Annotated in this window: 55 protein-coding genes and 1 tRNA gene (2 of these 56 only partly in view); 27 read left to right on the top strand and 29 right to left on the bottom strand. The window is 68.7% G+C overall.

Annotated elements, in window-relative coordinates; genetic code table 11:
- From ABD292_RS16575 to ABD292_RS16590, 4 genes are all read left to right on the top strand, one after another.
- On the top strand, positions 1 to 1484 hold the 3' portion of the coding sequence (locus tag ABD292_RS16575) for a replication initiator (protein ID WP_344208142.1). The gene continues 130 nt to the left of window position 1, outside the view; only the last 1484 of its 1614 coding nucleotides appear in the window; the start codon falls outside the window, past its left edge; its stop codon occupies positions 1482 to 1484.
- The gene (locus tag ABD292_RS16580) at positions 1481 to 1672 is read left to right on the top strand and encodes a helix-turn-helix transcriptional regulator (protein ID WP_344208143.1); all 192 of its coding nucleotides are present in this window, start codon (positions 1481 to 1483) and stop codon (positions 1670 to 1672) included. The genes ABD292_RS16575 and ABD292_RS16580 overlap by 4 nt, the downstream gene beginning before the upstream one ends.
- Positions 1669 to 3048, top strand: a complete 1380-nt coding sequence (locus ABD292_RS16585) for a tyrosine-type recombinase/integrase (RefSeq protein WP_344208144.1) — start codon at positions 1669 to 1671, stop codon at positions 3046 to 3048. Before ABD292_RS16580 ends, ABD292_RS16585 begins: the two co-directional genes overlap by 4 nt.
- A 463-nt stretch (positions 3049 to 3511) precedes the next feature.
- Positions 3512 to 4078 (top strand): hypothetical protein, encoded by a 567-nt coding sequence (locus ABD292_RS16590; RefSeq protein ID WP_344208145.1) that lies wholly within the window; start codon positions 3512 to 3514, stop codon positions 4076 to 4078.
- Between the two features lie 65 nt (positions 4079 to 4143).
- Here ABD292_RS16590 and ABD292_RS16595 read toward each other — a convergent pair whose 3' ends face one another.
- Positions 4144 to 4452, bottom strand: coding sequence for a CPCC family cysteine-rich protein (locus tag ABD292_RS16595; protein ID WP_344208146.1), 309 nt, complete (start codon positions 4450 to 4452; stop codon positions 4144 to 4146).
- Between the two features lie 1096 nt (positions 4453 to 5548).
- Here ABD292_RS16595 and ABD292_RS16600 point away from each other — a divergent pair.
- Together ABD292_RS16600 and ABD292_RS16605 are read left to right on the top strand one after the other, a co-directional pair.
- The gene (locus tag ABD292_RS16600; RefSeq protein WP_344208147.1) at positions 5549 to 6061 is read left to right on the top strand and encodes a toll/interleukin-1 receptor domain-containing protein; all 513 of its coding nucleotides are present in this window, start codon (positions 5549 to 5551) and stop codon (positions 6059 to 6061) included.
- A 596-nt stretch (positions 6062 to 6657) separates the two neighbouring features.
- The gene (locus tag ABD292_RS16605) at positions 6658 to 9012 is read left to right on the top strand and encodes a P-loop ATPase, Sll1717 family (RefSeq protein ID WP_344208148.1); all 2355 of its coding nucleotides are present in this window, start codon (positions 6658 to 6660) and stop codon (positions 9010 to 9012) included.
- 15 nt (positions 9013 to 9027) lie between these two features.
- Here ABD292_RS16605 and ABD292_RS16610 read toward each other — a convergent pair whose 3' ends face one another.
- The gene (locus ABD292_RS16610) at positions 9028 to 9930 is read right to left on the bottom strand and encodes a DUF4231 domain-containing protein (protein ID WP_344208149.1); all 903 of its coding nucleotides are present in this window, start codon (positions 9928 to 9930) and stop codon (positions 9028 to 9030) included.
- Positions 9931 to 10217: 287 nt separating this feature from the next.
- Between ABD292_RS16610 and ABD292_RS16615 the strand changes: the two genes are divergently transcribed.
- Positions 10218 to 10781 carry an NUDIX hydrolase gene (locus ABD292_RS16615; protein WP_425565099.1) on the top strand — a complete coding sequence of 188 codons (564 nt, stop codon included), beginning with the start codon at positions 10218 to 10220 and terminating at the stop codon, positions 10779 to 10781.
- Here the strand turns inward: ABD292_RS16615 and ABD292_RS16620 are convergent.
- Entirely contained in the window at positions 10759 to 11976 is a 1218-nt protein-coding gene (locus ABD292_RS16620) for an NsdA family TPR-like regulatory protein (protein ID WP_344208150.1), read from the bottom strand. The genes ABD292_RS16615 and ABD292_RS16620 overlap by 23 nt on opposite strands.
- A gap of 109 nt (positions 11977 to 12085) precedes the next feature.
- Between ABD292_RS16620 and ABD292_RS16625 the strand changes: the two genes are divergently transcribed.
- The 11 genes from ABD292_RS16625 (at position 12086) to ABD292_RS16675 (ending at position 20085) form a co-directional block, all read left to right on the top strand.
- The gene (locus ABD292_RS16625; RefSeq protein WP_344208151.1) at positions 12086 to 12511 is read left to right on the top strand and encodes a hypothetical protein; all 426 of its coding nucleotides are present in this window, start codon (positions 12086 to 12088) and stop codon (positions 12509 to 12511) included.
- A gap of 298 nt (positions 12512 to 12809) precedes the next feature.
- Positions 12810 to 13289, top strand: a complete 480-nt coding sequence (locus ABD292_RS16630) for a hypothetical protein (protein WP_344208152.1) — start codon at positions 12810 to 12812, stop codon at positions 13287 to 13289.
- A gap of 65 nt (positions 13290 to 13354) precedes the next feature.
- Positions 13355 to 14071, top strand: a complete 717-nt coding sequence (locus ABD292_RS16635; RefSeq protein ID WP_344208153.1) for a GntR family transcriptional regulator — start codon at positions 13355 to 13357, stop codon at positions 14069 to 14071.
- A gap of 122 nt (positions 14072 to 14193) precedes the next feature.
- Positions 14194 to 14619, top strand: coding sequence for a plasmid replication, integration and excision activator (locus tag ABD292_RS16640; protein ID WP_344208154.1), 426 nt, complete (start codon positions 14194 to 14196; stop codon positions 14617 to 14619).
- Complete coding sequence (locus ABD292_RS16645) at positions 14620 to 14886, top strand: hypothetical protein (RefSeq protein WP_329591030.1); 267 nt, start codon at positions 14620 to 14622, stop codon at positions 14884 to 14886.
- Entirely contained in the window at positions 14883 to 15212 is a 330-nt protein-coding gene (locus ABD292_RS16650; RefSeq protein ID WP_344208155.1) for a hypothetical protein, read from the top strand. The genes ABD292_RS16645 and ABD292_RS16650 overlap by 4 nt, the downstream gene beginning before the upstream one ends.
- Before the next feature lie 86 nt (positions 15213 to 15298).
- Complete coding sequence (locus ABD292_RS16655) at positions 15299 to 16726, top strand: FtsK/SpoIIIE domain-containing protein (RefSeq protein ID WP_344208157.1); 1428 nt, start codon at positions 15299 to 15301, stop codon at positions 16724 to 16726.
- Positions 16723 to 16926, top strand: a complete 204-nt coding sequence (locus ABD292_RS16660; protein ID WP_344208158.1) for a hypothetical protein — start codon at positions 16723 to 16725, stop codon at positions 16924 to 16926. The genes ABD292_RS16655 and ABD292_RS16660 overlap by 4 nt, the downstream gene beginning before the upstream one ends.
- Positions 16923 to 18536: a replication initiator gene (locus ABD292_RS16665; RefSeq protein WP_344208159.1), complete on the top strand. Its 1614-nt coding sequence runs from the start codon at positions 16923 to 16925 to the stop codon at positions 18534 to 18536. Before ABD292_RS16660 ends, ABD292_RS16665 begins: the two co-directional genes overlap by 4 nt.
- On the top strand, positions 18533 to 18724 hold the full coding sequence (locus tag ABD292_RS16670) for a helix-turn-helix transcriptional regulator (protein WP_344208160.1): 192 nt from the start codon (positions 18533 to 18535) through the stop codon (positions 18722 to 18724). The genes ABD292_RS16665 and ABD292_RS16670 overlap by 4 nt, the downstream gene beginning before the upstream one ends.
- On the top strand, positions 18721 to 20085 hold the full coding sequence (locus ABD292_RS16675; RefSeq protein ID WP_344208161.1) for a tyrosine-type recombinase/integrase: 1365 nt from the start codon (positions 18721 to 18723) through the stop codon (positions 20083 to 20085). The genes ABD292_RS16670 and ABD292_RS16675 overlap by 4 nt, the downstream gene beginning before the upstream one ends.
- A gap of 219 nt (positions 20086 to 20304) precedes the next feature.
- On the opposite strand, the gene ABD292_RS16680 is transcribed toward ABD292_RS16675, so the two are convergent.
- Positions 20305 to 20389: transfer RNA gene (locus ABD292_RS16680), tRNA-Tyr, on the bottom strand.
- 278 nt (positions 20390 to 20667) lie between these two features.
- On the opposite strand from ABD292_RS16680, the gene ABD292_RS16685 reads away from it, so the two are divergent.
- Both ABD292_RS16685 and ABD292_RS16690 read left to right on the top strand, forming a co-directional pair.
- On the top strand, positions 20668 to 21168 hold the full coding sequence (locus tag ABD292_RS16685; protein WP_344209072.1) for a YajQ family cyclic di-GMP-binding protein: 501 nt from the start codon (positions 20668 to 20670) through the stop codon (positions 21166 to 21168).
- Positions 21169 to 21502: 334 nt separating this feature from the next.
- Positions 21503 to 21979 (top strand): NUDIX hydrolase, encoded by a 477-nt coding sequence (locus ABD292_RS16690; protein ID WP_344208162.1) that lies wholly within the window; start codon positions 21503 to 21505, stop codon positions 21977 to 21979.
- Here ABD292_RS16690 and ABD292_RS16695 read toward each other — a convergent pair.
- The 8 genes from ABD292_RS16695 to ABD292_RS16730 form a co-directional block, all read right to left on the bottom strand.
- Positions 21954 to 23450 carry a hypothetical protein gene (locus ABD292_RS16695; protein ID WP_344208164.1) on the bottom strand — a complete coding sequence of 499 codons (1497 nt, stop codon included), beginning with the start codon at positions 23448 to 23450 and terminating at the stop codon, positions 21954 to 21956. The genes ABD292_RS16690 and ABD292_RS16695 overlap by 26 nt on opposite strands.
- Complete coding sequence (gene htpX / locus ABD292_RS16700; protein ID WP_344208165.1) at positions 23447 to 24298, bottom strand: zinc metalloprotease HtpX; 852 nt, start codon at positions 24296 to 24298, stop codon at positions 23447 to 23449. The genes ABD292_RS16695 and htpX overlap by 4 nt, the downstream gene beginning before the upstream one ends.
- 102 nt (positions 24299 to 24400) lie before the next feature.
- A complete protein-coding gene (locus ABD292_RS16705) occupies positions 24401 to 25879 on the bottom strand; it encodes an NADH-quinone oxidoreductase subunit N (RefSeq protein WP_344208166.1) in 1479 nt (492 codons plus the stop codon).
- Positions 25876 to 27390, bottom strand: a complete 1515-nt coding sequence (locus tag ABD292_RS16710) for a complex I subunit 4 family protein (RefSeq protein WP_344209074.1) — start codon at positions 27388 to 27390, stop codon at positions 25876 to 25878. Before ABD292_RS16710 ends, ABD292_RS16705 begins: the two co-directional genes overlap by 4 nt.
- 5 nt (positions 27391 to 27395) lie before the next feature.
- A complete protein-coding gene (locus ABD292_RS16715) occupies positions 27396 to 29498 on the bottom strand; it encodes an NADH-quinone oxidoreductase subunit 5 family protein (protein ID WP_344208167.1) in 2103 nt (700 codons plus the stop codon).
- Positions 29495 to 29980: an NADH-quinone oxidoreductase subunit NuoK gene (nuoK, locus tag ABD292_RS48980; protein WP_425565100.1), complete on the bottom strand. Its 486-nt coding sequence runs from the start codon at positions 29978 to 29980 to the stop codon at positions 29495 to 29497. The genes ABD292_RS16715 and nuoK overlap by 4 nt, the downstream gene beginning before the upstream one ends.
- On the bottom strand, positions 29980 to 30633 hold the full coding sequence (locus ABD292_RS16725) for an NADH-quinone oxidoreductase subunit J family protein (RefSeq protein WP_344208168.1): 654 nt from the start codon (positions 30631 to 30633) through the stop codon (positions 29980 to 29982). The genes nuoK and ABD292_RS16725 overlap by 1 nt, the downstream gene beginning before the upstream one ends.
- Entirely contained in the window at positions 30630 to 31892 is a 1263-nt protein-coding gene (locus tag ABD292_RS16730) for a NuoI/complex I 23 kDa subunit family protein (protein WP_344208169.1), read from the bottom strand. The genes ABD292_RS16725 and ABD292_RS16730 overlap by 4 nt, the downstream gene beginning before the upstream one ends.
- Positions 31893 to 32100: 208 nt before the next feature.
- Here ABD292_RS16730 and ABD292_RS16735 point away from each other — a divergent pair, with 208 nt between their 5' ends.
- The gene (locus tag ABD292_RS16735; RefSeq protein WP_344208170.1) at positions 32101 to 33384 is read left to right on the top strand and encodes a serine/threonine-protein kinase; all 1284 of its coding nucleotides are present in this window, start codon (positions 32101 to 32103) and stop codon (positions 33382 to 33384) included.
- Between the two features lie 165 nt (positions 33385 to 33549).
- Here the strand turns inward: ABD292_RS16735 and ABD292_RS16740 are convergent, their stop codons facing one another.
- From ABD292_RS16740 to ABD292_RS16755, 4 genes are all read right to left on the bottom strand, one after another.
- Positions 33550 to 34497: a hypothetical protein gene (locus tag ABD292_RS16740; protein WP_344208171.1), complete on the bottom strand. Its 948-nt coding sequence runs from the start codon at positions 34495 to 34497 to the stop codon at positions 33550 to 33552.
- A gap of 215 nt (positions 34498 to 34712) precedes the next feature.
- Complete coding sequence (gene nuoH, locus ABD292_RS16745) at positions 34713 to 35654, bottom strand: NADH-quinone oxidoreductase subunit NuoH (RefSeq protein ID WP_329586622.1); 942 nt, start codon at positions 35652 to 35654, stop codon at positions 34713 to 34715.
- A 20-nt stretch (positions 35655 to 35674) separates the two neighbouring features.
- A complete protein-coding gene (locus tag ABD292_RS16750; RefSeq protein WP_344208172.1) occupies positions 35675 to 36217 on the bottom strand; it encodes an NADH-quinone oxidoreductase subunit C in 543 nt (180 codons plus the stop codon).
- Positions 36214 to 36744 (bottom strand): NADH-quinone oxidoreductase subunit B, encoded by a 531-nt coding sequence (locus tag ABD292_RS16755; RefSeq protein WP_091079859.1) that lies wholly within the window; start codon positions 36742 to 36744, stop codon positions 36214 to 36216. Before ABD292_RS16755 ends, ABD292_RS16750 begins: the two co-directional genes overlap by 4 nt.
- A gap of 305 nt (positions 36745 to 37049) precedes the next feature.
- Here ABD292_RS16755 and ABD292_RS16760 point away from each other — a divergent pair, with 305 nt between their 5' ends.
- Complete coding sequence (locus tag ABD292_RS16760) at positions 37050 to 37664, top strand: HAD family hydrolase (RefSeq protein ID WP_344208173.1); 615 nt, start codon at positions 37050 to 37052, stop codon at positions 37662 to 37664.
- A 26-nt stretch (positions 37665 to 37690) separates the two neighbouring features.
- Here ABD292_RS16760 and ABD292_RS16765 read toward each other — a convergent pair whose 3' ends face one another.
- Positions 37691 to 38062, bottom strand: a complete 372-nt coding sequence (locus ABD292_RS16765) for an NADH-quinone oxidoreductase subunit A (RefSeq protein WP_344208174.1) — start codon at positions 38060 to 38062, stop codon at positions 37691 to 37693.
- 141 nt (positions 38063 to 38203) lie between these two features.
- Between ABD292_RS16765 and ABD292_RS16770 the strand changes: the two genes are divergently transcribed.
- The 4 genes from ABD292_RS16770 to ABD292_RS16780 all read left to right on the top strand — a co-directional run bounded on the left by ABD292_RS16770 (position 38204) and on the right by ABD292_RS16780 (position 43028).
- A complete protein-coding gene (locus ABD292_RS16770; RefSeq protein WP_344208175.1) occupies positions 38204 to 39892 on the top strand; it encodes a polysaccharide deacetylase family protein in 1689 nt (562 codons plus the stop codon).
- 33 nt (positions 39893 to 39925) lie between these two features.
- Entirely contained in the window at positions 39926 to 40018 is a 93-nt protein-coding gene (locus tag ABD292_RS48985) for a putative leader peptide (protein ID WP_350778063.1), read from the top strand.
- A 126-nt stretch (positions 40019 to 40144) separates the two neighbouring features.
- Positions 40145 to 41989 carry a 2-oxoacid:acceptor oxidoreductase subunit alpha gene (locus ABD292_RS16775; protein ID WP_344208176.1) on the top strand — a complete coding sequence of 615 codons (1845 nt, stop codon included), beginning with the start codon at positions 40145 to 40147 and terminating at the stop codon, positions 41987 to 41989.
- A complete protein-coding gene (locus ABD292_RS16780; RefSeq protein WP_344208177.1) occupies positions 41982 to 43028 on the top strand; it encodes a 2-oxoacid:ferredoxin oxidoreductase subunit beta in 1047 nt (348 codons plus the stop codon). Before ABD292_RS16775 ends, ABD292_RS16780 begins: the two co-directional genes overlap by 8 nt.
- A gap of 29 nt (positions 43029 to 43057) precedes the next feature.
- Here ABD292_RS16780 and ABD292_RS16785 read toward each other — a convergent pair whose 3' ends face one another.
- From ABD292_RS16785 to ABD292_RS16830, 10 genes are all read right to left on the bottom strand, one after another.
- Positions 43058 to 43972, bottom strand: a complete 915-nt coding sequence (locus ABD292_RS16785; RefSeq protein WP_344208178.1) for an IS982 family transposase — start codon at positions 43970 to 43972, stop codon at positions 43058 to 43060.
- Between the two features lie 73 nt (positions 43973 to 44045).
- Positions 44046 to 44738, bottom strand: a complete 693-nt coding sequence (locus tag ABD292_RS16790; RefSeq protein ID WP_344208179.1) for a hypothetical protein — start codon at positions 44736 to 44738, stop codon at positions 44046 to 44048.
- Positions 44735 to 45688 carry an NAD-dependent epimerase/dehydratase family protein gene (locus ABD292_RS16795; protein ID WP_344208180.1) on the bottom strand — a complete coding sequence of 318 codons (954 nt, stop codon included), beginning with the start codon at positions 45686 to 45688 and terminating at the stop codon, positions 44735 to 44737. The genes ABD292_RS16790 and ABD292_RS16795 overlap by 4 nt, the downstream gene beginning before the upstream one ends.
- Positions 45685 to 46986: a nucleotide sugar dehydrogenase gene (locus tag ABD292_RS16800; protein WP_344208181.1), complete on the bottom strand. Its 1302-nt coding sequence runs from the start codon at positions 46984 to 46986 to the stop codon at positions 45685 to 45687. The genes ABD292_RS16795 and ABD292_RS16800 overlap by 4 nt, the downstream gene beginning before the upstream one ends.
- 1 nt (position 46987) lies before the next feature.
- Positions 46988 to 47890, bottom strand: coding sequence for a glycoside hydrolase family 191 protein (locus tag ABD292_RS16805; protein ID WP_344208182.1), 903 nt, complete (start codon positions 47888 to 47890; stop codon positions 46988 to 46990).
- The gene (locus tag ABD292_RS16810; protein ID WP_344208183.1) at positions 47887 to 48756 is read right to left on the bottom strand and encodes an NAD-dependent epimerase/dehydratase family protein; all 870 of its coding nucleotides are present in this window, start codon (positions 48754 to 48756) and stop codon (positions 47887 to 47889) included. Before ABD292_RS16810 ends, ABD292_RS16805 begins: the two co-directional genes overlap by 4 nt.
- Complete coding sequence (locus tag ABD292_RS16815; protein WP_344208184.1) at positions 48753 to 49481, bottom strand: sugar phosphate nucleotidyltransferase; 729 nt, start codon at positions 49479 to 49481, stop codon at positions 48753 to 48755. The genes ABD292_RS16810 and ABD292_RS16815 overlap by 4 nt, the downstream gene beginning before the upstream one ends.
- 22 nt (positions 49482 to 49503) lie before the next feature.
- Positions 49504 to 50910 carry a hypothetical protein gene (locus ABD292_RS16820; protein WP_344208185.1) on the bottom strand — a complete coding sequence of 469 codons (1407 nt, stop codon included), beginning with the start codon at positions 50908 to 50910 and terminating at the stop codon, positions 49504 to 49506.
- On the bottom strand, positions 50907 to 52316 hold the full coding sequence (gene pelF / locus ABD292_RS16825) for a GT4 family glycosyltransferase PelF (RefSeq protein ID WP_344208187.1): 1410 nt from the start codon (positions 52314 to 52316) through the stop codon (positions 50907 to 50909). Before pelF ends, ABD292_RS16820 begins: the two co-directional genes overlap by 4 nt.
- Complete coding sequence (locus tag ABD292_RS16830; RefSeq protein ID WP_344208188.1) at positions 52313 to 54280, bottom strand: Agd3-related carbohydrate-binding protein; 1968 nt, start codon at positions 54278 to 54280, stop codon at positions 52313 to 52315. Before ABD292_RS16830 ends, pelF begins: the two co-directional genes overlap by 4 nt.
- Before the next feature lie 385 nt (positions 54281 to 54665).
- Between ABD292_RS16830 and ABD292_RS16835 the strand changes: the two genes are divergently transcribed.
- A complete protein-coding gene (locus ABD292_RS16835; protein ID WP_344208189.1) occupies positions 54666 to 55502 on the top strand; it encodes an AfsR/SARP family transcriptional regulator in 837 nt (278 codons plus the stop codon).
- On the opposite strand, the gene ABD292_RS16840 is transcribed toward ABD292_RS16835, so the two are convergent.
- Both ABD292_RS16840 and ABD292_RS16845 read right to left on the bottom strand, forming a co-directional pair.
- Positions 55499 to 56833, bottom strand: a complete 1335-nt coding sequence (locus ABD292_RS16840) for a hypothetical protein (RefSeq protein ID WP_344208190.1) — start codon at positions 56831 to 56833, stop codon at positions 55499 to 55501. The genes ABD292_RS16835 and ABD292_RS16840 overlap by 4 nt on opposite strands.
- A protein-coding gene (locus ABD292_RS16845; protein ID WP_344208192.1) for a glycosyltransferase crosses the window boundary here: on the bottom strand, positions 56830 to 56990 show its 3' end. Its footprint extends 1924 nt past the window's final position; 161 of the gene's 2085 nt are visible here — the last part of the coding sequence; the start codon falls outside the window, past its right edge; it ends in the stop codon at positions 56830 to 56832. Before ABD292_RS16845 ends, ABD292_RS16840 begins: the two co-directional genes overlap by 4 nt.

The following is a 56990-nucleotide window of genomic DNA, read 5'->3' on the forward strand; positions in this document are numbered from 1 at the left end:
ACACCCACACCGGCACGTGGGAGATCATCGACGTGCCGTGCGGGGCCACCCTCGACAGCAAGTGCCCGCCGTGTGCCAAGCGCAACAAGCAGCTCCGTAAGGCTCAGTGCCGGGAGGGCTGGCACCTCGACACCGAACCCGTCATCACGCCGAACGAGCCGGACGAGGAACAGCGCTGGCTGGTGGAGTTCCGCGCCGACGTCCACGCCCAGCGTGAAGCCGCCGAGAAGGCCGGCGACGACACTTCCGAGTTGGACGAGCTGATCAGCGGTCTGGACGAGGAGATCAACGCCGCCGGGATGCGCGGCAACGTCCTCGGCCGTACCGCCGCCAAGCGCTCCCGCTCCACCCGGCGACGGCAGGATGCGCCGGACCTGCCCAAGCGCAAGATGGCTCACACCACCCTGGGACGCACCTTCCACGGCACGGACGGGAAGGTCTACCGGCCGTCGCTGTTCGTGACGCTCACCCTGCCCTCGTACGGCAAGGTTCGCGACGGCGTCCCGATCGACCCGGACGCCTACGACTACCGGCGTGCCGCTCGGGACGCGCTGCACTTCTCCAAGCTCGTGGACCGCTTCGTGCAGAACCTGCGCCGGGTCGCGGGCTATGACGTGCAGTACTTCGCCTCGGTGGAGCCTCAGAAGCGGCTCGCCCCGCACCTGCACATGGCCATCCGCGGAACGCTCCCGCGCGCGGAGATCAAGCAGATAGCCGCCGCCACCTACCACCAGGTCTGGTGGCCACAGGCTGACGAAGTGCGCTTCGACAGTGACCACCTGCCCGTCTGGGACGAGCAGGGCGGCTACCTCGACCCGGCCACCGGGGAAGTTCTGCCCACCTGGGACGAAGCCCTCGACGCGCTCGACGAGGACGCCGAACCGCTGCATGTGATCCGTTTCGGCGAGCAAGTCGATGTCCAAGGCGTCTTGGCCGGCACCCCGGACGCCGACCAGTGCATCCGGTATCTGTCCAAGTACCTGACCAAGTCCCTCGGCGACGCCCTCGACGGCGGCCAGGCCCAACGCGAGCACGCCGCCCGCATGCTCGACGCTCTCCGCTACGAACCCTGCTCACCCACCTGCCCGAACTGGCTCCGCTACGGCGTCCAGCCCAAGGGAGCCAAACCAGGCATGCAGCCCGGCCGGTGCCGTGGCAAGGCCCACAAGCCCGACCACCTCGGCTACGCCGGACGCCGCGTCCTGGTCTCCCGCAAGTGGTCCAACAAGACCCTCGCCGAACACAAGCAGGACCGCCGTACCTGGGTCCTGGAAGCCCTCGGCCAGACCGACGAACCCACCGACCCGCACCGCTACATCTGGCGCCCCGTCCCGGCCGGCGACGCCAACGTGCCACCCCTCGCCGCCAGGCTTCTCCGCTCCGTCCACGAACGCCAACGCTGGCGAGCCCACCTCAGAGAGCTGGAAGCCAGAGCAGCCGGACAAGATCTTTCGGCAACCGAGGACATGGGGAGGGCCGCATGACCAAGCACGACGAACTCCTGACCGTCCGCCAGGTACTCAACGAGCTCGGCGGAGTCTCCCGCCGCACCTTCTACCGCTGGCGCGAGATCGGCAAGGCGCCCAAGGGCATCCGCCTGCCCAACGGCGAACTCCGCATCTACCGCAGCGACCTCGAAGCCTGGCTCGAATCACTCCGGAGCGCCGCATGACGACCTCGTACGACGTGAAGTTCTGGGAGATCCGGCGGAACAAGTCCAGCAAGTCACCCTCCTATGAGGTGCGCTGGAAGGTCGGCGGCCGGCAGAAGTCCAAGATCTACAAGACCAAGGCCCTCGGCGAGAGCTTCCTGACCGACCTACGGCAGGCTGCGAGACGCGGTGAGGCGTTCGACCTGGAGACCGGCCTCCCCGAGTCGATGACCAAGGCCAAGGACGCACGGACGGTCCTCGACTTCGTGAAGGCGTACGTCGAGGCGCGCTGGCCGTATGCGGCTGCCAAGAGCCGAGACAGCATGTCCGACGCCCTGGCGACGGCTCTCCCGGCGTTGACGACGGAGAAGGCCGGACGCCCGGATGCCGCGCTCCTCCGCAAGGCCCTGCGCCACTACGTGCTGCTGCCCGAGGGGAAGCGGCCGGCCATGCCTGCCGACATCGCGCGGGTCGTCCGCTGGCTGGAGGCGGCATCGCTCAACATGGCAGACCTCAACGAGACCAAAGCCGTCCGCCCTGCCCTCGACGCCCTCGCGCTCCGCCTCGACGGCAAGCAGGCCGGCGCCAACACGATCAGGCGCAAGCGCGCTGTCCTGCACCACGTCTTCGAGTACGCGGTGGAACTGGAAGAGCTGCCGTCCAACCCGCTGCACAGGATCAAGTGGAAGGCCCCGAAGACGACCGAGACCGTGGATCCGCGGGTCGTGGTCAACCCTGGCCAGGCCAGGGAACTGCTCGTGGCGCTCACCTACGTGGGCAAGCGCCAGCGTGACGGGAAGGGGCGGGGCCGGCGGTTGATGGCCATGTTCGCCTGCATGTACTTCGCCGCCCTCCGCCCCGGCGAGGCGGTCAGTCTCCGTGAACAGGACTGCCACCTCCCGGCGAACGGCTGGGGACGGCTCACCCTCGACGGCTCACGACCCGAGGTGAACCGCCGATGGACCGACACCGGGGACGCTCACGAGCTGCGCGGTCTCAAGCATCGGGGTGAGGATGACGTCCGCCGGATCCCGATCCCTCCGGAACTGGTGAAGATCCTTCGGCAACACATCGAAGAGTTCGGCGTAGCTCCAGACGGGCGGCTGTTCCGCAGTGAGCGCGGCGGCGTGGTCGCCTCGACGGCCTACACCGAGGTCTGGCAGGAAGCCCGCACCCTCGCTCTAACGCCCGCCCAGGTCGCCTCACCGCTCGCCCGGCGGCCGTATGACCTCCGGCACGCGGCCGTCTCGCTGTGGCTCAACGGTGGCGTCCCGGCTCCGGACGTGGCTGCCCGTGCCGGCCACGGGGTGGACGTCCTGCTCAGGGTCTATGCCAAGTGCATCGACGGCCAGGAGGAGATCGTCAACCAGCGGATAGCGGACGTACTCACTGCATGAGATCACGAACGGCACCACTCGAAGGGCTCCGGTTTCCCCGGGGCCTTTCGGCGTTGCGGGGGTCACGTCATCCCGCGCACACTCCGGATCATGGGTCTCGACCTGGGGAAACGCTCCCAGATCCATCCCGCGTATATCCCGTGACCAGCGACAAACGGCCGCTGAGGGCTGCATCTGGCTGCATACCCCTGAAACGCAGAAGAGGCCCCGTAGGGCCTCTGACCTGCTGTTACTGCTGGTGGCAGGTGCAAGGTTCGAACTTGCGTAGGCTGAGCCGACGGTTTTACAGCGCGTGACCGTTCCCGTCCGTGCAGTGCCTCTGACCTGTGGCGCTATGGTGTTCGGCCACCACAGCCAGCAAGATCATTGCACGCATATTGCACGAGCCCTTGGCCCCTCCGCGTCACCATCGTGCGGCTTTAGCTGAGCTTTCATTCACAATGGACCAGTGCAAGGACCGTGGGTGCATACTGGCCGACTCTGGACGAACGGCGATCCGTTTCTCGCTGTCGACGCTTCACTACGCGGTGCGTGGCATGGGTTTAGCGACAACCAATACGACGACATTGTGGATCTTGGCCCAGAAGACACCAGCATCCCAGTCGGAGCCGGCCGGGCAGCCCTCGTCGGCGCGGACGGAGTCGTCCGCGATGACAGCTGGATGGAGGTCTTCCAAGCAGAAGACGGCGGCATCGCCGTCGTGCAGGCATCCGGTCCCGACTACCCGCGTGTGCTGGCCGGAGCCCTCCGCTACCCGGACACCGACGATGAAGATGGTGACCCGCTCATCGTGCACAGCGGCGAGATCGCCTTGTTCAGCGCCGCGTGCGACGGGACAGGACCACACTCGCAACCCCTGGTGCCCGCCCGGCCAGGACCGGTACCGCCGGTGCACGGACGACCATCGCACGAGGACGATCCAGGCCTTCTGATATCGACGACGTACACAGCGTTCACGTTCAAGGTGCGCTGGTACACCCAGCTAGACGAAGAGGGCTGTTTCGCCCGGTGGCTGCTGACCCCTGCATGAACGCCGTGATCATTGACCTCTTTTCGCGGAGCCAGCCAATCGGCCTTCGTTCGTGGCCGTTGCTGTCACAGCTCCAGCGGCGGCAGTCCCCGCATTTCTCGGTAGCGCCGCCGCTCTTCGGTCAAGCTGACCGACCCGTTGGGGCCACCCATGACGACATCAGCGTTGTGATCATCCTGTCCGTCGTCCTCCCACCAGCATTCTTCGCAGAACCCGAACCCTCCGCGATACTGAAGGGTCGGACGGAAGCAGCATGGGCACGTGTACAGCTGATCGCGAGGCGGTAGCCGGAGGAAGTCTCCGCCCTGTTCCGCCATCACAGACAAGACCCATCGCTTGCGCTCCCGAATCTCCTCGATGCTGAGATGGGTCATATCCGTCATGATGCCGTACGGCTCCGAACATCTGCATCTCAATCGGCAACGCTGTATCTACTCCCGCCCCAGGCTCGGAAAGCTGCCAGAGATCCGCGACTCGCGCCTGCGGTACTGCCCAGCTTGCCTCCTACCGTCTGATGACCACTACCCGCGCGCAGGAAATACGGTGGGCCAGGGTTGAGGAACGAAGCCCTGGACCTTCGATCGCCCCCAGCACATACGTTGGCCAGCCATGCAGTGGCGATCGTAGGGCTGCATCTGTGCGGCGGCGCGGCAACCCCGGTCGGTGCGTTCGGTCCCTACGGCGGGGGCGGCATGCTGTGGCCGGCCCGGTGTCCCGCCGCCGTCCGGGACCGGCCCCCAGGCCGCACGCCCGGACGGCGGGCGGGCGGAGGGCCGGGGTACGGCGGCGCGCCGCGCCGCCGCTTGATACCTACAAGGGCAACTCGGCAACATCCTCCGATTCGAGACCTGCACATACGAAACGTGCGGCGATACGAGTCCTTGCCATGAGCATGAACTGGAGAGCTTCCACGAACTCGTCTGGGGCATTACCTTCGACTATTCAACCAGGGCGGCAGCCGTGCTCTAGAACATGTGAGGCAGGCGGCACTAATCGGGACGGCGCCGTCGGACTCCATTACTCACCGCACGCTGGCCGGCCTGGACGAGCAGATATTCGCCCGCATCGCCGAAACCGGATGGGAATATGCCGCCACGTCTGGCACCTGCTGCACCTGCGCACGCGGCTTACCCCACCCTGAGCGACGTCTGGCAGCGCTGGTCTGACGGCTGATCGCGTGCCCCGCCCGACTGAGCGGCTCCATTCACAGCGTCACCACCACCGACACCGCGCACCAACTACAATCTTGTCATGAGTAGGTGCACAGCCCCGGTCCAAGGCCATCGAACCGCTAGCGGAGCTGCGGCCTGCCCTGCATGTGGCGGCCGAAACTACCGGTACTACTCGCCGTCTCCCACCTACTCGTCGTCGAGCTACGCGCCGCGCGGCAACGGGGGAGGCGGCACGATCGGTGGGAGTGGGTCCACCGGCGGCAGGACTCGGCCGAGGTGGTCGCCGAGCAGCTCGGCCGTGACCTACACGCCTGAACAAGTCCGTGCGCTGACTCCTTACCGCCGCACGGTCGAGTTGCGGGGTCAGCGGCCTGAACTTCGCGACCTCTTCCTCTGCCATGCGTGGGACGACCGGCGCGGTGTTGCTACGGAACTTCACGACCTGCTCGAAGCCAAAGGCGTGTCGGTCTGGTTCAGCGAGAAGGATATTCTGCTTGGCCAACCGTTCATGCGAGAGATCGACCGGGGCCTGGCGAAGTCGCGGGTTGGTCTCGTCCTCATTACCCCTGCGCTACTAAAACGCGTCGACAATCGAGGGGTTTCCGACAAGGAGCTCTCGGAGCTCCTGGCACGCGACCTGCTAATTCCTGTCGTACATGGGGCGACCTACGAAGACGTCCGGAAAGTCAGTCCATTGCTTGGCTCCCGCAACGGGTTGCACACGGCGGAAGATTCGATGGAAGACATTGCCACCAAGATCGCTGAGCTGGTCGCACTCAATGACGAGCTGCTATCCGTTGGGAGCGACTGAGGACAACCGAATCGCCCCGGTTGCGCTGGAGACTTGATCTCTTTGAGAGGATCGAGCCCATGCCATGTAAGTCTCCCTACCCAGCCGAGCTACGCCGACGAGCGGTGCGGATAGTCGCCGGGGTGCGGCCGAATTACCCGACCGACTGGGCCACGATCAACCCGGTGACGCCCAAGCTCAACATCGGCACCTGGGCCTGGCGGATGAGTCCGCCAGGCCCAGATCGACGGGGCAGCCTGCCTGGCCGCACCACGGATGAGGCGGCTGCGCCGGGAGAGCACGTAACTGCGGCGCGCGAACGAGATCTTGAAGGCCGCGTCCTTGGCCCCGGGTATTCAGCCGAGGGTGCAGAATCGAGTCTACGCAGCCCTGAAGGGTTCAAGGTTTCAACGTCCAGCGTCGGTCACCTATGGCGTAGCGGAACGGACAGTGTGCACTTCATGGTTCGCTTTGTAACATAAACGACACTGCTGGAAGTACGCCGAGCGTAGTCGTATACTCGCGCAACGCACCAAGCGTCTACGGGCAGAGCGCCAACCAGAGGCGGGCACGAAACAAGCAGCGTCAGGCCACGGCATGTCTCCAAGGAGAACACAATGGAACGCCTGTTCTTCGGCTACAGCGCACAACCAGAAATTTTGCGCGAGACCCTTCTGAACACGGCTGCACAGCTCTCTCTACATCAAGATGTCACCGAGTCTCTTACTTGGGAAGACCTCCAAGTAGACGGACGCCTGATAATCAATGAAGTCGAGAAAGCAATCGACCACTGCACTATAGCTGTATTCGATTTGACAACCATGAACCACAATGTTCTCTTCGAGCTCGGCCTGGCCATCGGGAAAGGAAAACGAATACTACTGGCAAGAGACTCGCAGGATAAGGAGGCCGAGAAAAAGTGGCGCGACTTCGCGCTACTTACAACCACAGGATATATTGGCTACACCAACTCGGCAGACCTGGCAGGAAAAATAGCCGCCGCCATCACATCATCTCCTTCAACATTGATAGACGATCTGCTTGGCGAATCTCCTGGTTCATACGACGAGTCGCGCCTGCTGTATGTGCCCAGCTGGAAACGGGATGAATCCTCTCACATGCTGGATAAGACCCTTAAGTCGTATAAGAAATACAAAACCGAACAACTCGATCTGTCAGAGTACGGCAGCGCGCCCCTAGCCTGGTTTGCCGAGCAAGTACATAAATCGCATGCCTCCATTTTTCATTTCACCCCCTCACGCGCTTATCTTGCCGATCTATGGAATCCTCGGCTTTCTCTTCTGGCGGGCCTGGCAAGAGGGCTTGGCAGATCAGTAGTGCTAGTTACAGAGCGTCAAGAGGAGGTCGCAATTGACTATCGAGACTTGGCAATCCGCTACTCCACAGCACGTGAAGTCCGCAAGGGCGTGCAAACATGGATAGAAAATATTCGTCCTCCTGACACCCGACCTGCATCCAGAGTTCGCAAACACCTTTCCGTGGAACTCGAAGCCCTACGTTTCGGTAACCACGTAGCAGAATCTGATCAAACAGGACTAGATCGCTATTTTGTGGAAACAAGGGATTACAAGGACGTCCTTGAAGCGCGCGCGGTGATCTTTAGTGGACGTAAGGGCACGGGGAAAACAGCAAACATGCTGCAGGCAGCACAAACACTGCGGCAAGACACCAGGAACCTTGTTTGTGTCATCAAGCCTGCGAGCTATGAACTAGATGGCTTGATCGACATCTTGCAACAGCTAAATCCAAAGCACCTTGAAGACTACCTCATAGAAGGCTTCTGGAAATATCTCATCTACACCGAGATTGCTATACGAGCCATTGACGAAGCAGAACGTCTTCCCGCCGGCATCGCTATCGGCTCGCCAATGGATGAGCTACGCACGTGCATAGAAGATAAACATGGCGGCATAGAGGCAACTTTTGCCGTTCGCCTGGAGATACTAACTGAATCTCTCAAGCATTGGCTGGAAGACGACCCAAATAGCGGCAGCGTCCAAGAAGCAAGAAAGCAAATCAACGCTGCACTCTACGGAGGTGCCCTAAAAGAGCTTCGTAGGCTTATCGGCAGCGCACTCGGCGCTCGCGAGCGTGTAGCTCTTCTGATCGACAATCTCGATAAAGCATGGGAAAAAGGAGCTGACCTTAAGCTCCTTTCGCGTCTTCTCCTTGGGCTATTGAGCACAATCGGCCGCATCGCGGACGAATTCCATCGAGAGAAAGGAGGAAAGAACCGAGTGCAACTGTCGCTCACGGTTTTCATTCGCAGCGACATCTTTGCGTATGTGCGTGAGCATGCGCGTGAGCCCGACAAGATAGCGTTTTCGGAGATTGAATGGCGCGATAGGGACCTTCTGGCACGAGTTCTTGAGGATCGCTTTTTTGATGTGCGTCAAAAGGGTAGGCCGGAGGATCTATGGACGACCCTCTTCCGAGGCGAAATCCAAGGTATCGACGCGAAGGACTATATACTCTCTCGGGTGCAGCCACGGCCGAGAGACCTCGTTTTCTTCGCTAATGCTGCCGTAATGCGCGCCACCAATGCGCGTCATCCGTTCGTGACCGAGGAAGACATTCTGGAAGCGGAGCGATCGTATAGCCTTTTTGCATATGAAGCCCTCCTTGTCGAAGGCGTCGCCGCATCACTTGATCTGGAACCCATTTTGTTCGAATTCGCAGGAGAAAGTTCCCGCCTCGATCGTCATGAGGTACGCGAACTTCTATCCACTAATGCAGCGGGAGACAGCGAGATCGACCATTTGTTGAATGTGCTTCGGAGGCATGGGTTCATTGGTATAGAAACCAGCGAGGACGTGTTCGACTACTACGGCACGCCAGGTGAGATGCGAAGGGCTAGCGTCCTGGCGAGGAAACTAGAGAAGTCCCTCGGCAGGCCAGCTAGGTTTGAGATCCATCCGGCATATCGATCCTACCTGGAAATCCGTGGGTAGAGAATGGATTACGCCTCATGAAAATGGTCTTGAGGCGCGCCAAAGCGTATGCTCACGAGAGATTGCATCTTCAGCAGTTGCTACGTAGCGCTTCCATTCATCTTCCGTATCAGCATCGGCTGCAGCTGCTCTAATGATGGTTAGTTCGTAGTGAGTGACCGCATACGCAGCGGCTAGCGTCCTGAACTGTTTAGCCTGCCCCCAGGCGATGCAGCCAGCGGCCACTGCCGATGCGACACCCATTAGATCAATAGATAGAAGCCCGGATACTTTGAAAATGGCAGCTATTAGCCCAACAAGTTCAAGACTGAGAACTGCAGAAATCCATACTGTCGCACGCTTTTGGTTACTGCGAGACTTCTTCGCATACCAACTTATCTGATCATCAAGTCGGCCAGCTACATAGAAACGGCGACGCTCATTCAACGTGAGCGCTCTGATCTGCCTCATATAATCCGTTACCTGTTCAATCGATCCTATCTGCGGAGTTAGTTGTAGTTGCGGCAGATCTTGAGAGATCTCTTGAAACCTTTGAAGGAGCCGTCTCTCAGCCCAGGTGTTGTCGGCTTTCATTTTGATCTCAAAACCAGCCCCACCCACCATATACCGCCACATGAGGGTTTTCGCGGACTCAGCTGCCGCCCGTCCTTCATACCATGATTGCTCTGGCCTAGCGGTTGCTGTGTAAAGTTCTAGAACTAGAGCTGCCCCAAACGCTACCGCCGAGAGAATCGCAAGGACATCGATGCTACCGATTCTCCAGGCTCCCACAGCTGCAGAAGCGGCTAGCACTAATAATGCCAGGCGGACTCCAGTGGCACGCAGAAATAGCCGTTGACCGCGCAGTGATGCAGCATCAGAGGCACGATAAATAGCTGGCGTCCCATCCACAGGTATCTTCCTCTTCTCTTGCTCCACAGCTATCCCTTCTTTGGCGATTTTTTGGCAGCACGGGAATGCTGTCTTTTATTAGCCCGCTCCTATACGCGAATAGCGTTGCGGTTTCATTACACCTAGCTCCGATCGCGGCAAGGTTTCGTTGATCCTTCACTGTCCATTCACTGTATGTAGGAAGCTTCGGCGAAGTGGGTGGAGTCGAGCTACTGCTTACCGGCTGGGGTAACCGTCATGCATATGATCATGTCGTAGTGCCAGCTGTTGCGGAACCCATGTATCGCAGAGGAGCGAGAAGGTACCTTCATAGCGTGACTGATGACGCTGAGCTGACGCGCTGGGTTGTGCATGGGGAACGGCTGATTTACGACAATCGGTGGATCCGATTGGGGCTAGCCGATGTGGAGATCCCTGGCGGGGAACGGTTCGAGCATCACGTGGTGCACCTGGATCGGGCCGCCATCGCCGTCGTTCTCGATGAGCATGATCGGGTGTTGCTGATGTGGCGGCACCGGTTCGTGTTCGACCGGTGGGGGTGGGAGCTTCCCGGTGGGCTTATCGAGGCCGGTGAAGATCCGGTGATCACGGCTCTGCGAGAGGTAGAGGAGGAGACCGGCTATCGGCCGGCGGGCCTTGAGCATCTGGTCTCGTACCAGCCGATGGCCGGGATGGTCGACTCCGAGCATGTCGTGTTTGTGGGGCGCGGGGCCGAGCTGGTGGGCAAGCCTGAGGGTGAGGTAGAGGCCGACCGGCTTGAATGGATTGCTATGAGCGAGATCCCGGGCATGATTGCCCGCGGTGACATCTGGACGTCGGGGACCTTGATCGGGTTACTTCAGGCTCAGGTGTGGCTCAACGGCCGAGGGCGCGGTTGACGGCTCTCGCCAGTTCGTCGATACGGCGGCGTTGGCGGCGGCTGCCGGTCATGGTGGCCAGTTGTTGGGCACGCTGGATGTGGGGTTGGGCGGCTTCGGGGTCGCCGGCGGCAAGGAGGGTGTGGCCGAGGTCGCAGCGGACGCCGGATTCGGCTCTGTTGTAGGTGCCGTCCATGCCGGCGAGGGCTGAGCGGAGGTCTTCCGCGGTGCCGGGGTCGCCGAAGCGTACTAGGCAGTTGCCGCGCCAGCGGGCTACGTGGTGGGCGTTGATGGATAGGTAGGGCATGTCCGGGTCCCTGTCGCCTTCGGGCAGAAGGGCGGTGGCCTGGTGGAGAGCGGCGCGGCAGGTGGTTTCGTCGCCGAGGATGGCGGCGGCTTCTGCTTCGGCTGCTGAGAGCCAGGTGCGGAGTCGTGCCGGTACGTGGTGGCGGTGCTGCTGGTGGACGTGTTGGAGGAGTTCGGTGGCTTCGGCGGGGCGGCCGAGTTCCATGAGGACGTATGCCTGTTCGCCGGAGACGTAGGCCAGTAGGGCTGCGTCGTCTGCCTCGTAGGCGGCGGCTTTGGCGCGTTCGTAGTGGGTCCAGGCGTCGTTGAGTGCCAGGGTGTTGATGGCCTGCCAGCCTGCGAGTGAGGCGGTTTCGGCGAGGAGGTGGGCCAGTTGGGCGCGGATGGTGGGTCGGATGGCGTGGCGGTGGGCGCGCTGGATCTGGGCCATCTGGGCGTGCATCTTGTCGGCGATGGCGGGTCCTCCGAGGCGGCGGTCCAGCAGGCGGAGGTTGTTGGTGTCGGTGCGCAGGATCATGACCGTGGTGCCGTCTACTGCTGAGGCGGCGTCCAGGCGGCCGAGGAGTTCGGTGGTTTGCTCTTCGTGTTCGTCGTCGTGGTCGCCGGTGGGTGAGGCGATGTCGAGCGGGGCCAGGCCGAGGAGCATGCGGGCGTGATCGGGCAGGCGTAGGCCGGCGGCGATGCGTTCGATGACGGCGAGTTCTTTGATCGTTCCGTTGCCGCGCAGGATGGCGTTGACGCGGGGCTGGCCGAGGCCGGTGGCGGTGCCGATGCGGACCTGGCTGGCACCGTATTTGGCTGCAATCCCGAAAAGTCCGGCGATGTCGCGCTTTCTGAGAATGTCCCGGGCCTGTTCCTGTTCCCAGACGGTGGCGGGTAGTTCGATGGGGTCGAACGCGCCATTTTGCATTGCTTACCTCCGGCTTTTCGCGCCCGGATGATGCTTTCCCTCGCGCGGCGGAGCCTATATCCCGTGGTCGTATATCAGCGTGGGATAGGTCTGAAAAGTATCGGCAATCATGCTGTCCGGCATGACAACGCCAGTCAGATGTACAGAGTGCGACGGGCGGGGCTGGAAGATCGTCACTCGGCGCGGCCATGTCGCGGCCACCGGGTTGGGTCTGGCTGCGTCCGCGCAAGAGGATTGCCTGCACTGCCCGGGGGCGGCCGAGACGCCGCAGGAGCGGTTCGAGTGGGAGGTCCGCATCCCCTCGGGGCAGGGTGACGCCCTGGGGGCGTGCGGGTCCTCGGCGTTTCAGGCTACGGCGATGGACGAGCTGCGTAAGGCGATGCGGAGCGTGCCGGGTGAGGTCTTTGTCCGGGGCAGCATCGTGCATAGGGTCTTTGATTTCGGCGCGGGTTCTGACGCTTTGTCAAGCCGTCAGATCTTCCGCGCATATCTCGATCCGGCGGGGTCCGTGCTGTTTGAGCGGATCGCCAAGTGACCGCCCCCATGCTGATCGGCGGCGGTCCCTGTCGATCGGCCGCGTTCCTGCAGCAGGAATTGCGCCATCAAGGAATCAATGCCGAGGTCCATGATGGTTATGGGTTGGCGCTGGTTTCGGTTTGGGTGAATCTGGTCGTCTGGTGCGACGGTAGACGGTTCTGGTGGCGTACCGGATGGAATCCCGATCGCCATCGGGTTATCTATGCGTGGCATCCGGCGAGTGATCCTCTCGGGGCGGCTCGCCGGGTTGCGATGCGTTACGCCGAACTCCGGTCTCGGCAGACTTCGGAGCCGTCGTGAGCGACCCCGGTTCGCGCATCGGCTGGAGGGCGACGATCGTGGACACCTTCCACAGCCATGTGCGTACGCGTGCTCTTCACTCGGCGCTGGTCGGGCGTCGGGGCGTGGTGGTGGCGGCCCTGAGCAACGGTACGACGGCGTTGGTTCGGCTCGACGGCTACGCCTGTGAACTGCCCTATGGCATACGGCGCTGGCCGCTGCAGTGGGATGACCTCGATCTGAAGGAGCCGATCGTGGTAGCTGCTCCCCCGGCGTTCGTGACCGGGCTGATGAGGACGGGGCAGTCGACCGAGCTGCACGCCGTGAAGCCGGGCGCCGAGGTGGCGTTGTGCTCATCGCCGGTTTGGCCGCTGCCGATGTGTGGTTGGTCGGTGCCCTTCTCTGTGACTGCGCCCAGAGCGTGCCCTACGTGCGTTGCCATGGTGAAGGCTCTTGAGCCGGTTACATCCTGCTGCCCTTTGGACGAGGGCCACTGACAGACGGTTGCCTCAGCCGGTACTGTGCTTATGCGCACAAGTGGAAGAGTGAACGGGCGGTTGAGATGGGCATGGATTTCGCCCCACCCAAATACGCGCAGGTCATGCGGACGATTCAGGAGCGGATCGAATCGGGCGAGTACGCCCCGGGCGACATGCTGCCGTCTGAGACCCAGCTCGTGCGCGAACTCGGTGTCGGCCGGACCACTGTCGTGCGCGCTCTCCAAACCTTGGCCATGCAGGGGTGGATCGAGCGGGAGCATGGCCGCGGGTCGTTCGTCAAAGGTCGCCCGCAGAGCGCTGCCGAGGCCGTACGACCCAGCCTGAGCACGGCCGAGCAGGGCGAGAACGCTAATGCGGTCCTGGAGGCAGGGCGCGTAGCGGCTCCTCGTCATGTCGCGCGGCTGCTTGGTGTCGCCGAGGGAACGCCGCTGATCGCGCGGAAGAGGGTGGCGCGGCAGGCCGATGTGGTCTCGGCGGTAGAGACGATTTGGGTGCCGCTGGAGCACGCTATCGGCACTGACCTGGACAAACCCGAGCCTCTGCGGCGGGGGATCCGCCAGCATCTCCTGTCGGTCAAGCACCTGCGCTTCGACCACATCACCGAGCGGGTCAGCGCACGCAAGCCGACCAAGGAGGAAGCCGAACTCCTTGGGTCGCCCAACCCGGTTCTCGGGGTGCTGGCCACCGTGCACGATGCGGCCGGCGACGTGCTGATGGTGGTGAGCCTGGCGCTGCCGGGGAGCCTGCACGTGCTCGAAGATGTCTTCAAGGTGAGCTAACTCTTACCCGCCACTTACCGCTCAGCCACTTGTGCGAACGAGTTGCGGTCACCTACTCTCAACTCATGCGGACAAGTGGACGAGCGAACGTAGAGCTGTCCTCCGCTATCGAGAGGAACAACATGGCTATCCAGGGACCCATCCCCGTCACCTACCCCATGGTCTTCCCGCACGGCTGCTACATCGTCGGCGAAGTCGAGCCCGTCAAGGACTTCGACGCCTCGGCCAACGGCCGGTTCGTGCAGGCCCGCGACAAGCAGACCGGTGAGCTGGTCTGGCAGGTCGCGGTCATGGACGGTGACCCGACCCTCAAGCCCGCCCAGAAGACGGTGGCGGTCAAGATCCTCGCCCCGGTGCAGCCGGTGCCCCCTCAGCCGATGCCGGGGCTGCCGTTCACGCCGGTCGAGTTCGACGGCATGTCCGTCACGCCGTACGTCAACGCGGCCGGCCGTCTCGCGTACTCGATCAAGGTCCGTGAGATGCACGCACCTCGCCAGCTCAACCAGCCCGCTCAGAGCAAGGCTCCGGCTGGAAAGGATGCCGCCTAAATGACCCGACGCCGTACGCCGCGCAACAGCGTGATCCGGCTGACCACCGGGCACGCCGCCCGCACGCTCAACCACCCGTTCCCGCGTCGTGAGCCCGTTCTGGCGCTCGACTTCGGCGCCACCTCCGTCCTGGTCACCACCAGCGGGCCGGTCACGGTGGAGGACCTGGAGTTCGCGCGCCAGCTCGCCCGAGAGGCATCGCGCTTCGCCCGCTCGCTGGAGCGCAGCTTCTACGGGCTGCCCGACGGCAAGGGGGTCGCGGCGTGACGCTCGGCCCCTACACCTACCTGACCCTGTCCATGAGGCCGGAGTCCACGCCGCACGTCGGAGTTTCCTTCCACACGCCGCACCTGAAGGTCCGCGCCGGACTGCTGCTCAGCTACCCGCGCCCGTACCTGGAGTTCACCTCCGACGAGGCGAACGTGCACATCTCCACCACCGGGGCCGGTCCGGTCACCGACGCCGACCTGGCCATCGCCCGCGAGATCTTCACCGCTGCCGCTCGCTACCTGGCCGACTGCGAGCAGTTGCACGCCGAACAGACGGCCGACGACAAGGACGCCACCCCAGACATCACCGGCCCGGCGGCCTGACACATGAGGCGGGGCCGCTGGAAGCGGCAACTTCCGGCGGCCCCTCGGTTCTCCCACGACTCCACATCACGAGAGGTATCTAGCTTATGTTCAAGCGGCTGCCTGGCGACGAGGCGCGCAACCTCGTCTCCACCACGCCCGACACGGCCGTCGTCTTCCGCCCGGCCGTCGTCACCCCTCCCGCCATCCTCACCATGGTCATCCTCGCCTGGCGCATGCTCGCCAGCCTCGTCCGCATGATCTGGCGTCACCCCATCGCGGCCGTCGTCCCGGTGGCACTCGGCGCTCTCTGGTACGTCTATGACTGGCCGTTGGCGGCGTCTCTGTCCGGGACAGTCGTTCTGGCCCTGATCTCGTGGGCGTTCATCGACCGCCCGTCCTTCGCCCGCCTGGTCGGCTACCGGCTGCTGGCCTGGTGGCGACTCGTCTGGATCTACCGCCGTCACTGGCAACCCGTCATGATCGTCTCCGGTCTCGGCCGTCACCTCCGGGGCCGCGACTACCTGCCCCGGCTAGGCAAGGTCACCTGCACCTCGTGGGCCGACCTGGTCACCGTGCGCATGCTCAAGGGCCAGGCGGTCAAGGACTGGTCCGACCGAGCCGACCACCTGGCCCACGGCTTCGGCGCGAAGTCCTGCCGGGTGGCACTGTCCCGGGCCGGTCGGCTGACGCTGGCCTTTCCTCGCAGTGATCCACTCGCCTCGCCCCTTCCGGCGTTGCCCGTACCGGGGGAGCCGACCGTGGGGCCGGTCGAGATCGGCAGGCAAGAGGACGGGCGGCCTTGGCGGCTGAAGGTGCATGGCACCCATGTCCTCGTCGCGGGCGCGACCGGGGCCGGTAAGGGGTCGATCATCTGGTCCGTCATCCGCTCTCTGCTTCCCGCCGCGCGTGCGGGCCTGGTCGAGCTGTGGGCGCTGGATCCCAAGCTGATGGAACTGTCCTACGGGCGCGACCTGTTCGGCGATCGGTACGCGGCCACTCCGGAAGAGTGCGCCGACCTGCTGGACGAGGCCGTGAGCGTCATGCAGAAGCGGGCGGCTCGCTTCGCCGGTCTCCAGCGCTCCCACTCCCCCACCGTCGATGACCCGTTCGTCCTGGTCGTGGTCGACGAGGTGGCGTTCCTGACCGCCTACCAGTCCGACCGGCAGCTTCGGCAGCGCATCTCCGCCGCGCTGGCGACGCTCACCACCCAGGGCCGCGCGGTCGGCGTGGGTGTCTTGGCCGCGTTGCAGGACCCGCGTAAAGAGGTCATAAACATCCGCAACCTGTTCCCCGACAAGATCGCCTTGCGGCTGGACGAGTCGGAACAGGTGGACATGGTCCTCGGCGACGGCGCACGTGATCGCGGCGCGCTCGCCGATCACATCTCGCCGGTGCCGGAGCTGGGCGCGGGTGTCGGCTACGTCCGGCTGGAATCCAGCCCCGAACCCGTCCGCGTCCGCGCCGCCTACGTCTCCGACACCGACATCCGCGCCATGGCCGACACCTACGCATCGCACGGCGGTGCGGCATGAAGATCTGCTTCCACGGCACCGCCGATGAAATCAGCCTCGTTGCGGGGCGTCCGTTGCTGGTCCTGCTGACCGCCCGTGACCTGCCCCGTATGCGGGTCTTCGAGCTGTGTCACTCCCGCATCCACGCTCACCCGCGCCTGGAGCACTACCGGCTGTGCGCCGCGATGACCGAGACCACCGACGAAGGGAGGACCGTATGACCCATCCGCACGACCGCGCTCTCCCCCGAGCCGTCCGCCAAGCCATGCCGATGGCCCGGGATGTGCTCGTGGAGGTCGCCAAGCAGCACGGCGTCTGCATCCGGCCCCTCGCGCTGCGACGGCTGGACGTCGTCACTGGCAAGGCCGAGATCATCGACGTGCCGTGTGGCTCCACCCTGGACAGCAAGTGCCCGCCGTGTGCCAAGCGCAACCGGCAGCTTCGCATGGCCCAGTGCCGTGAGGGCTGGCACCTCGACACCGAACCGGCCATCACCCCGGACGAACCGAACGAGGAACAGCGCTGGCTGGTGGAGTTCCGCGCCGACATGCAGGCCAAGCGCGACGCCGCCGCACAGGCCGGCGACGACACGACCGATCTGGACGACGTCCTCGCGGGCCTGGACGAGGAGATCAACGCCGCCGGAATGCGGGGCAGCGTCATCCGATCCGCGGTGCCCAAGCGTTCCCGATCGACCCGGAGGCGGCAGGACGCACCCGACCTGCCCAAGCGCAAGATGGCCAGGACCACCCTGGGACGCACCTTCTGCGCGTCCGATGGCAAGGTCTACCGGCCGTCGCTGTTCGTCACGCTCACCCTGCCCAGCTACGGCAGGGTTCGTGACGGCGTCCCGATCGACCCGGACGGCTACGACTACCGGCGGGCGGCTCGGGACGCGCTGCACTTCTCCAAGCTCGTGGACCGGTTCGTGCAGAACCTGCGCCGGGTCGCGGGCTATGACGTGCAGTACTTCGCCGCCGTCGAACCTCAGAAGCGGCTGGCCCCGCACCTGCACATGGCCATCCGGGGCACCCTCCCGCGTGCGGAGATCAAGCAGATAGCCGCCGCCACCTACCATCAGGTCTGGTGGCCGCAGGCTGACAAGGTGCGCTTCGACGGTGACCACCTGCCCGTCTGGGACGAGCAGGCCGGCTACCTCGACCCGGTCAGCGGGGAAGTTCTGCCCACCTGGGACGAAGCCCTCGATGCCCTGGACGAGGACGCCGAACCCCTTCACGTGCTGTGCTTCGGCGAACAGGTGGACGTGCAAGGCGTTCTCGCTGGTACGCCGGACGCCGACCAGTGCATCCGCTACCTGTCCAAGTACCTGACCAAGTCCCTCGGCGACGCCCTCGACGGCGGCCAGGCCCAGCGCGAGCACGCCGCCCGCATGGTCGACGCCCTGCGGTACGAACCCTGCTCGCCGACCTGCCCGAACTGGCTCCGCTACGGCGTCCAGCCCAAGAACGCCAAAGCGGGGATGGCTCCCGGCCGGTGCCGCTCCAAGGCGCACAAGCCCGAACACCTCGGCTACGCGGGCCGTCGTGTCCTGGTCTCCCGCAAGTGGTCCAACAAGACCCTGGCCGAGCATCGGCAGGATCGCCGTACCTGGGTCTTGGAAGCCCTCGGTCAGACCGACGAGCCAACCGACCCGCACCGCTACATCTGGCGGCCCGTCCCGGCCGGCGACGCCAACGTGCCACCTCTCGCCGTACGGCTCCTGCGCACCGTGGCCGAACGGCAGCGCTGGCGAGCCCACCTCAGAGAGCTGGAAGCCAGAGCAGCCGGTCAAGATCTTTCGGCAATTGAGCAGATAGGGAGGGCGGCATGAGCAGGCGCGACGAACTTCTCAGCGTCTCCCAGGTCCTCGACGAACTCGGCGGGGTCTCCCGCCGCACCTTCTACCGCTGGCGCGAGATCGGCAAAGCACCGCAAGGCATCCGCCTGCCCAACGGTGAACTGCGCATCTACCGCAGCGACCTCGAAGCCTGGCTCGAATCACTCCGGAGCGCCGCATGACGACTTCGTACGACGTGAAGTTCTTCGAGATCACCCGCAACAAGTCCAGCAAAACGCCCTCGTACGTCGTCCGCTGGTCCGTCGCCCGCAAGCGCTCCTCGAAGACCTACCGCACCAAAGCCCTCGCCGAAAGCTTCCTGTCCGACCTGCGGCAGGCCGCCAAGCGCGGTGAAGCCTTCGAGGTGGAATCCGGGCTACCGACGTCCATGATCAAGGCCAAGGACGCTCGGAGCGTTCTGGAGTTCGCTCAGGCGTTCATAGAGATGAAGTGGCCGCACGCAGCGGCCAAGAGCCGAGACAGCATGTCTGACGCCCTGGCGACGGTCCTGCCTGCCCTGACCAAGGACAGGGCGGGCCGCCCAGATGCCGATGAACTGCGTACGGTTCTCCGCAAGTGCCTTCTTCTGCCCGAGGACAAGCGACCGACCGTTCCTCAGCAGCACGCTGCCGCCGTGGCCTGGATGAAGGCGGCCTCGCTCGACCTGACCGACCTGGAGGAGGCCAAAACGGTGCGGCTCGCCCTGCACGCCCTGACACTGCGCCTCGACGGTAAGGCGGCAGCTTCCACGACGATCGCCCGCAAGCGTGCCGTCTTCCACGCCCTCCTGGAGTACGCGGTGGAGCTGGACGAACTTTCGGCAAATCCGCTGCACAAGATCAAGTGGAAGCCTCCCAAGACCACGGAGACGGTAGACCCTCGCGTCGTAATGAACCCCCGCCAGGCGCAAGAGTTGCTGACCGCGGTGACCTATGTCGGCCGTCGCGGCAGAGGCCGGCGACTCATGGCCCTCTTCGCCTGCATGTACTACGCCGCGCTCCGACCGGCCGAAGCGGTGGGCCTCCGCATCCAGGACTGCCACCTACCTCCTGAGGGTTGGGGACAACTGACGATCGACGTGTCTCGCCCCGAGGTCAACACGCAGTGGACCGACACCGGGGACGCTCACGAGGAACGCGGCCTCAAGCACCGGGGCAGGCAGGACGTTCGGCCGGTGCCCATCCCTCCCGAACTGGTCAAGATCCTGCGCGAGCACATCGCCGAGTACGGAACAGGCGACGACGGCCGGATCATCCGCAGCGAGCGGGGAGGCGTCGTCGCCTCGACGGCGTACACGGAGGTGTGGCAGGCCGCTCGGCTCCTGGCCTTCACGCCCGCTCAGGTGGCCTCTCCGCTCGCCAAGCGTCCCTATGATCTCCGGCACGCGGCAGTGTCCCTCTGGCTCAACGCGGGGGTGCCAGCTCCGGACGTGGCCGAACGAGCCGGCCACAGCGTCGATGTCCTCCTGAGGGTCTATGCCAAGTGCATTGACGGCCAACGGGAGATCGCGAACAAGCGGATCGGTGAAGCCCTCGCCGCATGACCCACAGCTCAACCTCGCCCAGAGCCCCGGCCACCACCGGGGCTCTTGTTCTTGGCCGCGTATTGGCCGCGAACCAAGGATTGACCAGCGGAAACGCCGCCAAGATCATTGCACGTATATTGGTGGACCAGCGACAACGGGCCACTCAGGGCTGCATCTGGCTGCGTACCCCTGAAACGCAGAAGAGGCCCCGAAGGGCCTCTGAGCTGCGCTTACTGCTGGTGGCAGGTGCAAGGTTCGAACTTGCGTAGGCTGAGCCGACGGTTTTACAGACCGCTCCCTTTGGCCACTCGGGCAACCTGCCTTGTCTTCCGCTCTCGCGGCGACACACAGAAGAATAGCGGACTTCGGAGGTGCACGTGACACCGGTTTGTCCTGGGGCGGGTTCTCGCGGCGGGATCCTCGGACGGGGCGCTGGGGCGGGGGCGGTGGACTGCATGGGGCGGCGATGCTGGCTAGGCTCGTTCGCTGGGTCCGTGTGTACGGGCGTGTCTGGGCTCGGGTGCATCATGCGCGTCGGTGTGCCGGGCACAGGGGTACGTCCGGGTGGTCGGATCCTTAGAGGACTTCGCAGCTGAGAGGGTGGGTGTTGTGGCTGATTCGTCGTTCGACATCGTCAGCAAGATCGACCGGCAGGAGGTCGACAACGCGCTGAACCAGACGGTCAAGGAGATCGGGCACCGGTTCGACTTCAAGGGCACCGGGGCGAGCATCAGTTGGTCCGGGCAGAACAACATCGAGATCAAGGCGAACAGCGAGGAGCGGGCCAACGCGGCGCTGGACGTCTTCAAGGAGAAGGTGGTCAAGCGGGGGCTCTCGCTGAAGATCATCGATGCTGGGGAGCCGAAGCTGTCCGGCAAGGAGTACCGGATGATGATCTCGCTCAAGGAGGGCATCGATCAGGAGAACGCTAAGAAGATCTCCAAGCTGATCCGGGACGAGGGGCCAAAGGGGATCAAGGCCCAGATTCAGGGTGAGGAGCTGCGGGTCAGTTCGAAGAAGAAGGATGATCTGCAGGATGTCATCTCTCTGCTCAAGGGCAAGGATCTGGACATCGCGTTGCAGTTCGTGAACTACCGGTAGTGCGGGGTGCGGCTGGCGCTGGTCGCGTGATGTCGCCGACGCTGAACGGCGCGGTGAGGGTGGCCGGTTGGGCGGGATGGCGTGCGGTCGTGGGGGTCGTGGGTCATGGAGTCCATCGGTCATGATCCTCCGGCAGTCGATCCTCCGGCAGGCCCCGGCCGGCACTCTGCAACCGGTGGTTCTCGGTCGGCGGTTGCGGTGTTCAGAGGGTCGGAGTAGGCATGCGGGCGGGCGGGCGGGCGGTTACGTGCCCTCCGCCCCAGCCCCAGCCCCAGCCCGCGCCGAGGTCCACGGGCCCCCACGCCCCGTCCCGTGTCGCCGTAAGCTCCAGAATGTGACGAAGATCCCCCTGCGCCGCTTCACGGCACGTGCCCTCCCCTTCGACGAGCAGGACCGGGTGCTCCTGCTGTACGGGTTCGACCCGGACCGCCCCGACCAACCGTTCTGGTTCACGGTCGGCGGGGCCATGGAGGACGGCGAGACGGCGGCCGAGGCGGCGGCGCGGGAGTTGTTCGAGGAGGTCGGGATGCGGGCGGACGCCGGCGACCTCCGCGGCCCGTACGGCACCATCACCATCACCTTCGACTGGGGCGGGTACACCATCACCCAGGACCAGACCTTCTACGCGTTCCGGGTGGCCGAGGCGGCGTCCGCCGTGTCGTTCGAGCACATGGAGCAGGTCGAGAAGGACACCACGACCGCCTACCGGTGGTGGAGCGTGGCGGAGCTGGAGAGCACCGAGGAGAAGTACTTCCCGGAGGACCTGGCGGACATCGTACGAAAAATCATTGCGGCCGGAGAACTCGGGTAGCGCCGGCGATCAGCGCGGTGGCGAGGATCCAGCCGGCGACGATCAGCGTGTACGCCAGCCACTGCGTCCACCCCATCGGGTCGAACGCCTCGCGCTGCCCGAAGGCGGGCAGCGGCAGGAGCAGGTCGAAGGCGTACGCGAACGCGTTGAGATGCGGGCTCTCGTCAGGTTTGAGTGGCCGGGGCGGCTGTACGGCGAAGACGGCCGTGCCGATCGCCAGCAGCAGCGTGAACCACATGCCGGCCAGCCAGGGCCGGTAGCCGTAGCCGACGGCGGCGTCGAGCAGCCGGCCCCAGATCCGGCCGCCGGGGCCCTGGGTCCGCCGGCGGGCGCGGAGCTTGGCGAGTTGGGCGCGGCGGGCGAGCGCGTCGTTGCCGTCCTTGAGGTACCAGGCGGCGAGCTGCTCGTACGGCTGGGGCCGGAAGCCCTCGGGGTCCCTGGTGACCCATTCGATCCTGCGCGCGACGCCGGAGCCGCGCAGGCGTTCGTAGGTGAGGCCGTTGAGGCGGAGCTTGGCAGGCCAGGTGTCGGGGTCGTCGTGCAGGGTGCCGATCTTGCTGTGCGCGAGGGTGACGACGCCGTCCACGGGCGCGGCGGGCATGAGGGACGCCTCGCGGATCTCCAGGTGGCTCAGGTGGAGGGCGTAGCGGGTGTCGGGGCTGGTCACGGTGCCGCGCAGGGCGAAGCGGCCGTTGATGCGGGCGCCGCGGAGGCGTACGCAGCCTTCTGCCCGGAATCCGTCGGTCAGGAGCATCACGTCCTCGACCACGACGTTGTCGGCGGTCAGGGCGTCCTTGCCCGGGTTGCGGAGGGTCGAGCCCTCCATGAAGCAGCCGCCGTTGAGGCGGGCGCCCACCAGGCTGATGCCGCCCGTGAAGTCGGAGTTGCGGAAGAACAGGCCGGAGTCGACGACGGCGGCGTTCGCGTAGAAGGCCCATTCGCCGTCGTCGCTGACGACCTTGGTGCCGGAGGCCCACAGGCCGCTCTCGAAGACGCCCCTGGTCACGCGTACGGTGCCGGTGATGTTCGAGCCGGACAGGCTGAGGTGGCCCGCGACGCGCAGGCCGCTGCCGCCGAGGCCGGGGAAGGTGCAGTCGGTCAGCCGGATGGTGCGGGTGGTGCTGCCCATGAGCTGGAGCGGCTGGTCCAGGTGACAGCCGCTCAGGACCAGTTCGTACGGGATCGTCCCGCCGAGCAGCGCGAGCTGGCCGGTGATGCGGGCCCCGCGCAGCCGGACCGCGGGGACCGCGCCGGCGCCCACCTCCCGGGCGCCGAGCAGCAGGGACGCGATGACCTTGGCCCGGATCGTCCGCTCGGGGCCCCAGGTGCCGCCGTCCTTGGGCGCGTTGCCACCGGGGGGCGTGCCGGACCTGCTCGGCGTCACCGGGCCGAGGTCGACGATCTCACCGGTCGGGAACGCGTTCCACAGGCGCCGTTCGGCCCTGGTTAATCGCGGCGGACGTCCCGTCATCGCCGGTATCCGGCCATGCGCTCCAACCGCGCGACACGCTCCGACGTGGGCGGATGCGTGGAGAACAGGCGGCCGATGCCGGAGCCGGCGAACGGGTTGGCGATCATCAGGTGGGAGGCGGAGGTCAGGCGGCTGTTCTCGGGGAGCGGCAGGCGGCGGGCGCCCAGCTCGATCTTGCGGAGGGCCGAGGCGAGGGCGAGCGGGTCGCCGGTGAGGCGGGCGCCCGATTCGTCCGCCTGGAACTCGCGGGTGCGGCTGATCGCCATCTGCACCATTCCGGCCGCGACCGGGCCGAGCACCATCATGAGCAGCGCGCCGAGGAAACCGGGGCCCTCGTCGTCGTCGGAGCCGCCGAAGAAGACCGCGATATAGCTGAGCCAAGTGATCATGGTGGCCAGCGCGCCGGCCACGGACGAGAGCAGGATGTCGCGGTTGTACACGTGCGACAGCTCGTGCCCGATCACGCCGCGCAGCTCGGACTCGTCGAGGAGCTGCGTCAGCCCGTACGTGACGCAGACCGCCGCCTGCCGCGGGCTGCGGCCGGTCGCGAACGCGTTGGGCTGCACCGTCGGCGAGATGTACAGCCGCGGCATCGGCTGCCGGGCCTGCGTGCTCAGCTCGCGGACGATCCGGTAAAGGGTGGGGTGCTCGACCTCGCTGACGGGCCTGGCCCGCATGGCCGACAGCGCGATCCGGTCGGAGAAGAAGTAGGCGACGCCGTTGCCCACGAGGGCGAGAACGAACGCGATCTGGACACCGACGCCACCACCCAACCACGCGCCCACCAGCAGGATCAGCGCAGACATGCCGCCCAGCAGGACGGCTGTGCGCAGACCGTTGTGGTGCAAGGCTCCCCCTTCGTGCTCTGGGTTCACCCCCTCCAACGAAGACGACCCGGCTCTTCGTTCCCCGGCGTGCTCAGCCGAGGGCGGAGCGCGAACCCGCGCGCGTCACAACCCGGCGAGGTCGAGGACGAGCTGCGGGGCGAGCGAGAACACGATCGCGACCCCCACCGCCAGGCCCGCCGCGGGCCAGAGCGCGGGAGCGGCGGCCGGGGTGATGGGACGCGGGGCCGGGGTGAACAGGCGCGCGGCCCACACCGCGTAGTAGTAGAGCCCGATCACCGTGTTGACCGCCATGACCAGCGCCAGCCAGCCGAGCCCGCCCTCCACGATCGCCCGGAACACGAACACCTTGGCGAACAGCCCCGCGAGGCCCGGCGGCAGCCCCGCCAGGCAGACCAGGCAGAACGCGAGCGCGAGGCCCGCCGCCGGGCTGCGGAAGGCGAGGCCGCGGTAGTCGTCGAGCTCGTTGCGTACGGCGGTCCTGGCGACCAGCAGGACGACGGCGAACGCGCCGAGGTTCATGGCCGCGTAGATGACGAGGTAGGCGACGGACGCGCCGACGGCCTCCCGCGCCCCGACGGCCCCGGTGACGGCGAGCGGGGCCAGGACGTAGCCGGACTGGGCGACGGAGGACCAGGCCAGCAGGCGTACGGCGGAGCGCTGGCGCAGGGCCAGCAGGTTGCCCGCCGTCATGGTCAGCGCCGAGAGGATCGCCACGACGGGACCCCAGGTGCCGGCCTGCCCGGGGAGCGCCGTGGCGAGGACCAGGATGAGCCCGGCGAACCCGGACGCCTTCGACACGACCGACAACAACGCGGCCACCGGGACCGGCGCGCCCTGGTAGACGTCGGCCGCCCAGGCGTGGAACGGCACCGCGGCGATCTTGAAGCCGAACCCGGCGACGACGAGCACGACCCCGACCGTGACGACCGGCGTGCCGGCCACGGCCTGGGTCTGCGCGGCCAGGCCGGACAGGTGGACGGTGCCCGTCATCCCGTACAGAAGGGACACGCCGAACAGCATGACGGCCGTGGACACCACGGACACCACGAACAGCTTCACGGCGGCTTCGGAGGCACGCCCGTCGTAGCGTTTCAGCGCGGTGAGGGCGAAGACCGGCAGCGAGACGAGTTCGAGGGCGACCACGAGCATGACCAGGTCGCGGGAGGCGGGCAGGGTCACCGCGCCCACGAGGGTGCACAGCAGGAGGAAGTGCCACTCCCCTGCCGGGATGCCGCCGCCGGCCAGCTCGGTCATCGACATCAGCACGATCACCACGGCGGAGGCCAGCACGAGGCCCGCGAGGACCAGCGTGAAGCCGTCCACGACGTACGAGCACGGCGCCGAGCCGCCCGTCCCGGCCAGGGCGGGCGGGACGCAGAACGTGCCGAGGGTCCGGGCCGCCGTCGCCTGCGCGACGACGAAGCCCAGGGACACCAGCACGCCGGCCAGCGTGACCAGGCCCAGCGCGGCCCGCGTGCGGGGGCGGTGCGGCAGGAACGCGTCCAGCAGGAGCACCAGGGCGGCCGTCACGGCGAGCGCGAGCGGCGGCGCAATCGCGAAGTAGTCGATCTGCTGGCTCATGGCAGGGCTCCCAGCAGGGTGTGGACGGCCGGGGTGGTGAGGGAGAGCAGGAGCCCCGGCCAGAGTCCGAACAGCAGGATCAGGGCCACGAGCGGGGTCCAGGCGAGCAGCTCGTACGGCCGGACGTCACGGTGCTCGGCGAGGAGCGGCGGCGGCCGGCCGTGGGTGACGCGGGAGAGCATGACCAGGAAGTACGCGGCCGTCAGCACCGCGCCCAGCCCGCCGATCACCATGTACGTCAGGAACAGCCCGCGCGGCAGCCCGTCCGCCGGCTGGAACGCGCCGAGCAGCGCCAGCATCTCCCCCCAGAACCCGGCGAGGCCCGGCAGCCCGAGCGAGGCGATCGCGGCGAACGTCAGCACCGAGCCCAGGCGCGGCAGCGTGGCCAGCAGGCCGCCGCCGAGCGCCGTCATGTCGGCCGTGTGGTAGCGGTCCTTGATCGCGCCGGCCAGGAAGAACAGCAGGCCGGTGATCAGGCCGTGGGCGACGTTCGCGAAGAGTGCGCCGTTGATGCCGGTGGGCGTGAGGGTGGCGAAGCCCAGCAGGACGAAGCCCATGTGACCGACCGAGGAGTAGGCGATCATGCGTTTGAGGTCGCGCTGGGCCAGGCAGGCGAGCGCGCCGTACACGATGCCGACCACGGCGAACGCGCCCAGCCACGGCGCGACGGCCAGCGCGCCTTCGGGCAGGACGGGGATGGCGATCCTGGCGAAGCCGTACGTGCCCATCTTGAGCAGCACGCCGGCCAGCAGCACCGAGCCCGTCGTCGGCGCCTCGGTGTGCGCGTCGGGCAGCCAGGTGTGCAGCGGCCACATGGGGGTCTTGACGGCCAGGCCGATGCCGATCGCCACGAACGCGATGATCTGCACCGATCTGGCCATCCCACTGCCGTGGGCCGCGGCCAGCGCCTCGATGTCGAGCGTGCCGGTCTGCGCCCAGACCAGCAGCAGGCCGAGCAGCATCACGACCGAGCCGAGCAGGGTGTAGAGGATGAACTTGATCGACGCGGCCCGCCGGCCCTCGCCGCCCCAGATGCCGATCAGGAAGTACATCGGGACGAGCACGATCTCGAAGAAGACGAAGAAGAGCAGCAGGTCGAGGGCGAGGAAGGTGCCGATCATGCCGACTTCGAGCACCAGCAGCGTGAACACCAGCGCACGCGGCCGGGCGCGCTGGAACTCGCCGGCGCGGGCGCGCCCCCAGGACAGGTAGCCGAAGCACAGGAACGTCAGCAGCGCCGTCAGCGCGACCAGCGGCAGCGAGACCCCGTCGATTCCCAGGTGAAGGCGGAGACCGAGGCCGGGGATCCACGGCACGTCCAGCTCGAACTGCGGGCTCGCCGGCCGCCCGTAGTCGAACGCCGCCACCAGCAGCGCGGCCAGCGCCAGCGTCACACCCGACAGGACCAGCCCGTACGCGCGCAGCACCGGCCGCAGGACGTGCGGGAGCACGACGAGGCCGAGCGCCCCGAGCAGCGGCACGGCCAGCAGCGCGACCGGCAGCCAGCCCATCTCGGTCACGTGAACACCACCGCCCCCACCGCGATCAGCAGGACACCCGCGAGCAGGCCGCTCACGTAGAGCTGGACGTTGCCGTTCTGGGCCAGGCGCAGCACGCCCGCGAGGCCGCGCGCGGTCCGGCCGGAGCCGCGCACCGCGCCGTCCACGACCGTGTCGTCCGTCCGCACCACCAGCCTGGCGAGGGCCAGGACCGGGCGGACGAACAGCGCGGCGTAGCCCCGGTCGACGTAGAACGCCTGCTCGCAGGGCGTACGGAGCGGGCCGAGCAGGCGGGCCGGGTCGGCGAGCGGGTCCATGCGCCAGAACGCGTAGACCGCGCCCGCGCCGAGCAGCGCGAGCAGCACGCCGGCCGCGGCCACGCCGACGTCCACGTGCAGCCCGCCGGCCAGGCCCAGCAGGAGCGCGGGCACGGCGAGGAGGACGACGGGGACGAGCATCGTCCTCGGGGCCTCGGTGACGTCCACGACGTGGGCCGTGCCGGGCGGCGGCTCGGGCAACGGCACCGGCACCGCCCTGGCCTCGCCGAAGAACGTGCGCAGCCAGGCCCTGGTCGCGTACGCGCCGGTGACGGCGACCGTGGCGAGCGCGCACGCGTACAGCAGCAGGGCCGCGGCGTCGGTGAGCGTGCCGGTGGTCACGGCGTCGTCCATGGCGGCGAGTACCGCGTCCTTGCTGAAGAAGCCGCCGGCCGGCGGGATGCCCATGAGGGCGGCCAGGCCGATCGTCATCGTGGCGAACGTGATCGGCAGCTCGCGGCGCAGGCCGCCCATCCGGGTCATGAGGTTGGAGCCGACGTGGTGGATCACCACGCCCGCGCAGAGGAACAGCAGCGCCTTGAACGCGCCGTGCGTCAGGAGATGGAAGATCGCCGCCGTGTCGGAGCCCGCCGCGAGACCGCCCGCCATGTACGCGAGCTGGCTGATCGTGGAGTAGGCGAGGACGCGTTTCAGGTCGTCCTGGGCGAGGGCGGCGAGGGCCGCGCCCAGCATGCCGAGGGCGGCCAGCACCGCCAGCACGTCCATCGTCGGCGGTGCGGCGAGGAAGGCGGGGAAGAGCCTCGCCACGATGAAGATGCCGGCGGCGACCATGGTGGCGGCGTGGATGAGGGCGCTGATCGGCGTCGGTCCTGCCATCGCGTCGGGGAGCCAGGTGTGCAGCGGCACCTGGGCGCTCTTGCCGGCCACGCCGGCCAGCAGGAGCAGCGTGGCGGTCACGAGCGTCGCCTGGGACATCTCCGGCGCCTTCGCCAGGACGTCGGCGACGCGGAAACTGCCCGCGGCCGCGCCCAGCACGAAGATGCCGAACAGGAAGCCGACGTCGCCGAGCCGGGTCACGAGGAACGCCTTCACCGCGGCCCGCGAATTGCCCCTGTCCTCCCACCAGTGGCCGATGAGGAGGTAGGAGCAGAGGCCCATGATCTCCCAGCCGACGTACAGGACCAGGAGGTCGCCGGCGTAGACCACCAGGAGCATCGCGCTGGTGAACAGGCTGATGAACGCGCTGTAGGAGGGGTAGCGGGAGTCGTCGGCGAGGTAGCCGACCGAGTAGACCTGGACGGCCAGGGCCACGAGGGTGACCAGGACGCCGAGGAGCGCGGACAGGTTGTCGGCCTGGAGGACCAGCGAGATCGGGAGGCCGCCGGTGGTGATCGTGCCGTAGGTGTGACCGGTCGGCGCGCCCACACCCGAGGCGGTCAGGAACGCGAACCCTCGGTCCCAGGCGAGCCAGGCCGCCAGGACGGCGGAGACGGCGGTGGGGATGATCGCGATCCAGGCGGCCCGCGCGTTGGCCCGCCTGTCGGCCGCCCTCGCGCCGGCCTCCTGTGCGGCCTCCTCGGGGTCCGGCCATTCGTCGGAGGTCCAGGTGCCGGGTGAGTGCGGGTCGGGGGCTTCGTCCGCGAACCGCTCGTCGGCGGGCCCGCCCGCGGACGGCTCGTCGGCGGATCCGCTCGGGGACGGCTCGTCGGCGGATCCGCTCGCGGAACGCACGGACGGCGCGGGCCGCGTCGGCGGACGGCGATGCGGCCAGCGGCTGAGCAGCAGGCCCGCGAAGGCGGCGACGAAGGGCAGCTGAACGGCCCACAGCGGGAACGTCGTCACAGCGTGCCCCTCTCCCGCCTGACCGCCTGCCCGCCCCCGCTGCCCCCATCAGCCTGGGCTGCTCCTCCCGCCGCACCCCGAGAAGCGCCGACGTCGACCGGCTGCGGCGCCTCCCGGGCTGCGCCGGTGAGGTCGCCCGCCTCTGGGTCTTCTTGCTCCTGGCCGGCGACGGTCGCGGGCTCGGCCAGGGCGCGGAGGTGGTCGAGATCGACCGTACGGCGGTTGCGGTAGAGCGCGAGCACGATGGCCAGGCCCAGCCCGACCTCGGCCGCCGCGATGACGATGACGAAGAGGGTGAGAACCTGACCGCTGTGCAGGCGATCCGCCAGCCAGACGTCGAACGCGACCAGATTGAGGTTGACGGCGTTGAGCATCAGCTCGACCGACATGAGCACGAGGATCGTGTTGCGGCGAGCCAGCACGCCGTAGACACCGATCGAGAACAACAGCGCGGAGACGACCGCCGGATAGACGATGTGCACTATTGGCCCCCGCTCGTCTGGTCGGATGGGCGGTCAGGTGGTGCGGGGTCTCCTCTGGCAGGCGGATCGGCCCCGCCGGTGACCGGACCTGCCGGAGGCGCCGGGCCCGCCGGTGGCGATCCGCCCGGAATGTCCGTACGGGACAGGACGATCGCGCCGATCAGCGCGGCGAGCAGGAGGACGGACAGCGCCTCGAACGGGAGCACCCACGTGGCGAAGATGCTCGCACCCAGCTCCTTCGCCGCGCCCCCGCCGGGATCGAGCGGGGTGTACGCCGTACGGAAGCCGTCGATGACGACCGTGACCAGGATGGCCGCGGTGGCGAGCGCGACCACGGCGGCGACGACGCGGTTGCCGCTGTCGAGGTCGGCGGAGCGGCCGATCGGGGCGCGCGTGAGCATGATGCCGAACAGCAGCAGCACCACGATCGCGCCCACGTAGATCAGCACCTGCACCCAGGCCACGAACTCGGCCGTCAACACGAGATAGCAGCCCGCCAGGGCGCCGAAGCAGACCACGAGCCAGAGGGCGGCATGGACCAGTTGCCTGGTCGTGACAACGAGCAGCGCCGATCCGACCGCTACCGCGCCCAGCAGCAAGAAGACGATTTCTTGCCCTGTGGGTGACAGGTAGGAGGGCACCGCCTCGGTCACGACTCCTCCTCGGGCTCCTTCGGCTCGTCAGGGCCGAGCCCGCCGGGTGGTCGGATGGACCGAGGGTCGGCCATCCGACGCCGGCGAGGGCTCGGAGCAGCAGTCTGCTCCTGCGGATCGGGCTTCGATCGCGTCTCGCCCGAACCTGTGGACAACTCTTCATCGGTCGGGCCGCCTGTGGATGGCGACCCGCCGGTGGACTGGGACGCCCCCTGCGGCTCCTCGTCGTCGCCTTCGGTCCCGGTGCGGCGAGCGGGCGGGACGGCAGGCCGGGCCGGAGCCTCGGCAGACGGGCCTGAGGGCGGTGGGACGGCGGCCTCAGCGGCGGACTCGTCGTCGCCTCGGGCCGCGGAGGTGTCACCTGCGGGGCGGGCTGGGAGGGCGCCGGGCGGGCGGATGCCGCGCACGTTGGACATGGCGCGGCGGGGGCGTTGGGGCCTGCCCGGGGTGCCTGTCTCCGGCTCCTGGCCTTGACGGCCGGGCTCGGCGCCCGAAGCCGGAGCGGCCGTGGGGGGCTGGGCAGCGGTGGGCGGCTGCGGGCCTCCCACGCCTGCGGTGCCCGTGCCGCCGGTGCCCGCGTCCGCAGCGGTCGCACCAGCACCGGTCGTGCCCGTGCTGCCGGTGCTCGTGTCCCGGGGCTGGGGCGGGGCCGCGTCAGTACGGGGGCCGCCGGAGGAAGCTTCGGGAGTGGCGGCCGGCGGCGTTGCGGGTCCGGTAGCGGGCGTGCCGGTGGACGCGGGTTCCTGTGCCGTCTTCGTGTCGCGCGTTCCGCGTGCGGGGCGGTCGGCAGGGGTGCCCGGGGTCGTCCGGCCGGCGGGGCGGCGGGGGGCGGCCGTGAGTTCCTTCGGGGGTTCGGCGCCCGGGTCGTGGGGCGGCGGTGGCGGGACGGTCTGCGTCCAGCCGCTCAGCCGGTCCTTCTCGTGCAGGAGGTTGCGGATGTCGCCCTCGGCGTACTCGAACTCCGGGGACCAGAAGAGCGCGTCGAAGGGACAGACCTCAATGCAGATGCCGCAGTACATGCACAGCGCGAAGTCGATGGCGAACCGGTCGAGGACGTTGCGCTGGCGCGGGCGGCCGCCTTCGGGCGCCGGGACGGTCTCTTTGTGGGAGTCGATGTAGATGCACCAGTCCGGGCATTCCCGGGCGCACAGCATGCAAGAGGTGCAGTTCTCCTCAACCAGGGCGATAACGCCTCGGCTGCGGGGCGGCAGGGCGGGCTTGACCTCGGGGTATTGCTGCGTGACGGATTTGCGCAGCATGTGGCGAAGGGTGATGGACAGTCCCTTCACCAGTCCCACTCCCGGTATTCGCCCCATGTTCAACATCATGGCGCAAGTGGGCGCGCACGTGAATGAGCGGGGGTGTTGTCCCCAGGTTTTCCACAGCCATCCACAGAATGAGGGGTGGTTATCCACAAGCTGAGCGCATGCCCGGTATGAACCACGACGGGGCGATAGTCTTCCCGCCATGCAGCACAGCGAAGCAGTCCGTCCGAGCGGAGGGGCGTGGGCGGCCGCCGTCGTGTGGGCCTGCCTGCCTCTCCTCACGTGCGGGCTGGCGACCCCGTTCACCATCGGGTTCGCCGCGTACTGGCTGCGAAGTGCCCTCCAGGCCGTCGCCGCCTCGGTTTACCTCGTCTGCATCGGCTCCTTCGTGATCGGCGCGCTCTCGTACGACAACATCGACGACATCCCGCAGCCGCTCGACTTCCTGGTGTCGGTGGGGCTGGTCGCGGCGTGGTTCGGCGGCGTCGTCCATTCGGCGGTGCTGGTGCCGAGGATGGTCCGGGCGCGGCTGCGTCCGCCGATGTATCCGCCCCTGCACCAGCGTCCGACGCAGGTGTCTCCCATGGGCGGTCAGCGGCCCATGCCGGTCATGGGGGATCAGCGGCACGTTCCGGTGATGGGCGGCCAGCGCCCGACGCCGCCGCCCATGAACGTCCAGCAGCGCAGCACCGAGCCCAGCCACCAGCGCCGGCCCGGCGAGCCCGAGTGGATCGGGCACTACCGGGTTCTCAGGTCGCTCGGGCGCGGCGGGCAGGGATCGGTCTACCTCGCAGCGGCGCCCAACGGGACTCGGGTCGCCGTCAAGGTGCTGCACGACCTTGTGGACGAGACGGCGCGGGCCAGGTTCGCGCGTGAGGTGGAGGCGGCGCGGCGGGTGGCGACGTTCTCCACAGCCCGGGTCCTGGACGTCGACATCAGCGGACGATTCCCGTACATCGTGAGCGAGTTCGTGGACGGGCCGTCGCTGGAGCAACTGGTCAAGAAGCACGGGCCACGGGACGAGGACGGGCTGACGCGGCTGGCGTTATCCACAGCCGGTGCGCTGGCGGCCATCCACAAGGCGGGCGTCGTCCACAGGGACTTCAAGCCGAGCAACGTGCTCATCGGGCCGGACGGGCCACGGGTGATCGACTTCGGGATCGCGCGCGGGCTCGACCAGGTGACGCTGACGGCCGGGAAGATGGTGGGCACTCCGCCCTACATGTCACCGGAGCAGCTCACGGGCGAGGCCGTGGGGCCGGCCTCGGACGTCTTCAGCTGGGCGGTGACGATGATGTTCGCGGCCACGGGGCGGCCGGCGTTCGGGGAGGACACGGTGCCGGCGGTGTTCAACCGGGTGCTCACGGTCCACCCGGATCTGTCGCCGCTGCCGCCGGGGTTGCGGGGGATCGTGGGGTCGTGCCTCAACAAACGGCCGGACGAACGGCCGTCGGCCTCGGATGTGATGCTGGCCATCATCCACTGAGGCGGCCAGGGGGCCGGCCCAAGCTGGGGGCAGGGGTGACGGGGCCCGGGGCGGCCCGGCGTGACGGGCCAGAGACGGGGCTGGGGCGGGCCGGCGTGACGGGCCAGAGCGGGCCGGCGTGATGGACCAGGGCGGGCCGGCGTGATGGGCCAGGGCGGGGCCGCGTCAGGGGGTGGCGGACTTGGTGGATTTGGCGAGAGTTGTGTACTCGTCGTGCGTCAACCCGTGCACCGCCAGCGTCAGGTCGTTGCGCTTGGCGAAGCGGTCGAGGTCGGCCGCCGGCCACGGGCCGGGCAGGTGGTGGAGGGCCTTGCCGAGGCTGTCCAGGATGAACAGACCGGTCAGGTCCTCGTGGCGGTAGAGGAGCAGGCCGGCGGCCAGGCCGGGCGCGCGGCCCCGGCGCATGGTGGCGAGGGTCTGCACGCCGCCGACGACCTCCAGGGTGCTGGGCTGCCGGCCCACCAGGTACGGCCCCGACGGCGGGCCGACGATCGAGCCCTGCCCCACCCGCCAGCGGTGCAGCCGCCCGGTGATGGGACGCATCACCAGGAGGAGCGGGCTGAAGAAGGCGAGGAACAGCCACTTCACCTCCAGCAGATCGACGAGGATCCGGCCCAGGGTGGCCACGCCGCGCCAGGCGAACCACATCCCGTTGACGGCCAGGATCGTCATCACGGCCAGGCCGGCCACTCCCGCGCCGGCGACCGCGATCTTGTGCACCTTCGTGAAGCGGCGGCGGCGGGGCAGGCCGGATAAGCGCCGCCAGCCGGGGGCGCGGGCGGCGAGGTTCGCGCCGATCCGGGCGGGGGTCTGGTAGCGGGTCTCCGACACCGGGATCCCGGCCTGCGCGGCGAGGTCCTTTACGCTGGGCATGTGCCAGCCGCCGGGCAGGTCGAGCAGGACGAGGCCGTCGGCGTCGAGGGCGGCGACGCCGTACAGATCCTCGGAGCCGGGGCGCTCGTGGCGGTAGAGGTAGAGGGAGGCGGGCTTGACCTGCGCCGTCTCGCCGGACGTGCGGTCGGTGACCGTCAGGATGCCCGCGTCGGCGGTCATCGCGAGTTGGGGACGCTTGCTTCTGGCCGTCGCGCCCGTCGCCGGGACGAGTTCACTCACCCCGCCGCCACCCCCTGAGCCGTCGCGTCCTGAGCCACTCACCCCGCCGCCACCCGCTGAGCCGTCGGGTTCACGCATCCCGCCGCCGCCTCCTGACCCTTCGCGTTCGTGCAAGCGCCACCGACCCCGTGCGCCGGGCGGCTCCACCGCCCCGTCCCCGCTCGTTCGTGTTCTCCTACAGGATGGCTCTTTCCCGGCGGCTTCGCGGCGGTGTTTCAGAGCAGGACCTTCACCACTCCGGTCAGGGCGAGCTGTCCCAGTGCCAGCGGCACCAGCACCACCCACGCGAGCTTCTGCAGCTGGTCCTCGCGCAGCCGCGGATACGTCACCCGCAGCCAGATCACCACGAACGCCAGCGCGAACACCTTCAGCAACGTCCACAGCCACCCCGGCAGGAACGGCCCGTGCCAGCCGCCCAGGAACAGCACGGCGGTCAGGAAGGACAGCACGACGATCCCGGCGTACTCGGCGAGCATGAACAGCGCGAAGCGCATGCCGGTGTACTCGGTCATCGGCCCCATGATGATCTCGGACTCGGCGATCGGCATGTCGAACGGCGGCCGCCGCAGCTCGGCCAGCCCGGCCACGAAGAACACCACGCCCCCGACCGCCTGCCACGGCAGCCACCACCACTGCCACGCCTCGACGATGCCGGGGATCGACAGCGTGCCGGCGGCCATCGCGACCGAGGAGGCGGCGAGGACCAGCGGCAGCTCGTACGACATGAGCTGGGCCGCCGCGCGCATGCCGCCGAGCACGGAGTACTTGTTCGCCGACGCCCAGCCCGCCATGATCGCGCCCAGCACGCCCACGCCCATGACCGCCAGCACGAAGAACAGCCCGAGGTCGAGGTCCACGGCCACGAAGTCGCGGTCGAAGGGGATGACGACGAGCACGACCAGGTACGGCACCAGCGCCACCCCGGGCGCGATCATGAAGATGCGGCGGTCGGCCGCGGCCGGGATGACGTCCTCCTTCTGGGCGAACTTCACCCCGTCGGCGATGAGCTGCGCCCACCCGTGGAAGCCGCCCGCGTACATGGGGCCGAGGCGCGACTGCATGTGGGCCATGACCTTGTGCTCGGTCTGCCCCACGATGAGCGGCAGCACCAGGAACACGACGATGATGACGGCGAAGCTCAGCACCACGTGCAGCATCGGGCGGCTCCCAGCGGGGGTCAGGTGGGCGGCGTGCCCCAATCGGCGGGCACGCCCGGCGGCAGGGTCTTGCGGCGGCTCGGCGCGCCGTGTCCGGACTCCCCCGGCTCCTTCGCGCCGGGCCACGCCTTGGCGACGCGGGCGGCGAGGACGAAGTCCTTGCGCAGCGGATGGCCCTCGAAGCCGTCCGGCAGGAGCAGCGGCACGAGGTTGGGGTGGCCCTCGAAGACGACGCCGAACATCTCGTACGTCTCCCGCTCGTGCCAGTCGGCCCCCCGGTAGACGCCGACGGCGCTCGGCAGGCGCGGCTCGGCGCGCGGAACGCGGGTGCGCAGCAGCAGACGCTCGCGGCCGGCCGGGTTGTAGACGTGGGCGACGATCACGAAGGCGTCGGGCGGCTCGTCGACGCCGGTCAGCCAGTCGAAGAAGACGTGGCCGAGGTCGTCACGGGCGAAGGTGAGCAGCTCGATCCAGTCGGCGGGCGCCACGTCGACGGTGGTCTCGCCGTAGGACTCGGTGATGGCCGCCCGGTCGCCGAAGTGGCGGGCGAGCAGGTCGGTCACGCCTCCTCCCCGTGCGACCTGGACCACACGTAGCGGTCGCTCAGCCGTTCGCCGGCGATCTTCTCCTGCAGCTTCATGATGCCGTGGAGCAGGGCCTCGGGGCGGGGCGGGCAGCCGGGGACGTAGACGTCGACGGGGATGATCTGGTCGACGCCGTTCGTCACGCAGTAGGAGTCCCAGTAGGGCCCGCCGGAGTTGGAGCAGGCGCCGAACGAGATGACGTACTTGGGGTCGGGCATCTGCTCGTAGAGGCGCTTGACGGCGGGCGCCATCTTGTCGGTGACCGTGCCCGAGACGATCATGAGGTCGGCCTGGCGCGGCCCGTTGGCGAACGGGATGACCCCGAACCTGATGAAGTCGTGCCGGCTCATGGAGGTGGCGATGAACTCGATGGCGCAGCAGGCCAGCCCGAAGTTGAACACCCACAGGGAGTAGCGGCGGCCCCAGTTGAGCACGAAGCGCATCGGCTTGGGCGCCAGCCGCGAGACCGGGCCCACGGTGGGCATCGGGAGATCCGTCGCTGCCATGTCTTCCATTCTCGCGCTTGTCGGGCGCGCCGCAAAGGCGACCCCGGGACTTCAGGACACCCACCATCGGCGCGTTCCAGCTCGAGGCCGAGCTGAAGAAGATCCGCCGCTACGAGCTGATCATCGTCGATGACCCAGGAGCGTCGTGGGCACGCGGACCTTGATGAGCCTGGCCACGGCGGCGCACTGGGCGGCGGACTCCCTGGCGGCGAGTGCGGGGCGGGCCTGAGCCGTGGCCGTTCATCGACGAGATGCGAACGCTGCGAGGATGAGAGCCGATCGCTCTCGTGGGAAGGCGGAAGACAGTGTTGCCTGAACTCCATCCGGGAAACGCCGGCGCCCTGCTCTTCGACTGGGACGGAACGCTGGTGGACACCCAGCGGGCGAACTATCTCGCGATGGCCGGAGCACTCGCGGAGGAGGGCGTGCGACTGGACCAGGAGTGGTTCGACGCGCGCACCGGCCTGTCCTCCGCCGAGATGGTCCGTCTGCTGGCACGCGAGGGCGGCCTTCGGCTCCGGCGGTCCGTGGAGGAGATCGTGGCGGACCGCGACGAACGGTTCCTGCGCACGGCGCACGAGATCCGCGTCCACCCGGAGGTCGAGGCCGTGGTCTCCTCCTTCCACGGCAGACTGCCCATGGCGGTCGCCTCCGGGGGTGCCCGGAAGGTGATCGAGACGACGCTCCGTCACCTGCCGATCCGCCACCGGTTCGCCACTCTCGTCACCCGCGACGACGTCGAACGGGGCAAGCCCGCGCCGGACATCTTCCTGCGCGCGGCGAAGCTGCTGGGCGTCCCTCCACATCGCTGCACCGTGTACGAGGACAGTGACGAAGGCATCGCCGCCGCTCACGCTGCGGACATGGCGGTCATCGACGTCCGGCCGCTCACCCGCCGGCCGGCCGGCTCGAGCGTCTGAGCCCGCCCAGCACACAAACCGCCCTCTCAGGTCCAGGTGAGGACGCGTTTGCGCCAGGCGTAGACGATGCCGAGCGCGATGAAGCCGAGGAAGACGAACATCTCGGCGAGCGTCGTGAGTCCGTAGCCGGGCGCGTCGAAGATCGTGGCCCAGGGGAAGAGGAAGACGGCGTCCACGGCGAAGACGACGTAGAGGTAGGTGAAGACGTAGTAGCGGACCTGCGACTGCGCCCAGCCCTCGCCGACGGGGTCGACCCCGCACTCGTACGTGGTCAGCTTGTCGGGCGTGGGACGGGTCGGGCGGAGCAGGCGGTTGGCCGTGAGGGCCCCCGCCACGATGGCGACGCCGATGGCGAACAGCGCGGCGACCAGCACGTACGACCCGAAATAGCCGTCCATGACGCGATCGTAGCCCGCCACGTCCGCGGAACCCAGGGCCCCGGCCCCCGAAGGTGAGCTAAACCCAAGCTCCGTCAAAGTCCCTGCCACATCCCTACAAATCGGCACGAAGGGCATGATCAGCACCATAATGTGACATTCATGCACAACAAGCGATTCGTCTTCGGAGTCGCTCTGCTGACCCTCTCGACCGGCGGGTGCGGCCTCGCCGCCGCCGCCGGCCCCGAGCAGAACGTCATGGTCCCTGCAGAGCCGACGATGATCGACTTCGTCGACCCGGCGGGCGTCTCCGGCCTGTCCGCCGAGACGGTCACCGAGGGCCACGCCGCCCACGGATCGCGCTACGTGCACATCACCTACCCCTCGCTGGCCGGCGCGCCCGCGCTCGTCACGGCGCTGCGCGAGCAGGCGCGACGGCAGCTCCGCGACTTCCGTACGCGGACCGGCGACGAGATCTCCGACCCGCGGCCCGAGCTGAACGTCGAATGGCAGCTCGCCGCCGCCTCCCCCGACGCGGTCGGGGTGCGGCTGCGCACCGGCGAGTTCACGGGCGCGCGCTGGGAGAACTCCACCCGCACGCTCTGGTACGACCCCCGCTCCGGCACGACCACCGGCTCCACCGGCCTGCTCGCCGGCGACGACGCCAGGCGGCGGCTGGTGACGCTGGTCAAGGAGCAGCTCAAGGACCGGGGCGCGCAGGTCGAGCGGGACGCCGTCACGGCCGACGACGACCAGTTCGACTCGATGGCCTTCAACCGCGCCGGGGACCTGGTGGTCGAGTTCGACGACTGCCAGCTCACGCCGTGCCGGCTCGGGCGGCTCGCGGTGGCCGTGCCCGCGGAAAAGGCGGCCCCGCTGCTGTCGGAGCTCGGCCACCGGGCCCAGCAGGCCACCCTCGACGGCACCGCCCACAGCGGCCGCGCCACCGGCACCGCACCCCGATCCGCCGACACGCCCACCGACCCGTCCGCAGGCACACACCGCGACACACACCGCACCCCGCAGAACGACACACCAGGCGCGCCCGGCGAGCCGCAGAACGACACGCCAGGGGCGCCCGGCGAGCCGCAGAACGACACGCCAGGGGCGCCCGGCGACACCCCCGGCGCGCCGCAGAACGACATGCCCGGCGGCCCGTTCGCCGCGCCCCCGCGCTCCCCCGCCGCCGTCAGCAACCGCGCCGGCACCGTGAACTGCGCCGCCACCAAGTGCGTGGCCCTGACCTTCGACGACGGCCCCAGCCCTCACACCGCCGAGCTCCTGGACATCCTGAAGCGCGAGAACGCCCGCGCGACCTTCTTCGTCGTCGGCGCCAACGCGGCCGCCCAGCCGGACCTGCTGCGCCGGATGAGCGACGAGGGCCACCTGGTCGGCAACCACAGCTGGTCGCACACGGACCTGTCGAAGCCGGGCACCGCCAAGATCGCCGACTCGCTGGAGCGCACCCGCGACGCGGTGGCCGCGGCCATCGGCCAGGCCCCGACGCTGGTCCGACCGCCGTACGGGGCCGTGAGCGGGATGCTGCGCAACGTGGCGCGGGACCAGGGCTTCCCGCTGGTGACCTGGGACGTGGACGCCTCCGACCAGCAGGGCGGCGCGACCCGCGACATCGTGGACAGAAGCGTGCACGACGCGCATCCAGGTGCGATCATCTTGTTGCACGACATCCACCGGGAGTCCGTGGCCGCGGTCCCGGACATCCTCAAGCGGTTGCGCGGGAAGGGTTACACCTTCGTCACCGTTCCAGAGTTGTACGGACCTGCCGGCATGCAGGCCGGACGCCTGTACAGGTCAGGGAGTGAGCCGTCCCGCAAGCAGCCCCTGACGTAGCCCATGGGTCGGAGGGACGTATAGTTGGCGCTCGTGACCCGTACCGTCCTGTTCGCCCGCCTGCATGTCGATCTCTGCAGGCTCGCGTCCGGGCTGTGTCGTCGTCGTTCTCCGATCTCACCCTGACTTCCCACCGCGTTTACCCGCGTTCGGCGGCTTGCAAACGCGTGACCCTTCCGAGGATCTAGCATGGAAACAGAGAACGCGCCCAATGCAACCGCGCCCCGGCGCGTCGAGGAGGACTGAGCGGCTGTGGCAAAGCAGGTCCAGCAACTCGACCGCGTGATCATCCGGTTCGCCGGCGACTCCGGCGACGGCATGCAGCTCACCGGCGACCGATTCACGGCGGGCACGGCGGAGTTCGGCAACGACTTGTCGACGCTGCCCAACTTCCCGGCCGAGATCCGCGCCCCTCAGGGCACCCTTCCCGGCGTGTCGAGCTTCCAGCTCCACTTCGCCGACCACGACATCCTCACGCCGGGCGACGCGCCCAACGTGCTGGTCGCGATGAACCCGGCGGCGCTCAAGGCCAACCTCGGCGACCTGCCCAGGGGCAGCGACATCATCGCCAACACCGACGAGTTCACCAAGCGCAACCTCCAGAAGGTCGGCTACGCCACCAACCCGCTGGAGGACGACTCGCTGGCCGAGTGGCGGGTGCACGCGGTCCCGCTGACCTCGCTCACGGTCAAGGCCCTCGAAGGCTTCGACCTGTCCAAGAAGGACGCCGAGCGCTCCAAGAACATGTTCGCCCTCGGCCTGCTGAGCTGGCTCTACCACCGGCCGACCGAGCACACGATCAAGTTCCTGGAGAACAAGTTCGCCAAGAAGCCCGAGATCGCCAAGGCCAACATCGCGGCCTTCCAGGCGGGCTGGAACTACGGCGAGACCACCGAGTCGTTCTCGGTCTCCTACGAGGTCAAGCCGGCCCGCCTCGCGCCCGGCGTCTACCGCAACATCTCCGGCAACCAGGCGCTCGCCTACGGCCTGATCGCCGCGAGCGTGCAGGCGAAGCTGCCGCTGTTCCTGGGCTCCTACCCGATCACACCGGCCTCCGACATCCTGCACGAGCTGTCCAAGCACAAGCGGTTCGGCATCCGCACCTTCCAGGCGGAGGACGAGATCGCCGGCGTCGGCGCGGCGCTCGGGGCCGCGTTCGGCGGCGCGCTCGGCGTGACCACCACCTCCGGCCCCGGTGTGGCGCTGAAGGCCGAGACGGTCGGCCTCGCGGTCACCACCGAGCTGCCGCTGATCATCGTGGACGTGCAGCGGGCCGGGCCGAGCACCGGCATGCCGACCAAGACCGAGCAGACCGACCTGCTGATGGCGTTGTTCGGCCGCAACGGCGAGTCGCCGGTGCCGGTCGTGGCGCCGATGTCGCCGAGCGACTGCTTCGACGCCGCCATCGAGGCGGCCAGGATCGCGGTGAAGTACCGCACCCCGGTCATGCTGCTCTCCGACGGCTACCTCGCCAACGGCTCCGAGCCGTGGCGGCTGCCGGAGGTGTCCGACCTGCCGGACATCTCCCAGGAGTTCACCACCGCCCCCAACGGCGAGGACGGCACGTTCCTGCCGTTCAAGCGGGACACCGAGACCCTGGCCCGGCCGTGGGCGATCCCCGGCACCGCCGGGCTGGAGCACCGGATCGGCGGCATCGAGAAGGCCGACGGCACCGGCAACATCTCCTACGACCCCGACAACCACGACCTGATGGTCCGCACCCGGGCCGCCAAGATCGCCGGCATCGACGTTCCCGACCTGGTCGTGGACGACCCCGACGGCGACGCGAAGGTGCTGGTCGTCGGGTGGGGCTCGACCTACGGGCCGATCGCCGCGGCCGTGCGCCGCATCAGGGCGGGCGGCGGCAAGGTCGCCCAGGTCCATCTGCGCCACCTCAACCCCCTGCCGGCCAACACCGGCGAGGTGCTCAAGAGCTACGACAAGGTGCTGCTGCCCGAGATCAACCTGGGCCAGCTCGCGCTGCTGCTGCGCGCGCGCTACCTCGTCGACGTCATCAGCTACAACCGTGTGCGCGGGCTCCCGTTCAAGGCCGAGGAGCTGGCCGGAGTCATCCAGGACGTGATCGACAGTGACTGAGCTCGTCAACGGCAGGGGCCTCAGCCTGGTCCCGAAGACCGACGCCAAGCAGAGCCTGAAGGACTTCAAGTCCGACCAGGAGGTGCGCTGGTGCCCCGGCTGCGGTGACTACGCGATCCTCGCGGCCGTCCAGTCCTTCCTGCCCGAGCTGGGGCTCAAGCGGGAGAACATCGCCTTCATCTCCGGCATCGGCTGCTCCTCCCGCTTCCCCTACTACCTCAACACCTACGGCTTCCACTCGATCCACGGCCGTGCCCCCGCCATCGCCACCGGTCTGGCGGCCTCCCGCCCCGACCTCAGCGTCTGGGTCGTCACCGGCGACGGCGACGCCCTGTCCATCGGCGGCAACCACCTCATCCACGCGCTGCGCCGCAACGTCAACCTCAACATCCTGCTGTTCAACAACCGGATCTACGGGCTGACCAAGGGCCAGTACTCCCCCACCAGCGAAGTCGGCAAGATCACCAAGTCGACGCCGATGGGCTCGCTCGACAAGCCGTTCAACCCGATCTCGCTGGCCATCGGCGCCGAGGCCTCGTTCGTCGCCCGGACCATCGACTCCGACCGCAAGCACCTGCAGTCGGTGCTGCGGGAGGCCACCGCCCACCGCGGCACCTCCCTGGTCGAGATCTACCAGAACTGCAACATCTTCAACGACAACGCCTTCGAGCCGCTCAAGGACCCGGGCCTGCGTGACGACATCACGCTGCGCCTGGAGCACGGGCAGCCGATCGCCAGCGCCACCAAGGCCGTGGTCCGCGGCGCGAACGGCGGCATCGAGGTCGTGCCCCGCGCGAGCGTGACCGAGGACCAGATCCTCGTGCACGACGTGCACAACCCCGACCCCAGCCTCGCCTTCGCCCTGTCCCGCCTGGACGAGCCCGCCTTCGAGCACGTCCCGATCGGCATCTTCCGCAGCGTCGACCGGCCCTCCTACGAGACGCTGATGGCCGAGCAGCTCGACGAGGCGGCCGAGCGGCAAGGCCCCGGCGACCTGAGCGAGCTGCTGCTGGGCGGCGACACCTGGCGCATCAACTAGATGATTGATGCCAAGGGGTCTGGCTACGGTTAGTGGTCGTAGGCGATCAGAGACCGCTTGATCGGCTGGCCGGTCTCGTCGTTGTGCCAGATCACGCTGGTCAGCGCGAGGATGCGGGTCAGTACGCGGATGATGACGCCAGCGTGGGTGCGGCCGCCGTGGCGTTCCAGGTCCAGCTGGCTCTTAAGGGTCTGGTTGATCGACTCGATGGTCTGGCGCAGTGGCTTGAACAGTGCTGCGCCGGGCCGCTCGGGTTCGCTCTGACGGGCCGGGCGCAGCAGCTGCAGCTCACGCTCGGTGAGCTCGGCTTCGAAGACGCGGCCGTAGTAATGCCGATCAGCGATGATCGTCTGTTCCGGATGAGCGGCCAGGACGTCGGGTGCGGCCTGCAGCATGCCGAGCAGTACCTCGCGCTCATCGGCCTTGGCGCCGCTGAGGGCGTACAGCACCGGCAGTCCGCCCAGCGTGCACAGCAGGTGCAGCCGAAGCCCCCAGAAGTAGCGGGAGTGGGAGGCACAGTAGCCGTACTCCGCCCACCCTGCCAGCGCCGAACGCCGCGCCGTCTCCCGCGAGCGGCCGCATTCGATCGGCGTGGAGTCGGCTACCCAGACGTCGTCACTCCACAGCGAGGTGTCGGCGGCCAGTATCCGGATCATGTGCCTGACCAGGCCGCAGGCGTTGCGCAGCCGCCGGTTGTAGCCCGGCTGGCCAGGCAGATGCGGGAACATCGCGCTCAACTCGGTGCGAGCGTGCCGCAGCCAGCGGCGCTCGGAGGTGAAGCCCAGCAGCGCCGACAGCACCGCCAGGGTCACCAGCTCGGCGTCGCTGAGCGTCGGCGCGATGCCGACCTTCGGCCGCCACGGAGCCAGCTGTGGCTGGGCCTTCAACACATCATCGATCCGCACGTACAGTGCGGTTGCGAGGGTGTCTAACTCTTTCGTCACACATCGAGCTTGGGCACCCTCGCCCTATCTCCGCAGCTACGCCTTGGCATCAATCATCTAGCTGGTCGACAACTCAGATCCGCGACAGCACCCTGTCGCTGACGAAGCAGAGCATGCCGAATTCGCGCGCCCGCCGGCGCGCGAAGTCGCACAGCTCGTCGTTGTCGGCGTAGTCGAGTGCGTAGAGGTCCACGTCGAGGCCGAGCAGCCGCTCGGCCACGGAGGCGTGGACCTCCAGCACGTCGTCCGGCCAGGGCGCGTAGTTGCCGGCGTCCACCCAGCGCGCCGAGAACGACTCGAACAGCACGCCGTCCACCAGGTCGGCGAGCTGCGGCAGCAGCCCGAAGCCCCGGTTGGCCAGCAGATACTCCGGCTGCGTCTCCTCGCGGATGGCGGCGATGAGGTAGAGCAGGTGCGGCAGGTCCTCGGGGTAGGTCTGCTCGATGTTGAGCGTGTCGAGGAACAGCCCGCGAAAGCCCTTCCCGATCGCCGTACGGGCCTGCTCCACCACGTGCGCCACCCAGCGGGGGTCGCCGGTGTGGACGAATGCGCCGCCCCAGTCGGGGTTGTGCTCGGCGCGGTGCCACGGCGCGGGCGGCCCGGCGTCCTCGGTCAGCGACAGGTAGCCGAGGGTCTGCGTGCCGCGCCCGCGCAGCAGGTCCAGCTCCTCCGGGCGGTAGAAGTCCGCCTGGAGCACGACCTTGTCGAAGCCGGACAGCCGCTCCAGCTCCCCCGCCCCGTAGTAGAACGCGATGGGCTGCGTCATCCGGTCCACGACTCCCGGTACCAGGCGTAGGTCCGGCGGACGCCGTCCTCCAGGGCGACGCGCGGCTCGTACCCGGTCAGCTCGCGCAGCAGCGTGAGGTCGGGGCAGCGGCGCGCGACCGAGCCGGGGGGCGCGGGCACGTGCCGGATCTCCGGGTTCGTGCCCGCGATCCGCAGGACGAGCTTGGCCAGGTCGCCGATGTTGGTCTCGGCGTCGTTGCCGATGTGCACGATCCGGCCCGCCGCCCGCGGCTCGTTCATGAGCCTCACGACCGCCTCGACGGCGTCGTCCACGTGGCAGAAGGCGCGGCTCTGGTCGGCGCCGTAGAGGGTGAAGGGGTCCTCGCCGCGTTCGGCCCGCAGGGACAGCTCGGGGATGACGTGGTCGGCGCCCATGCGGGGGCCGTAGATGTTGTGGAAGCGGCCGATGACCGCCTCGAACCCCTTGGCCCGCGCCGTGTGCAGCACCGCGGCCTCGCCGAGCAGCTTGCTGATCGCGTACGTGTGCCGCGCCGACCCCACGTCCTCGATGACGAGGGGGACGTCCTCGGCGGTCGGCACGGCGGCCAGCCCGGTGCTGACCGCCCCGGCGTACGCCTCGCTGGTGGAGGCGAAGAACAGCCGCCCGCGCCCCGGCCCCATCCAGTCCAGCAGGTGCATCAGGGACAGCGTGTTGACCCGGAGCACCCGGGCCGGGCCGGACTCGACGTTGCGCACCCCGACCACGGCGGCCAGCATGAACACCTGGTCCCAGCCGGGTTCGAGGGCGTCGTACGCGGCCGGGTCGGTGAGGTCGGCCGAGCGCACCTCGACGGCCAGCCCGGCGAGCGCGTCGTCGCGCCGCCCCCGCGAGAAGTCGTCCACGACGGTCACCTCGTGCCCGTCGGCGAGCAGCCGGCGGGCCAGGTGCAGCCCGATGAAGCCGGCCCCGCCCAGCAGCAGCGCCCTCATGCCCGCTCCTCCGCCAGGTAGCCGATGCCGGCGTAGCGGACGCCGTGCCGGATGATCGCCGCCTCGTCCAGGATGCGCCAGGAGTCGAACACCACCCGCACCCCGGAGGTGGCCAGCCGTGACTCGACCTCCAGCCCCCGGTAGTCGGGATGGTCGTTGATGACGAGGACGGCGTGGGCGTCGGCGAACGCCTTGTCCAGGCTGACGGGCTCGCCGCCGTACTCGCGGATGACGTCGTCGGGGACGAGCGGGTCGTGGCCGAGCACGGTCAGGCCGACGGCGCGGAAGAGCGGCATCATCTCGGCGATGGGGGTGCCGCGCATGTCGTCGGTGGCCGGCCAGCCCTTGTACGCCCAGCCCAGCACCGACAGCCTGACGCCCTCGGTGCGTCCGGCGCTCTCGCGGATCAGCTCGACCATCCGCTCGGCGACGTGCGCGGGCAGCCGCTCGTTGAGCGCCCGCGCCCGGTCCACCAGGTACGGCGGCCGCCGCGTGCTCGCGATCATCAGGTACGGGTCCTTCGACAGGCAGCCGCCGCCGACGTACCCGGGCCTGGCCAGGTCGGGCCGGGGATAGTCGAGGTTGGCGGCCCTGATGACCTCCAGCGGGTCGAGGCCGTGCTGCTCGGCGATGAGCGCCAGCTCGTTGCCGAAGGCGTAGATCAGGTCGGTGTGGCAGTTGTTGGACAGCTTGACCATCTCGGCGGTCTCCAGGCCGGACACCGGCACGACCTGCTCGGCGAGGCCGGCGAAGAGCGCGACGCCCGCCTCCAGGCTCTCCTCGTCGAGCCCGCCGACGACCTGGGGCAGCTCGACCAGCTCGCGCAGCGCCTGGCCCTGGATGGTGCGCTCGGGCGCCATGACGAGCCGGACGTCGTCGCCCCAGCGGGCGGTGAGCGCGGGCAGCACGACGGAGCGGGAGGTGCCGATCGGGACGGTGCTGCGGACCACGACGAGCGTGCCCGGCCGGCAGGTGGCGGCCACGTGCTCGGCGGCGGCGGCCAGGTTGCGCAGGTCGGGCCGGCCGGTCGCGAGGTCCACGGGCGTGGAGACGGACAGGATCGCGGCGTCGAGCGGCGTGTCGGGCAGCCGGTCGGCGACGGTGATGCCGCTGCCGAGGTGCTCGGCGAACGCCTCCTGCACGCCGGGTTCGTACACGTGGATCCGGCCGTTGGACAGCGCCTCGACGACGCGCGGGTTCGCGTCCACGCCGTGCACGACGAACCCCTTGCGGGCCAGGGCGGCGGTCAGCGTCAGGCCCACATAGCCCATGCCGATCACGCCGACGGTCTTCGGCATCTCAAGCTCCTTCTTTCGCAGCGGTGCAGAGGGGACTGACGCGGTCGAGTTCGACCACGGTGACGTTGCCCGCGATGCCGTGGCGGCGGTAGCGGGCGCAGGCCGCGGCCACGTCGGCCGGGCGGGTGGCGTAGTCCGTGGCGAGCACGGCCTTGCCGAGCTTGCGCAGGGCGAGCGCGTGCGCCAGGTTCTCGGCGCACCAGCCGGTGTCGCACGGGCGGCCGGTGGCGCGGAAGAACAGCTCCTCCATGCCGATGCCGTCGATCGCCTCGACGTAGCCCGGCTGGAGGCGCAGCTCGGGCGAGTTCTGCGGGACGATGAGGAAGCCGGGGCGCACCTTCTTGGCGTACCTGCTGATCCTGACGATCAGCTCGTTCATGCGGCGGGCGAGGCTCGCGCGGGTCTCGCCGGGCACGCGGTCGAGGTGGATCTCCTCGTACGCGAGCGGCGTGTCGAGGTAGACCCCGTCGAACCCGGCCCGCAGCGCCTGGTCGACGCGCGGCCGCAGCACGAGGTCCCACCAGCGGGAGTCCCAGTAGCGGACGAAGTGCTCCTCCGGCCAGTCGAGCCAGCGGTTGAGCCGCAGGTCGGCGGGCAGGGTGCGGGCCTCGGTGCGGAACCGCTCGATGCTGCCGATCTCGAAGTAGGCGAGGACGGTCTTGCCGGTGTCCCGGACCTTGGCGACCTCCTTCGCGGAGAAGTAGCCGGCCGTGGTGCCGTCGCGGGACAGGTCCACGATGGCGAGCTGGTGCGGGGCGCGGGCGACCGTGTCGAGCCGGCCGCCCGGGTAGTTCTGCAGGACGTAGGTGAAGGAGCGCACCTCGGTCAGCGGGACGCGGGGCGCGCAGGACGTGAGCGCGGCCGGCAGCCCGGCCAGCAGCACGGCCGTCCAGAGCCGCCTCACGCGCTCTCCTCCGCCGTCATGGCCTTGATCGAGTCGGTCAGCGGGACGCCGGCCCGCCAGCCGAGCACGCGCAGCGCCCGCCCGGTGTCGGCCTGGCTCCAGCTCGTGTCGGAGCGGCCGGACTCGGGGGCGCTCTCCCGGATCTCGCCGGCGAAGCCGCTCGCCGCGGCGAGCAGCCTGACCGCCTGCCGGACGGGCACGGGCCGGCCGCTGCCGACGTTGATCACCCGTTCGGCGGGGTCGTCGGCGAAGGCGGCGGCGACCACCGCCGCGGCGACGTCGCGCACGTCCACGAAGTCGCGAGTGGCGTCGAGCGGGCCCAGCTCGATGTCGCCGGTCGCGGCCCTGATCAGGTCGCGGACCCGGCCGAGCACGTTGGCGGCCGACACCCCGGGGCCGACCGGGTTGAACACGCGCAGGGACATCGCGTCCACCTCGCGGGCCCGTTCGACCAGCAGGGTGCCGGCCAGGTGGCTGATGCCGTACGCGCCGGTGGGGCGGGCAGGGTCGTCCTCCCGCTGGGCGGTGCCGGGGAGGGCGGGGCCGTACTCGGCGGCCGAGCCGAGCCGGACCAGCCGGGCGCGCGGCGCGGCGGCGGCCAGCGCCTCCAGCAGCACGGCGGTGACCCCGGCGTTGCCGCGGACCAGCTCGTCGTAGCGGCCGGACATCCGGCCGACGCAGTTGAGCACGACCGACGGGCGGCTCTCGCCCAGCAGGTCGGCCACGTCGGCGGGGGCGGCGGCCAGCAGGTCGAGCTCGGCCCGGCGCGGGCGGATCAGCCGGGACACCCGGGGATCGCCCGCCAGCAGCTCGGCCACCGGGCGGCCCAGGAAGCCGGTGGACCCGAAGACGACGACAGTGCTCATCGAACCCTTTCCCGATCCGTCGGCAGCAGCAGCGAGCGGATCTCCTCGAACCGGGCGTTGGCCTCGTCGTAGTCGTCGGGCCGGCCGATGTCGAGCCAGTAGCCGTCGAACTCGAAGCAACCCGGCGGCCGGTCGTGGGCGAGCAGGTCGAGCACCAGCTCGTCGAAGCCGAACGGCATGCCGTCCGGGTAGTGGGCGATGGTCTCGCGCGACAGCGCGTAGACGCCCATGCTGACGAGGTAGCTGAGCAGCGGCTTCTCCCGGAAGCCGGTGATCTGGCCGCCGCTCGTCTCCAGCACCCCGAAGTCGATCTTCACGACCCGCGGGGAGGTCGCCACGGTCAGCGGCGCGCCGGCCTCGACGTGCCTGGCCAGCAGCTCGGCGTAGTTGAGCGTGGTGAGGACGTCGCCGTTCATCACCAGGAAGTGCTCGGGCAGCCGGTCCCTGATCGGGAAGAGCGGCCCGATCGTGGACAGCGGGGTGACCTCCTCGGTGTAGTCCACCTCCAGCCCCCAGCGGGAGCCGTCGCCCACGAACGCGCGGATGAGCGGGCTGAGGTGGCCGACCGCGAGCGTGGCGCGGGTGAAGCCCTGACTGGTGAGCTGCCGGAGGATGATGTCGAGGATCGCGTACTCCTCCCCGATGGGCACCAGGGGCTTGGGCAGCGCCGAGGTGTACGGCCGCAGCCGCACTCCTTTGCCGCCTGCGAGGATGACGACGTGCATGGGAAGCCTCCCGGTCGATGGTTCAGCGGTACTTCCTGACGTCCCTGAGTCCGCGGCTCATGAGGACCAGCAGGATCAGCAGGAACAGCAGCGAGGCGGCGGCGAAGAGCAGCACGTCGGCCTGCGCGGAGCCGCCGCCCGGCAGCAGGAGCCGCCCCAAGGGATGGACGGCCAGCGCCGCCGCCTGGGCCAGGCACAGATGGACGACCTTGCCCTGGTTGGCGATCAGGAACGCCACGAAGTAGGCGCCCCCGACGGTCACGTGGGCGACCGCCATGGTCACGCTCTCCGGGGTGAGCCCGCCGGTGACGTGCAGGAAGACCAGCGGCAGCGCGGAGAGCACCGACAGCGCCGCGAGGCAGGTCAGCAGGCCCTTGGCGACCAGCCACCGGCCGCGGCGGGTGAAGTCGGCGGGATAGCAGACGTCGCGGACGGAGGCCCGCGCGTCGTCGTCGAACCGGTGCGCCCGGTACTCCAGGAGGCCCATGCCGAGCACGAGCCCCGCGCCTGCGACGGCGATGTCGCTCCGGTCGAGCACGTAGCGGGCCTCGGCCTGGAGCAGGAAGAGCGCGGTCAGCGTGGCCCAGGCCAGGGCGGGGAGCAGCCCGCGCAGGTGGGATCGCGACAGGCGGCGCAGCGGCGGCTCTTTCCCGGTCGCCTCGCCCTGCGCGAGCGTGAGCAGCAGCGCGGCCCCGACGACGCCGGCCACGCACACCACGCCGACGCAGACCGCCAGCAGGCCCACCCACCGGTCGGCGAGGCCGACGTAGGCGAGGCCGGCGATGACCCCGGGCAGCATGATCACGCCGAGCCACAGCTCGCGCCGGTAGAACAGCAGCATGCCGGAGGCGATCTGGAAGGCCACCTGCGTGACGCAGAGCGCGACCAGCGCGAGCGGCCCGCCCATGGCGAGGGCGAGCAGGCCGGCCGTCACCGTGGCCCCGAGCACCCCGAGCAGCAGCCCGGTCCGTAACACCCGCCCGGCCGAGCGGGGATAACCCCGCCCCACCAGCGTGTACGCGAGGTGCGCCGCCCCGCTGCCGATCACCCAGCCGAGCCCGGTGGTCAGCACCAGGCCCGGCATCAGCCATTGGGCGCCCACGAGCCCGGAGGCCGCGGGCAGCAGCGCGGCGGGCAGGCCGTAGAGCAGCCCGTGCAGCATCTGGGCGAACGGCCTGGCCCGCTTGAGCGGCGCCTCGGCGACCGGCGGGCGCGGCCTGTCCAGGGTCCTGATGTGCGTGTACGCGGCCTCGGCCAGGGAGAACACGTCGTCGTGCCCGTACCGCTCGCGGGCGATCCTGTCGCTCAGCCCCTGGGACTCCAGCATCGCCGCGACCTGCAGCGGTTCGACGGCGCGGAAGGCGCCGGTCCCCATCGGCTCGATGAGGTCGTCCATGGAGCGCGACGTCGACGGCTCCACAGCGGTCATGCGGTGACCCCCAGCAGTTCCTCGTAGACCGAGCGGTAGTCGTCCAGCGACTGCCGCAGGGTGAAGCGTTCGAGCACCCGCTCGCGGGCCAGCGCGCCGAGCCGGCGACGCAACCCGGTGTCGCGCAGCAGGCGCACCATCGCCTCGGCGGCGGCCACGTGGTCGCGCGGCGGCACCACCATCCCGGCCTCGCCGACCGCCTCGGCCACCCCGCCGACGTTGGTGACGACCACCGGCAGGCCGCACGCCATGGCCTCGACCACCGTGTAGGGGAACCCCTCGGAGATGCTGGTCAGCGCCACGACGTCGCCGGCGTGGTAGGCGACGGCGGGGGTGGTGACGCGGCCCTCGAACCGGGCCGCGTCCGTGACCCCCAGCTCCTCGGCGAGCTGCAGGCAGCTCTCGTGGTAGGGCTCGTTGCCGTCCGGCACGCCGCCGAAGATGCGCAGCCGAGCGTCGGGCACCTTCTCCCGCACGATGGCGAACGCGCGCAGCAGCGTGTGCAGGTCCTTCAGCGGGTCGATGCGCCCCATGAAGACCAGCGTGGGCTCGTCGGGGGCCGACTCGACCGGCGGGAACTCGTCCGGGTCCACGCCGTTGTACATGATCCGGATGCGGTCCGGGTCGGCGCCGTTGCGGATCTGCCAGCGCCGGTTGTACGACGAGTGCGGCGCGATGCGGTCGGCCGCCACGTACGCCGCCCCCGCCAGGCGGCGGAAGAAGCTGAGCAGCAGCACCCTGACGGCGTGCGAGACCGGCTCGTCCACGTACTGGAGGTAGCGTTCGCGCAGGTAGACGCCGTGCTCGGAGAGCACGATCGGGGTGCCGTGCCGCCACTTGGCGGACATCGCGGTCAGCATGCTGAGGCCGTTCATGGCCACGTGCATGAGGTCCGTACGCGGCGCCGGCTCGGCCAGCGGGCGCAGCATGTGCCCCATCAGGTCCCCGGCCGTGATGGCGTCGGCCAGGGTGAGGCCGTCGGTCCTGTTCCAGTACCAGGCGTCCATGAGCTGGGTCAGCGACTCGTTGGCGGTGAGCGCGCCCAGCAGGTCCCCGCCCTCGTGCGCGAAGCGGTGCAGCGACTCCAGCACCGCCAGGAACTCCGCGCTGCCGTCGCCCATGACGGCCGGCGTCAGCACCATCTCCAGGAAGCGTCCGTACGCCTCGGTGAAAGCGCCCCCCGGCGCCCGCGAGGGGCGCCGGGGCACGTTGCCCCACAGTGGTACGGAGACCACCTGTTCGAGGTTGGCCGGCGGGTCCCACACCGGCCGTTCCTCGCCGTCCACGGTCATCGTCACGACGTCCCAGCGGTAGTCCGGCATGCCCCGGATGAGCTGATCCATCCAGACGCTGACGCCACCCATCGCGAACGGGTAGGTGCCCTCGGACACCAGCGTCACCTTCACGGGCGCACGCTCGCGGGGACGGTGACAGGGACCCCGGCGGTGAGGGTGAGGCGGGCGACCTTGTCGGTGCCGTACGCCGTGGCGCCGGCGGCGTTGACGTTCGTCGCGAAGACGGCGGCGTCACTGCCGGTGGCGGTGAAGGTGACCGTGCCCGCCACCCGGTCGTAGACCGCGCTGACGCCGGACAGGCCGGCGAAGTGCGTGGTCCGCTGGTCGACGTACTGGGCGAGCGAGCCCCAGTTCGGCGTGAGGAGCGGGACCTTGTACCAGGTGTTGTACTTGGCCATGACGCCGTTCAGCCAGTCGAAGACCAGGCTGCGGTTGGAGCCGTAGTTGCGCAGGTTGCCCTGGTGGAAGGTGTGCGTGTAGACCGACCCGGACATGACGTGCTGCATCGCCACGTCGCTCTCGTGGTCGATGACCTGGGTGTAGGTCTGGTTGACCGGCCAGTAGGGGAACTTGCCGCTCGGACCGTAGTAGGAGTTGTAGAACAGCGTCTCCTCGGCCGCCGTGGTCGTGTGGTAGGCGATGTTGGTCGGCCAGTCGGGCACCACCATCACCGCGGGCTGCAGCGGGTGCCGGATGCCGCAGTTGAAGCAGGACGGCTGGTGGCTGGCGAACGACATGTTGCCGTGCAGGTACTTCACGCCGAGGTCCTTGGCGGCCTGCAGCAGGTTGGGGTTGGAGGCGGCCAGGCCGTAGTCGGTGGGCGGGTCGATGTCGTTGTTGGGGTCGGGGTGGTAGACGCCGAGGCCGGAGTACTCACCGGTCTTCAGCACCGTCGGGTCCACGGAGAGGCCGAGCGCGGCGGCCCTGGTGAGGTTGTCCTGGATCTCCGCGCGGCTCGTCGCGTAGTCCGTGGAGTTCATCTTGGGGTGCGAGAACGTGTGGTTGACCCAGGTGAAGGAGGAGGCCCGGCAGCGCGAGTAGTTGGTGAGGGCGTCCTGCAGCAGGATCGGGAGCAGGCAGGACGGGAGGGCGTACTGGTCGGAGCCCTCGCCGTTGTAGGCGATGTTCAGCTTGAAGGCGTTGGCCAGGGCGTTGGCGGACTTGAAGCTGTTCTGCTGGTTGTACGTGCTGACCGCGTCCGACCAGGTCAGCCGGTAGCCGGGGCTGGTCTCCAGGTGACCGTCGGCGTACAGGTGGTCGGTGTTGTTGAACCAGTCGTCCACGTCGGCGTTGAGGTAGTGCCGCTGCTCGCCGAGGAACAGCCCTCTGGTGGCCCAGCGGAACAGGCCGTAGGTGAGCAGGTCCGCCTGGGGCAGGTACTGGTTGGAGGTGAACGTCAGCGCCATGCGCTCACGGCCGTCGGCGGACGTGCTGCGGACGCCGAGCACGTCGGAGCCGCTGGTCAGCACGGCGTCGGCGGTGCAGCCCGAGGCCAGCGTGGAGCGGTAGACGTAGGACTGCGAGACCGGGACGTTCGCGGTGTTCTTGAGGTAGTCGAAGACGCCGGCGCCGGTCGTGGTGAGCGCGGTCGAGATCGGGGTGGTGCCGACGCCGCCCTCGCTGCCGGCGCGCAGGCAGTAGTCCTCGGGGAAGGTGCCGTAGGCGGTGTAGAGGGAGACCTGGCGGACGCCGTAGTCGCGCTCGTAGGCCCAGAGAGCGTTCCATTCCGTGGCGTCGAGGCCGCTGACGTAGCCGGAGCCGTCGTTGTAGAGCAGCGAGTTGTTGGTCAGCAGGACCGCGTTGTACTTGCCGGTCCCGTCGGCCTGCACGAGGTCGGCGGCGGTCAGCGGCTGGGTCTTGCTGTAGAGCACGTCGTACTGGGCGCCGACCCGGCCCAGCACCGAGCGCCAGGTGGCGACGCCCCAGTCGTCCTCGTCCACGGCGACCACGAGCACGCGCAGCGCGACGCGGTCGTTGGCGGCGGCGGCGAGCGCGGCGGAGGAGCGAGCGGCCGTCGTGGACCGTTCTACCGGAATTGTGCCTTTTTTCGCCGGAAGTGGCCCGAGTTTCTCCACTTTCTGACGATCAATGGGCGCACGCAAAGGAGCGGCGTGCGCGTGATGATCGCCGGTCTCGGTTTCTGGCGTGGCCGCGAGCGCCGGCGCGGCGCTCGGGCCGATGATGATGGCGGTGGCGCTGACCAGGGCCAGCGCCCGCCTCGACGGCGCAAAAGCCGTCTTTCGGAAATGCCGAAAAGAACCCACCATATCCCCCCATTCGGCACTGATGGCACGAATGCTCCGATGACTGACGTACGGACCATCAGCCAGTTCCCGAGTGTGCGGATGACCAATTTCATTTACGTTTCAACACAGTTTCCTCACGAGCGTTTTACGGCGCATTCGAGCGGCATATCCTTCGTCAGCGAAAGAAGATCGGATACGTGCAGCTGGGGGAACCATGCAGTTCCGCATCCTGGGCGCGCTGGAGGCGACCGGCGCAGGCGGCCTCGTGCCGCTGCGTTCGGTCAAGCAACGCAGCCTCCTCGCCCTGCTGCTCTGCCACGACGGGACCGTCGCGCACAGCGACGTCCTCATCGACGCACTGTGGGGAGCCGAGGCCGGTGACGCCGGGCAACAGCGCCTGCGTCTCCAGCTCCACCGGCTCAGACGCACGCTCGGCGAGCACGTCCCCATCGCCCACCAGGCCACGGGCTACCGGCTGAGGGTGCCGGCGGAGGACGTGGACGCCCGCCGGTTCGAGCTGCTGGTCCGGCAGGGCCGCTCGGCGCTCGCCTCCGGGAACGACGCGACGGGCAGCGCCCTGCTCCGCGCGGGCCTCGACCTGTGGCGCGGCCCGGCGCTGTCCGGGCTGGACGACATCCACCTGCTGCACCGCCAGGCCACCCGGCTGGAGGAGCTGCGGCTGGCCGCGCTCGGCGAGCGCGTGGAGGCCGACTTACGGCTCGGCCGGCACGCCGCCCTGGTGGGTGAGCTGTCCACGCTGGTACGCGAGCACCCGCTGCGCGAGACCTTCCGCGGGCAGCTCATGCTGGCGCTCTACCGCAGCGGGAGGCAGGCCGAGGCGCTGGACGTCTACCAGTCCGGGCGGCGCATCCTCACCACGGACCTCGGCCTGGAGCCAGGCCCCGAGCTGCGCAAGCTGCACGCGGCCATCCTCAGCAGCGACTCCTCGCTGTCGGCGGGGCGGGCGGCGCCGCACGGCCGGCTCGTGCACCGGCGGGCCGGCCCCCGGCACGGGCGCGGCTGCCCGCACTGCGGCCCCCGCCGCCACTAGGGCGTGATCCGGTAGATGTGATAGGAGCTCTCGCTGGTGAAGGTGTCGGTGAAACGTCCTGAGGCGTCCACGGGCAGGCGCCGGTTCTCGAACATCACCTCGACCTGACCGGGTGACAGGCCGCCGGGCAGCGCGAACGTGTGCGCTCCCGGCCGGCCCTCCGCCGACGGCATGGCGAACAGGTAGTACGCGCCCTGGTGCGCCTTCAGCATGGTGTCCACGCCGGGGCCGAAGTCGTACTCGACGGACTGGGTGTTGAGCACCGGGGCGAGCTGCCTGATCTGCCGGTTCACCTCGATGACCGCGGGCCGGGTGGTGACGCCGCAGGCGTCGCGGAGCACGTGCTGGCTCTGGCAGGGGCCGCCGAAGCTGTGGTTGAAGTAGATGACGCCCCTGGCCCCGTGGATCAGCGAGCTCATCACCGCGCCCTTGACCTCGTCCGGCTCGATCTGCCGACGGTCCTCGGCGGCGGGGCGGCCGACCTCGACGAAGGCGTAGATGGGCTGGAGCTTGCCGTCGAGGGCGTCCAGCTTGCGCTGGCGGTCGATGAGCAGGCCGTAGTTGGCCGCGCGGCGGCAGCGGTCCTCGCCGGCCCAGTGCAGCCAGTTCTGCCCGTCGAGGCAGGCGAAGTAGCTGGTGTACCAGTAGACGTCGAGGGAGACGAGGTCGGTGTAGTCGTTGACGAACCGGCCGGCCTGGCGGTCGTTCTGGTAGATCATGACGCCCTTGCCGTAGTTGGCGTAGTGCGGGCGGCCGTCCTTGGGCAGCCGGTCCTTCAGCGTCTTCATGACGGTGTAGCCGCAGCGTTCCTTGTGCGGGTCGTCCGGGATGCAGAGGGGGCCCTCGCCGGGGAAGTTGCCGGTCCAGCCGTCGTCGCCGGGGCCGGCCCACATGTCGGCCTCGTCGGTGATCAGCCAGGCGACGGTCTCGGCCCCGTAGTCCTTCAGCGGCTTGCTGGGAACGGCGAACAGGCCGTTCTTCCTGATCAGCGCCATGTCGCTGGTCTCGGTCAGCTCGATGTAGGTGTTGATGCCGGCTTCGACGTCCTTGTTCACGTCGTCCTGGGTGATGACGGACTCGTACCAGACGCCGATGGGGAAGAACGCCGGGTTCGTCCAGCCGGCGGCCTTGGTGCTCGCGAAGCGGTCGTAGTAGGCGGGGCCGCCCTCCCACGGGACGCGGGGCAGCCCGGCGACGTCCGGGCGGGGGGCGGCCGTGCCGGACGGGCGCGGGCCCGGCTCGCCCTCGGACCTGCCGACGACCACCCACACCAGGGCCGCGGCGGCGAGCAGCGCCACCGCGGCGAGGACCAGCCGGCTCGCCCGCGTCAACGCTCCCCCTCGGCCAGCTCCAACAGCCGGTCGGCCCGCGACGACCAGGACATCCCCAGCACCGACGCCCGCAGCTCGGCGGCCGGCCGCGGGCCGCCCTCCGCCAGCGCGGCCTTGACGGCCGCCACGAACGCTTCGGGCGTGGCCGCGACCCGCA

It is taken from the genome of Nonomuraea bangladeshensis, assembly GCF_039529455.1.
Lineage (GTDB): Bacteria > Actinomycetota > Actinomycetes > Streptosporangiales > Streptosporangiaceae > Nonomuraea > Nonomuraea bangladeshensis.

Coding starts and splice junctions, on each gene's coding strand:
- ABD292_RS16695 (WP_344208164.1), bottom strand. CDS start 23,450: ATGACGGGACGTCCGCCGCGATTAACCAGGGCCGAACGGCGCCTGTGG.
- nuoH (WP_329586622.1), bottom strand. CDS start 35,654: ATGCTGCACGTGGTGCTGAGCTTCGCCGTCATCATCGTCGTGTTCCTG.
- ABD292_RS16580 (WP_344208143.1), top strand. CDS start 1,481: ATGACCAAGCACGACGAACTCCTGACCGTCCGCCAGGTACTCAACGAG.
- ABD292_RS16815 (WP_344208184.1), bottom strand. CDS start 49,481: ATGCACGTCGTCATCCTCGCAGGCGGCAAAGGAGTGCGGCTGCGGCCG.
- ABD292_RS16670 (WP_344208160.1), top strand. CDS start 18,533: ATGAGCAGGCGCGACGAACTTCTCAGCGTCTCCCAGGTCCTCGACGAA.
- ABD292_RS16810 (WP_344208183.1), bottom strand. CDS start 48,756: ATGAGCACTGTCGTCGTCTTCGGGTCCACCGGCTTCCTGGGCCGCCCG.
- ABD292_RS16625 (WP_344208151.1), top strand. CDS start 12,086: ATGCTGTCCGGCATGACAACGCCAGTCAGATGTACAGAGTGCGACGGG.
- ABD292_RS16770 (WP_344208175.1), top strand. CDS start 38,204: ATGCACAACAAGCGATTCGTCTTCGGAGTCGCTCTGCTGACCCTCTCG.
- ABD292_RS16835 (WP_344208189.1), top strand. CDS start 54,666: ATGCAGTTCCGCATCCTGGGCGCGCTGGAGGCGACCGGCGCAGGCGGC.
- ABD292_RS16820 (WP_344208185.1), bottom strand. CDS start 50,910: ATGACCGCTGTGGAGCCGTCGACGTCGCGCTCCATGGACGACCTCATC.
- ABD292_RS16585 (WP_344208144.1), top strand. CDS start 1,669: ATGACGACCTCGTACGACGTGAAGTTCTGGGAGATCCGGCGGAACAAG.
- ABD292_RS16705 (WP_344208166.1), bottom strand. CDS start 25,879: ATGAGCCAGCAGATCGACTACTTCGCGATTGCGCCGCCGCTCGCGCTC.
- ABD292_RS16800 (WP_344208181.1), bottom strand. CDS start 46,986: ATGCCGAAGACCGTCGGCGTGATCGGCATGGGCTATGTGGGCCTGACG.
- ABD292_RS16675 (WP_344208161.1), top strand. CDS start 18,721: ATGACGACTTCGTACGACGTGAAGTTCTTCGAGATCACCCGCAACAAG.
- ABD292_RS16635 (WP_344208153.1), top strand. CDS start 13,355: ATGGGCATGGATTTCGCCCCACCCAAATACGCGCAGGTCATGCGGACG.
- ABD292_RS16605 (WP_344208148.1), top strand. CDS start 6,658: ATGGAACGCCTGTTCTTCGGCTACAGCGCACAACCAGAAATTTTGCGC.
- ABD292_RS16655 (WP_344208157.1), top strand. CDS start 15,299: ATGTTCAAGCGGCTGCCTGGCGACGAGGCGCGCAACCTCGTCTCCACC.
- ABD292_RS16730 (WP_344208169.1), bottom strand. CDS start 31,892: ATGCTGCGCAAATCCGTCACGCAGCAATACCCCGAGGTCAAGCCCGCC.
- ABD292_RS16790 (WP_344208179.1), bottom strand. CDS start 44,738: ATGACGCAGCCCATCGCGTTCTACTACGGGGCGGGGGAGCTGGAGCGG.
- ABD292_RS16755 (WP_091079859.1), bottom strand. CDS start 36,744: ATGGCAGCGACGGATCTCCCGATGCCCACCGTGGGCCCGGTCTCGCGG.
- ABD292_RS16645 (WP_329591030.1), top strand. CDS start 14,620: ATGACCCGACGCCGTACGCCGCGCAACAGCGTGATCCGGCTGACCACC.
- ABD292_RS16765 (WP_344208174.1), bottom strand. CDS start 38,062: ATGGACGGCTATTTCGGGTCGTACGTGCTGGTCGCCGCGCTGTTCGCC.
- ABD292_RS16665 (WP_344208159.1), top strand. CDS start 16,923: ATGACCCATCCGCACGACCGCGCTCTCCCCCGAGCCGTCCGCCAAGCC.
- ABD292_RS16735 (WP_344208170.1), top strand. CDS start 32,101: ATGCAGCACAGCGAAGCAGTCCGTCCGAGCGGAGGGGCGTGGGCGGCC.
- ABD292_RS16795 (WP_344208180.1), bottom strand. CDS start 45,688: ATGAGGGCGCTGCTGCTGGGCGGGGCCGGCTTCATCGGGCTGCACCTG.
- ABD292_RS16640 (WP_344208154.1), top strand. CDS start 14,194: ATGGCTATCCAGGGACCCATCCCCGTCACCTACCCCATGGTCTTCCCG.
- ABD292_RS16620 (WP_344208150.1), bottom strand. CDS start 11,976: ATGCAAAATGGCGCGTTCGACCCCATCGAACTACCCGCCACCGTCTGG.
- ABD292_RS16710 (WP_344209074.1), bottom strand. CDS start 27,390: ATGGGCTGGCTGCCGGTCGCGCTGCTGGCCGTGCCGCTGCTCGGGGCG.
- ABD292_RS16595 (WP_344208146.1), bottom strand. CDS start 4,452: ATGACCCATCTCAGCATCGAGGAGATTCGGGAGCGCAAGCGATGGGTC.
- ABD292_RS16660 (WP_344208158.1), top strand. CDS start 16,723: ATGAAGATCTGCTTCCACGGCACCGCCGATGAAATCAGCCTCGTTGCG.